General features: G+C 60.5%; 52 protein-coding genes and 1 tRNA gene (2 of these 53 cut by a window edge). 29 read left to right on the top strand and 24 right to left on the bottom strand.

Annotated elements, in window-relative coordinates; translation table 11 throughout:
- Nucleotides 1-1,112: the 3' portion of a cisplatin damage response ATP-dependent DNA ligase gene (locus F550_RS0113855; protein ID WP_018149174.1), read on the top strand. Its footprint begins 532 nt before the window's first position; only the last 1,112 of its 1,644 coding nucleotides appear in the window; the start codon falls outside the window, past its left edge; its stop codon occupies nt 1,110-1,112.
- A gap of 5 nt (nt 1,113-1,117) precedes the next feature.
- Nucleotides 1,118-1,870 carry a hypothetical protein gene (locus F550_RS18705; RefSeq protein WP_018149173.1) on the top strand — a complete coding sequence of 251 codons (753 nt, stop codon included), beginning with the start codon at nt 1,118-1,120 and terminating at the stop codon, nt 1,868-1,870.
- A 4-nt stretch (nt 1,871-1,874) separates the two neighbouring features.
- On the opposite strand, the gene F550_RS0113845 is transcribed toward F550_RS18705, so the two are convergent.
- A complete protein-coding gene (locus F550_RS0113845; protein ID WP_018149172.1) occupies nt 1,875-5,708 on the bottom strand; it encodes a peptidoglycan-binding protein in 3,834 nt (1,277 codons plus the stop codon).
- Between the two features lie 226 nt (nt 5,709-5,934).
- On the opposite strand from F550_RS0113845, the gene F550_RS0113840 reads away from it, so the two are divergent.
- The 7 genes from F550_RS0113840 to F550_RS0113810 all read left to right on the top strand — a co-directional run bounded on the left by F550_RS0113840 (nt 5,935) and on the right by F550_RS0113810 (nt 13,493).
- Nucleotides 5,935-6,414 (top strand): MerR family transcriptional regulator, encoded by a 480-nt coding sequence (locus F550_RS0113840; RefSeq protein ID WP_018149171.1) that lies wholly within the window; start codon nt 5,935-5,937, stop codon nt 6,412-6,414.
- A gap of 90 nt (nt 6,415-6,504) precedes the next feature.
- Nucleotides 6,505-8,286 carry an acyl-CoA dehydrogenase C-terminal domain-containing protein gene (locus tag F550_RS0113835; protein ID WP_026180789.1) on the top strand — a complete coding sequence of 594 codons (1,782 nt, stop codon included), beginning with the start codon at nt 6,505-6,507 and terminating at the stop codon, nt 8,284-8,286.
- A 161-nt stretch (nt 8,287-8,447) separates the two neighbouring features.
- Nucleotides 8,448-9,611: an acyl-CoA dehydrogenase family protein gene (locus tag F550_RS0113830; protein ID WP_018149169.1), complete on the top strand. Its 1,164-nt coding sequence runs from the start codon at nt 8,448-8,450 to the stop codon at nt 9,609-9,611.
- Between the two features lie 4 nt (nt 9,612-9,615).
- Nucleotides 9,616-9,798, top strand: coding sequence for a hypothetical protein (locus tag F550_RS0113825; RefSeq protein WP_018149168.1), 183 nt, complete (start codon nt 9,616-9,618; stop codon nt 9,796-9,798).
- Between the two features lie 25 nt (nt 9,799-9,823).
- Nucleotides 9,824-11,029 (top strand): acetyl-CoA C-acetyltransferase, encoded by a 1,206-nt coding sequence (locus F550_RS0113820; protein WP_018149167.1) that lies wholly within the window; start codon nt 9,824-9,826, stop codon nt 11,027-11,029.
- Entirely contained in the window at nt 11,030-11,242 is a 213-nt protein-coding gene (locus F550_RS0113815) for a hypothetical protein (protein ID WP_018149166.1), read from the top strand.
- 19 nt (nt 11,243-11,261) lie between these two features.
- Nucleotides 11,262-13,493 carry a 3-hydroxyacyl-CoA dehydrogenase NAD-binding domain-containing protein gene (locus F550_RS0113810; RefSeq protein WP_018149165.1) on the top strand — a complete coding sequence of 744 codons (2,232 nt, stop codon included), beginning with the start codon at nt 11,262-11,264 and terminating at the stop codon, nt 13,491-13,493.
- A 303-nt stretch (nt 13,494-13,796) separates the two neighbouring features.
- Here F550_RS0113810 and F550_RS19515 read toward each other — a convergent pair whose 3' ends face one another.
- Nucleotides 13,797-14,441 carry an OmpA family protein gene (locus tag F550_RS19515; RefSeq protein WP_324603049.1) on the bottom strand — a complete coding sequence of 215 codons (645 nt, stop codon included), beginning with the start codon at nt 14,439-14,441 and terminating at the stop codon, nt 13,797-13,799.
- A gap of 116 nt (nt 14,442-14,557) precedes the next feature.
- Here F550_RS19515 and F550_RS0113795 point away from each other — a divergent pair, with 116 nt between their 5' ends.
- Complete coding sequence (locus tag F550_RS0113795) at nt 14,558-15,238, top strand: SOS response-associated peptidase (RefSeq protein WP_018149162.1); 681 nt, start codon at nt 14,558-14,560, stop codon at nt 15,236-15,238.
- Between the two features lie 160 nt (nt 15,239-15,398).
- Here F550_RS0113795 and F550_RS0113790 read toward each other — a convergent pair whose 3' ends face one another.
- The 4 genes from F550_RS0113790 to F550_RS0113775 all read right to left on the bottom strand — a co-directional run bounded on the left by F550_RS0113790 (nt 15,399) and on the right by F550_RS0113775 (nt 19,276).
- The gene (locus tag F550_RS0113790; RefSeq protein WP_018149161.1) at nt 15,399-16,448 is read right to left on the bottom strand and encodes an alpha/beta hydrolase; all 1,050 of its coding nucleotides are present in this window, start codon (nt 16,446-16,448) and stop codon (nt 15,399-15,401) included.
- 18 nt (nt 16,449-16,466) lie between these two features.
- Nucleotides 16,467-17,099: a TetR/AcrR family transcriptional regulator gene (locus tag F550_RS0113785; RefSeq protein ID WP_018149160.1), complete on the bottom strand. Its 633-nt coding sequence runs from the start codon at nt 17,097-17,099 to the stop codon at nt 16,467-16,469.
- A gap of 122 nt (nt 17,100-17,221) precedes the next feature.
- Complete coding sequence (locus F550_RS17940; RefSeq protein WP_169332272.1) at nt 17,222-17,914, bottom strand: M23 family metallopeptidase; 693 nt, start codon at nt 17,912-17,914, stop codon at nt 17,222-17,224.
- Between the two features lie 30 nt (nt 17,915-17,944).
- Nucleotides 17,945-19,276, bottom strand: coding sequence for a flavin-containing monooxygenase (locus F550_RS0113775; RefSeq protein WP_018149158.1), 1,332 nt, complete (start codon nt 19,274-19,276; stop codon nt 17,945-17,947).
- Between the two features lie 105 nt (nt 19,277-19,381).
- Between F550_RS0113775 and F550_RS17935 the strand changes: the two genes are divergently transcribed.
- Both F550_RS17935 and F550_RS0113765 read left to right on the top strand, forming a co-directional pair.
- Complete coding sequence (locus F550_RS17935) at nt 19,382-19,897, top strand: PaaI family thioesterase (protein WP_018149157.1); 516 nt, start codon at nt 19,382-19,384, stop codon at nt 19,895-19,897.
- On the top strand, nt 19,894-20,313 hold the full coding sequence (locus F550_RS0113765) for a PaaI family thioesterase (RefSeq protein WP_018149156.1): 420 nt from the start codon (nt 19,894-19,896) through the stop codon (nt 20,311-20,313). The genes F550_RS17935 and F550_RS0113765 overlap by 4 nt, the downstream gene beginning before the upstream one ends.
- Here F550_RS0113765 and F550_RS0113760 read toward each other — a convergent pair.
- The 6 genes from F550_RS0113760 to F550_RS17930 all read right to left on the bottom strand — a co-directional run bounded on the left by F550_RS0113760 (nt 20,278) and on the right by F550_RS17930 (nt 28,139).
- Nucleotides 20,278-21,585, bottom strand: coding sequence for an MFS transporter (locus F550_RS0113760; protein WP_018149155.1), 1,308 nt, complete (start codon nt 21,583-21,585; stop codon nt 20,278-20,280). The genes F550_RS0113765 and F550_RS0113760 overlap by 36 nt on opposite strands.
- On the bottom strand, nt 21,582-23,135 hold the full coding sequence (locus F550_RS0113755; RefSeq protein ID WP_018149154.1) for a carbon-nitrogen hydrolase family protein: 1,554 nt from the start codon (nt 23,133-23,135) through the stop codon (nt 21,582-21,584). The genes F550_RS0113760 and F550_RS0113755 overlap by 4 nt, the downstream gene beginning before the upstream one ends.
- 71 nt (nt 23,136-23,206) lie before the next feature.
- Nucleotides 23,207-25,057: a DNA helicase RecQ gene (gene recQ / locus F550_RS0113750; protein ID WP_018149153.1), complete on the bottom strand. Its 1,851-nt coding sequence runs from the start codon at nt 25,055-25,057 to the stop codon at nt 23,207-23,209.
- A 58-nt stretch (nt 25,058-25,115) separates the two neighbouring features.
- Complete coding sequence (locus tag F550_RS0113745) at nt 25,116-25,772, bottom strand: VWA domain-containing protein (protein ID WP_018149152.1); 657 nt, start codon at nt 25,770-25,772, stop codon at nt 25,116-25,118.
- Nucleotides 25,769-27,154 (bottom strand): hypothetical protein, encoded by a 1,386-nt coding sequence (locus tag F550_RS0113740; protein ID WP_018149151.1) that lies wholly within the window; start codon nt 27,152-27,154, stop codon nt 25,769-25,771. Before F550_RS0113740 ends, F550_RS0113745 begins: the two co-directional genes overlap by 4 nt.
- 55 nt (nt 27,155-27,209) lie before the next feature.
- A complete protein-coding gene (locus F550_RS17930) occupies nt 27,210-28,139 on the bottom strand; it encodes a histone deacetylase family protein (protein WP_018149150.1) in 930 nt (309 codons plus the stop codon).
- Between the two features lie 64 nt (nt 28,140-28,203).
- Between F550_RS17930 and F550_RS0113730 the strand changes: the two genes are divergently transcribed.
- Complete coding sequence (locus tag F550_RS0113730; RefSeq protein WP_018149149.1) at nt 28,204-29,532, top strand: MATE family efflux transporter; 1,329 nt, start codon at nt 28,204-28,206, stop codon at nt 29,530-29,532.
- On the opposite strand, the gene F550_RS0113725 is transcribed toward F550_RS0113730, so the two are convergent.
- Nucleotides 29,492-30,580 (bottom strand): quinone-dependent dihydroorotate dehydrogenase, encoded by a 1,089-nt coding sequence (locus F550_RS0113725; protein ID WP_018149148.1) that lies wholly within the window; start codon nt 30,578-30,580, stop codon nt 29,492-29,494. The two genes, F550_RS0113730 and F550_RS0113725, sit on opposite strands and share 41 nt — an antisense overlap.
- A 1-nt stretch (nt 30,581) precedes the next feature.
- Nucleotides 30,582-30,932 carry a DUF952 domain-containing protein gene (locus F550_RS0113720; protein ID WP_233349033.1) on the bottom strand — a complete coding sequence of 117 codons (351 nt, stop codon included), beginning with the start codon at nt 30,930-30,932 and terminating at the stop codon, nt 30,582-30,584.
- A gap of 102 nt (nt 30,933-31,034) precedes the next feature.
- Between F550_RS0113720 and F550_RS0113715 the strand changes: the two genes are divergently transcribed.
- Together F550_RS0113715 and F550_RS0113710 are read left to right on the top strand one after the other, a co-directional pair.
- Nucleotides 31,035-31,652: a S24 family peptidase gene (locus tag F550_RS0113715; protein ID WP_018149146.1), complete on the top strand. Its 618-nt coding sequence runs from the start codon at nt 31,035-31,037 to the stop codon at nt 31,650-31,652.
- Between the two features lie 75 nt (nt 31,653-31,727).
- On the top strand, nt 31,728-32,642 hold the full coding sequence (locus F550_RS0113710; protein ID WP_018149145.1) for a LysR family transcriptional regulator: 915 nt from the start codon (nt 31,728-31,730) through the stop codon (nt 32,640-32,642).
- Nucleotides 32,643-32,862: 220 nt separating this feature from the next.
- On the opposite strand, the gene F550_RS0113705 is transcribed toward F550_RS0113710, so the two are convergent.
- The gene (locus F550_RS0113705; RefSeq protein WP_018149144.1) at nt 32,863-33,309 is read right to left on the bottom strand and encodes a Dps family protein; all 447 of its coding nucleotides are present in this window, start codon (nt 33,307-33,309) and stop codon (nt 32,863-32,865) included.
- 140 nt (nt 33,310-33,449) lie between these two features.
- The gene (locus tag F550_RS0113700) at nt 33,450-34,661 is read right to left on the bottom strand and encodes a pyridoxal phosphate-dependent aminotransferase (protein WP_040501129.1); all 1,212 of its coding nucleotides are present in this window, start codon (nt 34,659-34,661) and stop codon (nt 33,450-33,452) included.
- 199 nt (nt 34,662-34,860) lie between these two features.
- Between F550_RS0113700 and uvrC the strand changes: the two genes are divergently transcribed.
- Both uvrC and F550_RS0113690 read left to right on the top strand, forming a co-directional pair.
- A complete protein-coding gene (gene uvrC / locus F550_RS0113695; RefSeq protein WP_018149142.1) occupies nt 34,861-36,750 on the top strand; it encodes an excinuclease ABC subunit UvrC in 1,890 nt (629 codons plus the stop codon).
- A gap of 6 nt (nt 36,751-36,756) precedes the next feature.
- Complete coding sequence (locus tag F550_RS0113690) at nt 36,757-37,389, top strand: CDP-alcohol phosphatidyltransferase family protein (RefSeq protein WP_018149141.1); 633 nt, start codon at nt 36,757-36,759, stop codon at nt 37,387-37,389.
- Here F550_RS0113690 and F550_RS0113685 read toward each other — a convergent pair.
- On the bottom strand, nt 37,380-37,838 hold the full coding sequence (locus F550_RS0113685) for an NUDIX domain-containing protein (protein ID WP_018149140.1): 459 nt from the start codon (nt 37,836-37,838) through the stop codon (nt 37,380-37,382). The genes F550_RS0113690 and F550_RS0113685 overlap by 10 nt on opposite strands.
- Before the next feature lie 190 nt (nt 37,839-38,028).
- Here F550_RS0113685 and F550_RS17925 point away from each other — a divergent pair, with 190 nt between their 5' ends.
- From F550_RS17925 to F550_RS0113665, 3 genes are read left to right on the top strand one after another with little or no spacing between them, the layout of a single operon-like run.
- Nucleotides 38,029-39,021, top strand: coding sequence for a calcium/sodium antiporter (locus F550_RS17925; protein WP_018149139.1), 993 nt, complete (start codon nt 38,029-38,031; stop codon nt 39,019-39,021).
- Nucleotides 39,008-39,775 (top strand): SDR family oxidoreductase, encoded by a 768-nt coding sequence (locus F550_RS0113670; RefSeq protein ID WP_018149138.1) that lies wholly within the window; start codon nt 39,008-39,010, stop codon nt 39,773-39,775. Before F550_RS17925 ends, F550_RS0113670 begins: the two co-directional genes overlap by 14 nt.
- Nucleotides 39,775-40,797, top strand: a complete 1,023-nt coding sequence (locus tag F550_RS0113665; RefSeq protein ID WP_018149137.1) for a threonine aldolase family protein — start codon at nt 39,775-39,777, stop codon at nt 40,795-40,797. Before F550_RS0113670 ends, F550_RS0113665 begins: the two co-directional genes overlap by 1 nt.
- Before the next feature lie 145 nt (nt 40,798-40,942).
- Here the strand turns inward: F550_RS0113665 and F550_RS0113655 are convergent.
- A tRNA-Val gene (locus F550_RS0113655) sits at nt 40,943-41,017 on the bottom strand.
- Nucleotides 41,018-41,084: 67 nt separating this feature from the next.
- Nucleotides 41,085-41,444: a cell cycle two-component system response regulator CpdR gene (gene cpdR, locus F550_RS0113650; protein WP_018149135.1), complete on the bottom strand. Its 360-nt coding sequence runs from the start codon at nt 41,442-41,444 to the stop codon at nt 41,085-41,087.
- 122 nt (nt 41,445-41,566) lie between these two features.
- On the opposite strand from cpdR, the gene F550_RS0113645 reads away from it, so the two are divergent.
- From F550_RS0113645 to F550_RS18700, 7 genes are all read left to right on the top strand, one after another.
- A complete protein-coding gene (locus tag F550_RS0113645) occupies nt 41,567-42,457 on the top strand; it encodes an N-formylglutamate amidohydrolase (protein ID WP_018149134.1) in 891 nt (296 codons plus the stop codon).
- 249 nt (nt 42,458-42,706) lie between these two features.
- A complete protein-coding gene (locus tag F550_RS0113640; protein ID WP_018149133.1) occupies nt 42,707-43,099 on the top strand; it encodes a helix-turn-helix domain-containing protein in 393 nt (130 codons plus the stop codon).
- Between the two features lie 32 nt (nt 43,100-43,131).
- Complete coding sequence (locus F550_RS0113635; RefSeq protein ID WP_018149132.1) at nt 43,132-43,941, top strand: inositol monophosphatase family protein; 810 nt, start codon at nt 43,132-43,134, stop codon at nt 43,939-43,941.
- Nucleotides 43,942-43,993: 52 nt separating this feature from the next.
- Nucleotides 43,994-46,819, top strand: coding sequence for a [protein-PII] uridylyltransferase (locus F550_RS0113630; RefSeq protein WP_018149131.1), 2,826 nt, complete (start codon nt 43,994-43,996; stop codon nt 46,817-46,819).
- Between the two features lie 31 nt (nt 46,820-46,850).
- On the top strand, nt 46,851-48,404 hold the full coding sequence (gene murJ / locus F550_RS0113625) for a murein biosynthesis integral membrane protein MurJ (protein WP_018149130.1): 1,554 nt from the start codon (nt 46,851-46,853) through the stop codon (nt 48,402-48,404).
- Between the two features lie 23 nt (nt 48,405-48,427).
- Entirely contained in the window at nt 48,428-49,468 is a 1,041-nt protein-coding gene (gene trpS, locus F550_RS0113620) for a tryptophan--tRNA ligase (RefSeq protein ID WP_018149129.1), read from the top strand.
- A 38-nt stretch (nt 49,469-49,506) separates the two neighbouring features.
- On the top strand, nt 49,507-49,965 hold the full coding sequence (locus tag F550_RS18700; protein ID WP_018149128.1) for a copper chaperone PCu(A)C: 459 nt from the start codon (nt 49,507-49,509) through the stop codon (nt 49,963-49,965).
- Between the two features lie 239 nt (nt 49,966-50,204).
- On the opposite strand, the gene rpsP is transcribed toward F550_RS18700, so the two are convergent.
- The 4 genes from rpsP to F550_RS0113595 all read right to left on the bottom strand — a co-directional run bounded on the left by rpsP (nt 50,205) and on the right by F550_RS0113595 (nt 53,401).
- On the bottom strand, nt 50,205-50,702 hold the full coding sequence (gene rpsP / locus F550_RS19610) for a 30S ribosomal protein S16 (protein WP_018149127.1): 498 nt from the start codon (nt 50,700-50,702) through the stop codon (nt 50,205-50,207).
- 133 nt (nt 50,703-50,835) lie between these two features.
- Nucleotides 50,836-51,129, bottom strand: coding sequence for a chorismate mutase (locus tag F550_RS0113605; RefSeq protein ID WP_018149126.1), 294 nt, complete (start codon nt 51,127-51,129; stop codon nt 50,836-50,838).
- On the bottom strand, nt 51,126-52,595 hold the full coding sequence (gene ffh, locus F550_RS0113600) for a signal recognition particle protein (protein WP_018149125.1): 1,470 nt from the start codon (nt 52,593-52,595) through the stop codon (nt 51,126-51,128). The genes F550_RS0113605 and ffh overlap by 4 nt, the downstream gene beginning before the upstream one ends.
- 206 nt (nt 52,596-52,801) lie before the next feature.
- The gene (locus F550_RS0113595) at nt 52,802-53,401 is read right to left on the bottom strand and encodes a GNAT family N-acetyltransferase (RefSeq protein ID WP_026180782.1); all 600 of its coding nucleotides are present in this window, start codon (nt 53,399-53,401) and stop codon (nt 52,802-52,804) included.
- A 217-nt stretch (nt 53,402-53,618) separates the two neighbouring features.
- Here F550_RS0113595 and F550_RS0113590 point away from each other — a divergent pair, with 217 nt between their 5' ends.
- The gene (locus F550_RS0113590; protein ID WP_026180781.1) at nt 53,619-54,542 is read left to right on the top strand and encodes a hydrogen peroxide-inducible genes activator; all 924 of its coding nucleotides are present in this window, start codon (nt 53,619-53,621) and stop codon (nt 54,540-54,542) included.
- Here the strand turns inward: F550_RS0113590 and F550_RS0113585 are convergent.
- Nucleotides 54,539-55,909: a dicarboxylate/amino acid:cation symporter gene (locus tag F550_RS0113585; RefSeq protein WP_018149121.1), complete on the bottom strand. Its 1,371-nt coding sequence runs from the start codon at nt 55,907-55,909 to the stop codon at nt 54,539-54,541. The two genes, F550_RS0113590 and F550_RS0113585, sit on opposite strands and share 4 nt — an antisense overlap.
- A 129-nt stretch (nt 55,910-56,038) precedes the next feature.
- Here F550_RS0113585 and F550_RS0113580 point away from each other — a divergent pair, with 129 nt between their 5' ends.
- Nucleotides 56,039-57,126: the 5' portion of an ArnT family glycosyltransferase gene (locus F550_RS0113580; protein ID WP_018149120.1), read on the top strand. Its footprint extends 721 nt past the window's final position; the window shows 1,088 of its 1,809 coding nt (coding positions 1-1,088); the start codon lies at nt 56,039-56,041; its stop codon lies beyond the right edge, outside the window.

Raw genomic sequence — 57,126 nt, 5'->3', positions numbered from 1 at the left:
AGAGCCTCTTTGCATGGCTGGACGGCGAGGCAGAAAAGCCAAGCCCGGACATCAAGGCGCCGTTCAGGCCTGTGATGCTGGCCCATCCGCTGGTCACGAAAGACAAGCGCGATGATCCGGATGCCGTCGACCCCGCCATGATCGACGGATCCGTCTTTGCTGCCGAGTGGAAGTATGACGGCATCCGTGTGCAGGCGGTGTCTGAGCGGGGCGTCCGGCGGATCTATACCCGCACGGGCGACGATATCTCTCACACGTTTCCCGATGTTCTGGCGGCGATGGATTTCGATGCGGCCATTGATGGCGAGCTTCTGATCCGCGCGCCCAATGGTGAAGTCGCCCCATTCAACGAGCTGCAGCAGCGCCTCAACCGAAAAACGGTGACGAAGAAACAGATGGAGGCGCGCCCGGCGATGATCCGCGCTTATGACATCCTCGTCGAGGGCGATGAAGACGTGCGGGGCCTGCCATTTTCCGAACGGCGTCAAAGGCTTGAGGCTTTCGTCGCGCGCACGCAGAGCGAGCGGATCGATCTGTCGCCGCTGGTGCCGGTGACCAATCTAGAAGCCTTGGAAGCGGCCCGCAATGACCCGCCTGCCCCGGAAATCGAAGGCCTGATGCTTAAGCGCTGGGACAGTGTCTATGAAGCCGGGCGCCCCACGGGACCGTGGTATAAATGGAAGCGTGATCCGTTTCTGGTAGATGCCGTCATGATGTATGCCCAGCGCGGGCATGGCCGCCGGTCGAGTTTCTATTCCGATTTCACCTTCGGGGTCTGGCGCGAGGGCGAGGCGGGAGATGAGCTCACCCCCGTCGGCAAGGCCTATTTCGGGTTTACCGATGAGGAGTTGAAGCAGCTCGATAAATTCGTTCGGGAAAACACGATCGACCGGTTCGGACCGGTACGGTCGGTCACCGCGAACATGGAAAAAGGCCTTGTGCTGGAAGTGGCATTCGAAGGCCTGCAGCGCAGCCCACGGCACAAATCCGGGCTTGCGATGCGGTTTCCGCGGGTGAACCGCATCCGCTGGGACAAGCCGAGCGCTGAGGCTGACAGGCTGACGACGCTCGAAAAGATGCTACCAGCCGACCCGATCTCGGGTAAAGGCTAGACGCCATGACCCGCAAGATTTCCATTGGCCTGCTTATCGTCGCGCTTGCGCAATTCCTCGTCCCGCTGCTCCCGGTGCTCGGGCTGGGGGAAACGATCGGCGCGCGGGCAGAGACAGGCGCGCGTCCGCCGGAACTGCCGCCCGGCGTTTTCTTCTCGATCTGGAGCGCGGTGTTTGTCACCTATCTGGTCTTCGCGCTGCTTGCGGTGCTGAAGCCGACCTATCTGGAGCAGCATCTCGGGCCGCCCCTGATGCTGGCGGGGCTCGGCAATGTCATCTGGATGCTGAGCGCGCAGTTCCTCGGCTGGCCGGTTCTGGATTTCGTCCTGCTCCTGCCAATCCTCGCCTTTGCGTGGATGAGCGCGCGGAGGCTTCATCTGATGGGCGGGTTCGACGGCACGTGGCGGCGGTTGAATACGGCGTTGCTGACAGGGCTGTTCTCTGGCTGGATCGCAGTGGCGGTGTCGATTTCAGTGCCTGCAACCTATCGCGCGCTCGCGGGCCTTGGCCCGACTGACACGGTCTGGGTGTCGCTCTGGCTGGCGCTTCTGGCTGCCGGCGGGCTTGCCTGGTTCTTCGCGAGCCGGATCAGCGCCAGCGTCGTCTTCTTTCTCGCGCTTGCCTGGGGGCTGACGGGCGTTGCGGCAAATAACTGGTACCTGACCGGCATGCACTGGCTGACAGCGGTCACCTGTCTGGTTGGCGCGTTCATCCTGTGGCGACGCGTCCGGTATGGCGCGCGCCCAGCCTTGCGATAGCCGCCTAGCTGCGGGCGTCGCGGATCCGTGCATTCAGGCTGTCGATCAGCTCCGGCGTCACGTTCCCGGTTTCTTCCATGCCGTTCTCGCGCTGATAATTCCTGATCGCCGCGAGCGTCCCTGCGCCCATCATGCCATCTGCCGGGCCCGGCTCATGACCAAGGGCCGCAAGGGCTTTCTGGACGCCGGAAACCTGCTCGGCAGAGACCGCGCCCTGCCAGGATTGCGCCGGGAAGATACCGTTTGGAAGCCGCTCTGGGCGGGCAGGCGACCAGTCCGCAGCCATGGAACGTGCCCGCGAGGCCGCTTCCGGTCCAATTGCGCTGGAAAGCTCTTCGACCTTGGCTGGCGCGCCGGAATCACCCTGGCTCGCGGCAACCGCATACCAGTAGAGCGCCTCGGTCGGGTTCTCTGAAACACCAAGACCCGCTTCGTAGAGGACGGCGAGATTGTACTGGCTATCGGTGACGCCATAGTCGGCGGCCTTGCGGAACCATTCTGCGGCGCCTGTATAGGTCTGCGGGCCGCCCTCGCCTTCGGCGTAATAGACGGCCAAATCGTGCATCGCCTTCACATTGCCGCCGCTCGCAGCCTGTTCGGTCCATTGGCGGGCCATTTCAAGGTCACGCGGAACGCCGAGGCCGGATTCGTGAAGCTTGGCGAAGCGGTACTGGGCCGCTGCGAGCCCTTGCTCAGCGGCGCGGCGGATCATTGTCGGGCCGGACGTGTAGTCGCCAGCCTCTAGCGCCTGTTCACCGACAAGGTATTGCGCAACCGCATCACCACCGACAGCCGCTGACTCCATGGAAGGGGCTTCAGGAATGGGCTCAACCGAGGCGAGCGAGGGTTGTGTGTCGGCTTGTGCCGGCGGGGGGCTGGTATCTGACGGATCGCTGATACCTGAAAGGCTGGCCTCGACATCTGGGGCTGCGTCCTCGGCGAAGAGGGCCTCTTCGAGATCCGCATCTGACTCCGGTGCCTGAACGGAATTGACTGTTTCGGCGCGTCCATCACTGGCCGGCGCAGTACCCGACGTATCGGCCGCGCCATTATCTGCGGAGGCTGCTTCGCCATCTTCGGCAATGGCCTCACTCGCGGCCGGTTCTGCTGCCGCGAGGCTCAGCGTGTCGCGTGTCTGGACGGTTGGGCGCGGCGCCTCGGTCTGCATATTGTTCATGACGACCCACGCGCCAGCGCCAGCCGTTGCGAGCGCCGCAATGGAGACGGCCGCCAAGAGCGGGAATTTTCCCGACTTTTTCGGTTGGGACGCGGCCTTGGGGCTCTTTTTCCTCGATGCCTTTGAACCCTTTCCCGCCTTTGTGGGAGCGACCTCTGAGGCATCAAGCGCGGCACGGCGAGCGCGGCTTATATAGTCATCGCCGCCACCTGAGCGTCTGCTGCCACGGCCACCGAACTCGTCTGACCCTGAAACATCCCAGGAATCGTCGGCACGCGGGCGTTCTTCGATGAAGACATCGCTGTCGCGCGTTTCGTGCCCGCTCTCATCAAAGTCGTCGAAGCTGGCGAATGGATCGCGGCCCCCATCCTCGTCGGGCAGCTCTGTTTCATACTCATAGGCGCCGCCAGCATTGAACGGGGGTGACCCGTCATCAAGCTCTTCCAGGAAGGGAAGGCCTGCCTCGAACTCGTCGCGATTTGCCGCGCGCGCCGGTTTTGCCGGTTGCGCGGGTTTGGCCGGCACATCATCGGAGAGAAAGTCGCGCAGTGCTTCGTCACTATGCTCTGCATCGGGGGCGCTGGCCTTACGCGATTTGCGCGACTTGCCGGAGCTTCCGTCTTCAACAGCTTCCAGCCGTGTGGCTAGAGAAGCGATCGCTTTCTGCACCGGAGAGAGCGAGGTGTTGGAGCGCTCCTGCATCTCTTCGATGCGGTCGGAAACGCCGTTCAGCGCATCGGAAAGGCGTTTCTGCTGTGTCTTGCGTTCCGCTTCCAGTGACTCTTCAAGCTCACGGAAGGAGCGGTCCTGACGGGCATGGAGACGTTGTGCGACGCCTGAGACCTGCTCGCCGACCTGTTCGATTGCCGTGGCGCTGCGTTTCTCGCTCTCATCGACGCGCGATTCAAAATGCTCGGCCATGCGCTTCATTTCAGCGCTGATCTGCTCGATCATCTCATCGGTCTGACCGCCCGAGCTTTCCATCTGGCGCTTAACATCCGCCGAAAGCGTCTGCATATCAGCGCGCACCGCCTCGATCTGGGCGGCGTAATCGCGGCTCTCGACCTGCTTGAGGCGATTGCCGAGGAATTCCGATACGCGGGCGATGCGCTCAGAGACCTTCTCAAGCGTTTCAGAGGAGGTTTTCTCATTGCTGACCAGGCGCTGGCGGATCGCACCAACGGCCTGCTGGATCGCCTCGACGGTCGCAAGCGGCACAGCGCGCTCACTGACGGCCTCGATCTTTTCGGCAAGTTCGTTCTGGCGCGCATCCATCCGCTCTCGAAGGTCTTCGAGCGTCTTCACCGACACTGTGTCGCGCGAATCAAAGCGCTGACGCAGCGTGTCGAGGGCAGCCTGAGAGGCGGTCCAGTTGGTGTCGACGTGGCGCGACAGTTCTTCCAGCGCGACGCGGGATGTTTTGCCGGAAAGCTCCAGGTCCTGACGCATCGTGCCGAGGGCGGCCTGGGTGTTGACATCCTTGCGGTCGACCGCCTCTGAAAGGTTTGCCACGGAGGTTCTGACGGCGTCGACCTGCTCATGTTTTGCCGCCTTACCTGCGGCGTCCTCGATCTCACGGGCGAGTTGCTGGCGCGTGGTATCGATAGAGGAGCGAAGCTCTTCGGAAAGGCCCTTGAAACGCGACTCAAAATGTTCGCGAAGCATGGCTGCCGTATCTGGCAGAGCCTTGTCGGCGAGCTCACTCACCCGCGCGCTGAGGGCGGTATAGGTCTGATCGACATTATCGAGGGCGTCATTGGTCGCTGTCTCGGCGCGGTCGAGCCGGGCCTGAAGCGCCTCAACAAGCGACTCTACTGAGCTGATGGAGCCGGATGTGGAGGTTTCGACGGCGTCGACGCGCTTTGCGACGGTGTCGGCATGAGCGAGGCGTTCAGCGACACGGGTTTCAAGTTCGCTGAAGCGGCCAGAGAGATGCTTGGTCGCGCCTTCGGTGCGCAGCTCGGCCTGCTCGACCTTGCGGGCGAGGCGCTCTGCCGCTTCATCCAGCGTCTTGTCGATCCGGCCTTCGACGCCGCTCAAACGGCTGCCAATATCCTCAAGACCGGTTTCGACCCGCTTGCGCACATCGGCCGTGCCGTCTTTCTGACGCGAGGTTTCTTCGTAAACATGTGAGGCGAGCTTGCCGAGCGCGCGCTCAAGCGATTTCAGCGCCTTCACATCACCGCGGCCACCGCCGCTGCCTTCAAGCGAATCGACCTTTGTCTTCAGCGCATCGTGCGTGGTGCGAATATCATCGAGGACGCCGTCATAATTTGTGGAGATGCCGTCCGCCTTGCGGTGGGCATCCTCCAAGCGCTCGGTGAGGCCAAGGATAGAGCGGTCGATCCCGCTGAGCGCGACCGCCGAGCGGGCCTCGACGGCTTCCAGACGGCGCAGGAGATCCTGAATGGCCGCAGCCGACCCGGGATACTCCCCGTCGCCGCCACTACCGCCGCCGCCGCGCGCATATCGCGGGCTTTCCTCGTCGCGGGCAGCAGGCGGCGTGCCTGACACAGATCCGCCTGCAGACCCGGTTTCCATCTTGAGCATACGGTTAATGTACTCACTGATGGTGAGGCCTTCTTCGCGAGCCGCTTCCCGGGCTGCTTCACGCGCGCGTTCGTCGCTGCCTTTGACGCTCCAAGGCCCGTAGTTTGACATGCGCGAACTCCTCACATTCCGGAGGCGCTTCTGCAGAAAGCACATCCCGGATCACCGTATTGGACCATGGATGGAGAGGTTCGTCTTAAAGGGTGGTTAAAATGGTAAACAGAAGCCGCCAATTTGTTCAGACATGTGCATCTGGTGCTTTGAGGGGGCTTTACTTTGACGGAAAGGTAAGGGTAACGTTGACGTATACGTAAACAACAAAAACCAGGAGGAATTCATGCCAGATACAGCCACGTCCCTTTCGATTTCCGAGAGCAGAACCTACTCGATTTCCGAGCTTGCCCGCGAGTTCGGTATCACGCCGCGTGCCCTTCGCTTCTATGAAGACAAAGACATGCTGCACCCGGCCCGTGACGGCATGACCCGCGTCTATTCACACCGCGACCGCGCCCGCGTCACGATCATCGTTCGCATGAAACGCCTCGGCCTGCCGCTTGCCGATATTCGCGAAATCCTCGACCTCTACGGCCTTGGCGACAATGAGCGCGCCCAGAAGCGCAAGACGCTCGAGAAATTCCGCAATCAGGTGAAGGAATTCGAAAACCAGCGCGAAGACATCGAGATTGCCCTTGGTGAACTTCAGAAGGGCATTGAATGGCTGGAGAACGATCTGTCCAAGATCGGCCCGGCCAATGAGCATGCCGAAAGCGTCGCCGCCTATGATGCGGTCGCTCGCAAGCAGCTGGACGACGCCTAGGCCTTCGACCAGACCAGGAAATCAATTGGAACCGGCCCGTAGAAAGTGCGGGCCGGTTGCTGTGCAACAGAGACGACAGAGAGCAAACAAATGCCACGTTACGACGCACCGGTCCGGGACATGCAATTCATCTTCCACGATGTCCTGTCCCTTCAGAATTACGCCAACCTTGAAGGCTTTGCAGATGCGACGCCTGACATCATCGACCAGATCCTGGAGACGGGCGGTAAATTCGCAAGCGAGGTCCTCTTCCCGCTGAACAAGGTTGGCGACCAGCAAGGCTGCACGCGCGCCGATGACGCCTCGGTCAAGACGCCGGACGGCTTTCCGGATGCCTATAAGCAATTTGTCGAAAATGGCTGGCCGCTCCTGTCGAAGACACCCGAAATGGGCGGACAGGGCCTGCCCCACTCACTGTCCATTGCGGTCAGCGAGATGATGTCGTCGGCCAATATGGCCTTTGCCATGTATCCCGGCCTGACGTCCGGCGCCTATGAGGCGCTGATGGCGGGCGGTTCTGATGAGCAGAAACAGCTCTACGGCCCGAAAATGGCGACCGGCGAATGGGCCGGCACGATGAATCTGACCGAGCCGCAGTGCGGCACCGATCTTGGTCTCATCAAGACCAAGGCCGTCCCGCAGTCTGATGGCAGCTACAAGATCACCGGCCAGAAGATCTGGATTTCAGGCGGCGAGCAGGACCTGACGGAAAATATCGTTCACCTTGTCCTGGCGCGTATTGAAGGCGCCCCGGAAGGCATCAAGGGCATCTCGCTCTTTGTCGTGCCGAAATACAAGGTTAACGAGGATGGCTCGCTCGGCGACCGCAATGCGGTCTCGTGCGGCGGCCTTGAAGAGAAGATGGGCATCCACGGAAATGCGACCTGCGTCATGAATTATGACGAGGCGACGGGCTGGCTGGTCGGCGACGAGCATAAGGGCATGCGCACCATGTTCATCATGATGAACGAAGCGCGTCTCGGTGTCGGCATGCAGGGCCTCGCCCAGGCTGAGGTCGCCTATCAGAACGCAGCCGATTTTGCGCGCGACAGGCTACAGAGCCGCGCCCTTTCCGGCCCGAAAGAACCTGAGAAGCCCGCCGACCCGATCATCGTGCATCCGGATGTCCGCCGCATGTTGCTGGACACCAAGGCCTTCATCGAAGGGGGGCGTCTCTTCACCTACTGGACCGCGCTTCACGGCGACCTCTTGCACAAATCCCCGGATGAGAAAGTCCGCGAGAAGGCTGGCGACTATATGGCGTTGATGACGCCGGTGGTGAAAGCCTTCCTGACCGATCGCGGCCTCAAGGCCTGTAATGATGCGCTGCAGCTGCATGGCGGGACCGGCTTCACGACCGAACAGGGCGTCGAGCAATATGTCCGCGATGTGCGTATCGCCCTCATTTATGAAGGCACCAATGGCATCCAGGCGCTGGATCTTGTCGGCCGCAAGCTCGCCGCCAATGGCGGCCGCGCGATCTTCACCTTCTTTGCCGAAATGGACGACTTCATCGGTGCCCATGAAGGCGATGAAGACATGAAGCCTTTCACTGAGGGGCTGACCAAGGCGAAAGCTGAGCTGCAAGAGGCGACGACCTGGCTGATGCAGAACGGCATGAGCGACTTCAATAATGCCGGGGCCGCATCGACCGACTTTCTGAACCTGTTCGGACTGACGGCGCTTGGCTTCATGTGGGCCAAGATGGCGAAAACTGCCCTGGAGAAGCGCGGTGATGACCCGTTCTATGACGACAAGCTGATCACAGGGCGCTACTATATCAGCCGCATCCTGCCGGAAACGACGTCGCATCTCGCGAAGCTCAAGACCGGCGCAGAACCCCTGATGGCGCTCGGCGCCGAACGGTTCTGATCAAGCATTCGGCAGCGGGCCGGAAGGCCTGCTGCCGGGCTGCTAAATGTCGCGCGGCCTGACGCTGCGTGAGGACTCGCTCCGTCAGAGAGCGGGCTTTATAAATTGACGTGAACGTAAACGACAACTCGTCGCAAACGACACGATTAAGGGAGATTTCGATGCAGGACGTACTGGACGTCGCACCCGCAAAATGGCGTCAGGATGAGGAGATTTCGATCTTCTCCGATGCTGTCGGCCAATTCTTTGAGCGCGAATGCAAGCCGCATGTCGAAGACTGGCGCAAGCAAGGCTACGTCCCGCGTGAGATGTGGAAGAAGGCCGGCGATGCAGGTCTGCTCTGCGCATCTGTCTCCGATGAGTATGGCGGCGCAGGCGGGGATTTCCGCCATGAGGCTGTCATCATCGAACAGCAGCAGTGGAAGGGCATCGACGGCTTCGGCATCACGCTGCACAATGCCATCATCGCCCCCTATATCGAGACATTCGGCTCTGAAGAGCAGAAGAAAAATTGGCTGCCGCGTCTGGCGTCAGGCGACCTGATCGCTGCCATCGCAATGACCGAGCCCGGCACCGGGTCGGACCTTCAGGCCGTAAAGACGAGCGCGAAGAAGGATGGCAACCACTATGTCATCAACGGCTCGAAGACCTTCATCTCGAACGGTCAGACGGCCAATTTTGTCGTCGTCGTCGCCAAGACCGACCCCACCAAAGGCTCCAAGGGCATCTCACTGATCTGCGTCGAGACGGACGAGGTCGAGGGCTTCGAACGCGGCCGCAACCTCAGCAAGATCGGTCAGAAGGCTGCTGATACGTCCGAACTCTTCTTCAATGATGTGCGCGTGCCGACCTCCAATTTGCTCGGCGCTGAAGAGGGTCAGGGCTTTGTCCAGCTGATGACCAAGCTGCCGCAGGAGCGTCATGTCATCGGCCTTCAGGGCGTCGGCATGATTGAGCGCGCGATCGCCGAAACCGTCGCTTACGTAAAACAGCGCAAGGCGTTCGGCGGAACGATCTGGGACTTCCAGAATACGCAGTTCAAGCTGGCCGAATGCAAGACAGAAGCGACCGTCGCGAAGGTCTTCGCTGACCATTGCACTGAGCTTCTGCTGAAAAACAAGCTCGATGCGGCAACGGCCTCGATGTCGAAATACTGGATCTCCGATCTTCAGTGCAAGATCATCGACGAATGCCTGCAGCTGCATGGCGGCTATGGCTATATGGACGAGTATCCCATCGGCCAGATGTATGCCGATGCGCGCGTCCAGCGCATCTATGGCGGCGCCAATGAAGTCATGAAAATGCTAATTGCGAGGTCGATGTAGCCACATGGTCCGCTGGCTCGGCATCGCGTCCATCATTCTCGGGATCATATCGATCCTGCTGGGCGCCTATGTCGAATTTGCCCGCCCGGATGCGGGCGTCAGCGGCTTTGTGCCGATCGCGCTGGGACTCGGCTCTCTCGTCATCGGCCTCATCGTCCTTCGCCAATCTGACCATCTGAATTTTTGAATGTCCTGAAAGGAGCATTATCCAAATGAACGAAGCATATATCTACGATGCTGTGCGCACACCGCGCGGCAAAGGCAAGCAGAGCGGGTCGCTGCATGAAATCACCTCGCTTTCGCTTGCGACACAGGCGCTACAGGCGATCCGCGACCGAAACGAACTCGACACCAACTATGTCGACGATGTGGTTCTCGGTTGTGTCTCGCCAGTTGGTGAGCAAGGCGGCGACATTGCGCGGATCGCCGTGCTGAATGCTGAGTATGCAGAGACCACGGCCGGCGTACAGGTCGACCGTTTCTGCGCCTCTGGCCTTGAGGCCTGCAACATGGCCGCGTCCAAAGTCATGACCGGCGAGGCAGATATGGCAATCGGCGGCGGCGTCGAAGCCATGTCGCGCGTTCCAATGGGCGCCGCTGGTGGTGCCTGGTCGTCTGACCCGTCCATCGCGATCAAATCCTATTTCGCGCCGCAGGGCGTTGGCGCAGACACCATTGCGACCAAATGGGGCTTCTCACGCGATGATGTCGACGCCTATGCGGTCGAGTCGCAAAAGCGCGCCGCCAACGCCTGGAAGGAAGGGCGTTTTTCGAAATCCATCGTTCCTGTGAAGGACCAGATGGGCGCCATCATCCTTGATCATGACGAGCATATGCGTCCCGATGCCGACATGCAGTCGCTGGCCGGTCTTAATCCGTCCTTCGCGGGCATGGGCAGCATGGGCTTCGATGAGATCATCAAGCAGCGCTATCCTGAGCTGGAAAGCATCGACCACGTTCACCATGCCGGTAACTCTTCCGGTATCGTGGATGGCGCATCGGCCGTTCTGTTCGGTTCGAAGGAAATGGGCGAGCGGCTTGGCCTGAAGCCGCGCGCGCGCATCAGATCCATGGCCTCGATCGGCTCAGAGCCGGCGATCATGCTGACCGGCCCGACGGCCGTCTCCCGCAAGGCGCTGATGAAAGCTGGCATGGATGTCGGCGATATCGACATCTATGAGCTCAATGAGGCGTTCGCGTCCGTGCCGATGCTGATGATGCATCTGCTCGGCATTCCGCACGAGAAGATGAACGTAAACGGCGGCGCCATTGCCATGGGCCACCCGCTTGGGGCGACCGGCGGCATGCTGCTGGGCACCATGGTCGACGAGCTCGAGCGCTCCGACAAGGAAACCGCACTGGTAACACTTTGCGTGGGCGCCGGCATGGGCACAGCAACGATCATCGAACGGGTCTAGGTGAGCAACGAGGCGTTCCAGAAGGGCCTGCCGGTCGGCATAGCGATCGGTATTGCCATAGGCGCGGCGCTCGGCGTCGCCCTTGGCAATATGGCCTTCATGGGCGCCGGCCTTGCCATCGGCATCGGTCTCGCACCGGCCTTCGGCAAGGCGCAGCTCAATCAGACCAAAGATAACCACAAGACGGATGAAGACAGCTCCGCAGAGGGCTGATCTTCAAGAGGACAGATAGATGGAACTCGAAACCTTCAAATTCGACATTGACGGCGATGGCATTGCGCACGCCGCTTTCGACGTGCCGGGCCGCAGCATGAATACGCTGACGGGGCAGGCCGTTCAGGACATCATCGCGATCGCCAAGGAAGTCGCGAGCAACGACAAGATCAAGGGTCTTGTCCTGTCGTCTGGCAAGCCTTCGGGCTTCTGCGCCGGCGCAGACCTTGGTGAGATGGGCAACCGCGCCGGAGCTGGCGATGCCAGTGAAAAAAGTGAAGACGAGAAGCTGAAAGAACGCTTTGAGCAAGGTTTCTCGCTCAACAAGACTCTGCGCGAGCTGGAGACCTGCGGAAAGCCGGTCGCCTGCGCCCTTAACGGCCTCGCCCTTGGCGGCGGTCTCGAAGTCGCGCTGGCCTGCCATTACCGTGTCGCAGCCAACGACAATCCGAAGCAGCAATTCGGCCTTCCGGAAGCCAAGATCGGCCTCCTGCCGGGCGCTGGCGGCACGCAGCGCCTGCCACGCCTTGTTGGTGTGCAAGCGGCCCTGCCGCTCATCCTTCAGGGTGAGAGCTTTGACGCTGAAAAAGGCAAGGCGATGGGCGTCATCCAGGAGCTGGCCCCGGGGGCAGACGTCGTCGAAAAGGCAAAGGCATGGGTGAAAGCGAATCCATCGGCCAAGGCCCCATGGGACGAAAAAGGCTTCAAGGTGCCAGGCGGCGTGCCGCACAAGAGCCCTGGTGCCGGTCAGGTCATGACGATGGCGAACGCCATGCTTCACGCCAAGACCTATGGCAACTTCCCGGCCCAGAAGAACATCCTCTCCTGCGTCTATGAAGGCATTCAGGTGCCGATCGATGCAGGCCTTCGGATCGAGACGCGCTACTTCATCAACACCCAGTCACGCCCTGAAGCCAAGGCGATGATCCGTTCGCTGTTCCTGTCGACGCAGGCGCTTTCCAAGGGCGGCAACCGCCCGGAAGGCCACCCGAAAACAGAGTTCAAGAAGATCGCTGTCATCGGCGCAGGCCTGATGGGTGCAGGCGTTGCCTATGTCCAGGCCAAGGCTGGCATCCCGACCGTTCTGGTCGATGTGTCCAAGGAGAACGCCGAGAAGGGCAAGGACTATTCGCGCCGTCTCGTCGAAAAGGACATCTCGCGCGGCAAGTCGACCAAGGAAAAGGGCGACAAGCTCCTCGACCTCATCACGACCACCGACAATTATGACGAGCTGAAGGGCGCAGACCTCGTCATCGAAGCTGTGTTCGAGAATGAAGAGCTGAAAGCCAAGATCACCGAGCAGGCTGAAGCGGTTCTCGGTGAAGACGCTGTCTTTGGCTCCAACACCTCGACCCTGCCGATCACGGGCCTGGCGAAAGCCTCCAAACGTCCGGAAAACTTCATTGGCATCCACTTCTTCTCCCCTGTGGAGCGGATGGGCCTTGTCGAGATCATTTCCGGTGAGAAGACGTCCGAAGCGACACTGGCCAAGGCGATCGACTATGTCCTCGCCATTCGTAAGACGCCGATCTCGGTCAATGACAGCCGCGGTTTCTATACGTCGCGCTGCTTTGGCACCTATACGCGCGAAGGCATGGAAATGCTGGCCGAGGGCATCAAGCCAGCCATCATCGAGAATGTCGGGCGCCAGTCCGGCATGCCGATGGGCCCGCTTGAGGTCTCCGACTCTGTCGGTCTCGACACGGCGCTGAAAGTGACCCGCGCGACAGCCGAAGCAATGGGCGTCGACATCCAGAGCGATGACCGGACCCAGTTCCTCGGCTGGCTGGTCGAGGATCAGGGCCGGGTCGGACGCAAGGCCGGCAAGGGCTTCTACGACTATAATGAGAAAGGTCGCCCGGAGCGTCTCTGGCCGGACCTCAACACCCGCCTTGAAGTGAAGGTCGATGAGTGCCCGCCAGAGATGAAGAAGCATCTGATTGACCGCTTCCTCATCCGTCAGGCTATCGAAGTTGCCCGCTGTTTCGAGGAAGGCGTCATCACCGACGCGCGCGATGCCGACATCGGCTCCATCCTGGCCTGGGGCTTTGCGCCTTATACGGGCGGGTGCTGCTCCTATGTGGACCTCATCTGGGGCATCAAGCCCTTCGTTGAAGAGGCCGAAAAGATGGAAGCCAAATATGGCGAACGCTTCGCCGTGCCACAGCTTCTGAAGGATATGGCCGCCAAGGGCGAAGGCTTCTACGACCGCTTCCCGCCAGGCGGCGTGAAAGCCAAAGTGGCCGCGTAGCCAGACCTCAATACCTGATTGGAAAGGCCGGAGCGCGCGCTCCGGCCTTTCTTGTTTCAGCTCAAGAATTTTTGCGCCATTCAGCCCTAAAGTTCACTATTCAATCGAAGGCGAGTTGAGTCCGTACGCAGCAGAGCATGGCGCCCGGACCCTATGAAACCAAGCCGCTGCCTGCGCAGATCAAGTGATTTTCAAAGGGGGCTTCGAAAGCCCGGAAACCGCATGCGGCTCACTCCCGCCCAAAGAAAAAGGCCGCAGCGATTATGCTGCGGCCTTCATGCTTTTCAGCTGATCAGTTCAGAACTAGCTGGTTGTGACAGGCGTCAGCAGAACTTCGACGCGGCGGTTTGCAGCGCGGCCTGCTTCGGTGTCATTGCTTGCAATCGGCTGGGTTTCGCCGCGGCCATAGGCCGAGATGCGAACCGAGTTTACGCCCTGACCAACGAGATAGTTGGCAACGGTGTTTGCGCGCTGTTCGGAAAGACGCATGTTGTAGTCGTCCGGACCGTCCGAGCTTGCATGGCCGACAACATCAATCGATGTCGACGGGTATTCCTGAAGAACACCGGCAATCTCGTTCAGCGGTCCATAGGCGCTGCCCTGGAGCTCGGCGCTGTTCACTGCGAAATTGACGCTCGAATTGGACGGCATGGTCAACGCGATCTGGTCGCCCTGACGTTCTACCTGGATCTGCGAATTGGCAGTCCGCTCACGGAGCGCGCGCTCCTGGCGGTCCATATACGTCCCGACCGCGCCGCCAGCCAGCGCGCCAACGGCAGCGCCAATTGCAGCGTTACGGCCATCATCGCCGCCTGCAAGCGTACCAAGCGCTGCACCTGCGAGCGCGCCGCCGCCGGCACCATAAGCCTGGTTTTGGGAAAGGCCCGTGCCTTCACAGGCGGTTAGAACGAATGCAGCTGCGGCTACACCAGCCATTACTTTTTTCATTAAATCTCTCCTCATGAGCATATGCCCCCAACACGTTGTAGGAGGTAGTTGAATGGAAACGACCACTATATGAGATCGTTCCAATACTCATTGATGACAGTAATCTTTTAAGATGAATGCAGGACAACATGTGCGGACGATTTTTCAGACATGGCGTAACCTGGTCGGACTATCAGGCCTGGCTCAATCTTATCCCGCCGGATGAGATCGAGCCGCCGGAAGCGACGTATAATGCCGCGCCCGGCACCTATCAGCCGATCCTGCGCCCAGCCCATCGGGGTCATATTGAGCTCGCCCCTGCGTTTTGGGGCCTGGTGCCGTCCTGGTGGAAGAAGCCGCTGAAGGAAAAGTCCTTTTCCAGTTTCAATGCCAAGTCAGAGACAGTGGCAGAAAAGCCTGTGTTTCGCGGGGCCTACCGCCATCACCGCTGCCTGGTGCCCATTAGCGGCTATTATGAATGGACCGGCCGCAAGGGCGCGAAGACGCCCTTTGCCATTGGCCTGCGCAACCGGCGGCATTTCTGCCTGGCAGGCCTTTACGATGTTGCGCTGATCGAAGGCTCCGAGCTTCACAGCTTTACCGTTCTTACCACGCAAGCCAATGAGGCAACGGCCGGTATTCACGCCCGTATGCCGGTCATCCTGCAACAGCAAGACTTTGCGCGCTGGCTGGATACCAGTGAGAACGTCGATGATCTTCTTAAACCGTTTGCATCGGAAGACATGGATGTGTGGCCCGCGCATCCGGATGTAGGAAACGTCCGGAACAATCATTCCGATTTGATCCGCAGCCAATAGCCCGCTAGAAAGATCTCTGTGACACTTTCTTAAAGGTTTTTGGACAAAAAAGTAACATGCGTACGATCTATTTTATCTTTGTCAGCCTTCTGGCCCTGGCCGCTATCGCCGCCTAGCACCGGAAGCTGATTGATGACCCTCTGGCCGGGTCTTTCCAGCCCTAGTCATCTTCAATCTTGAACCCGCGATAAGCGGTTGCGACCAGCGCTGCGATCTCCTCGCATGCCTCGCGCGCAGCCGGAACGGCACCGGTGAACGCCGTAAATCCGTGGGCCAGGCTATCATAGCATTTATAGGTCACTTTCACGCCCGCCTTGCGGAGAAGTTTCGCATAGGCTGCCCCATCATCCACCAGCGGATCGAACCCGGCTGTCGCAATGATTGCGGGCGGCAGGTCTTCCAGCTGCGCCTCACGCGCAGGTGACAGCCGCACATCGGCGCGGTCCTGACCTTCCGGAATATAATGCCCCATGAACCAGCGCATCGTGTCGGCGTTCAGCGGATAGGCCTCGCCATAAGTCTCATATGACGGAAACTCGCTTTCGATTTCGGTCGCTGGATAGATGAGCAATTGCAGAAGCGGCATCGGCTTTCGTTCGCGCATCATCTCCTGCGCAACGATGGCGGAGAAGTTGCCCCCCATGCTGTCGCCGCCGATCGTGGCGATGCCGGCAGGCGCGCCGTAATTGCGCGCGTTACGCAGCGCCCATTCATACGCATCGATACAGTCTTCAAGGCCGGCTGGAAATTTGTGCTCTGGGGCCAGTCTGTAATCGACCGAAAGAACCGGGCAGGCCGCCGCTTTCGATATCATCGAACAGAAGGCATGGCAGGTCTCAAGGTCGCCGATCACGCCGCCGCCGAAATGGTAATAGACCATCATCGGCGCTTTCGGGTCCTGATTGTCGGGGCGGTAAATGCGCACCGGGATCTGATGGCCGTCCGTGCCCTTGATCTCGCTGTCTTCCCAGGTGACCCCGGGCTCTGTCTTGTCAGCGAACATGGCGAGGCCTTGAGCCGACGCGGCGCGGGCCTCAGGCGCAGACAGGCTGGACACGGGCGGCTGCCGCTTTGCACCGGCCATCATGAACTGGAAGCGCGGGTCGAGCGTCCGCCCGCCAAGGATGACCGGCTCTCCGCCTGACAGTTTCACCAGCATGCCGCCAGGCAGCTTCATGAGTAGTTTCACGATCGTCGATTGCAGGCTCATCAGAAGGTCTCCCTCGTCCTATACGCTACGCTTTGGCGCAATCGCGCCGGCCCCGCTCATGAAGAGCTGGGTCGCAAATTCCACGGCGCCCTTTGTATCGACCGGGCGCCTCTGGAGCATATGATCGCCGACTTCTCTCGCAATGCCAATCGCCGCAGCAGTGAGATATCCGGAATCCGCGAGCGATAGCCCGGATGACTTTGCGGCATGCTCGAAGTCGGCGCGGATCTCATCAAAGACGGCATGCATTTCAGGTGTATCGACCCGCATGCCGATCATGACCTTATGCGGCGCACGGCTCTTGATGGCGTCCTCGTTTTCTTCGTTCAGGAATTCGAAATAGGCTTCGTAGGCGGCCGTCAGATATTCTTCGAATGAAGACGCGTTCGCCCGCACCGACGCCAGGCGCGGCCTGAATCGCTTGACCCCTTCGTTGGCGAGAGCTTCGAACACTTCTTCCTTGGAGCGGAAGTAATTGTAGAAGGTGCCGGCTGCGAGATCGGTCTCCCTAATGATATCGCGCACAGTGGCCGCATCTGCGCCGAGGCGGGCGAAGACCTGACGCGCTGCTTCGAGAATGGACTGTCGGTTAGCAGCTTTCGTTCTTGCACGTTTGCCGGGCGCGTCCGATTGCTGAGTGGTTGCCGCCATTTAACGCCCCTAATATACAAGAGGATAAGCAGTGAACAGATCGGTGACGCGTCGTCAACTTTGATGGAGCTGTCGCCCTGCGATTTCGGGCGTCAATTTGCTCACGTCAGCTGCCTTCCAGCTCAAAACCCTGCGCTAAGCGCCATATAGGGCGGGAAGGAGAGCGGATTATGCGCCGTCAGGCCACTTGGAAACGAACCGGTCAGGACTTCAAAGTGCAAATGGACGCCGGTACTGCGGCCGGTGGTCCCCATAATGCCCAGAGGCTGGCCAAAACCGATCTCGCGGCCTTCTTCAATGCCAGACTGGATGTTGTCGAGATGTGCGTAACGCGTGAACACACCCTGTCCGTGGTCGATCAGGATCGTATTGCCAAAGCTGGGGCTGCGGCGGGCCTCGCGGATAATGCCGGGGGCCGCAGAATAGACCATCCCGGCAGGCCTCGAGCGGACATCGAGCCCCTTATGGGTGCGTCCCATCCTGTGACCGAAGCCGGATGTCATGCAGGCATTGTTCGTCGGCACGGCCGCCATGACGACTTTCCCGTCGATCAGGACGATCGGATTGAAATTCAGAACGCGAAAGTCCCGATCATACTCAAAAGCGTTTGTGATCGTGCTGTTCGGACAGAGATACAGGTCTGCATCAGGTTGGAATGGCCCCTGCTCTGCGCTGACGCTGGCTGTTGTCGTGATCGCCGATGGCGCAGAGACCCGTCCCCCATCGTTCAGAGGGTAGGAAACGGGTGCGGGTGTCGTGCTGCATGCTGTCGCCAGCAGCACGACCGCAAAAACTGCAAGCACGGTGCGCAACATGAAGGCCATCCATAAGGTCTAGAACCTATGTCAGGCGGTGGCTTTCACGCGCTTCCGCCCACGCTCTATCTCTTTCATGAGATCTTTTACGTAAGCGTTAAAATCCACCTGCATCGTGTGACGTGGCGCATCGTAGAAGTGGCCGAGGTGGAATTGCTCATCCTCCTCGATGGTTTCCTTCATCTCGTCTTCGGGGGGAAACTCATACTCGCCAGCGATCTTCGCCGCGCAGAGCTTCGATTGCTGCTCAGCAAAGTTTACCAGCGTTGGCAGGGGCTGAGCGAGCCCGAGGAAGAAGAGATTGTCGAGGCCGGGCTTTACCATCCGCTTGTAGAGCGGGAAGCGGTTGTCGACGGGTTTGAGGCGGTCATCGTCGAAGAAAGGGAAGGTAACATTGTATCCGGTCGCCCAGACGATCGCATCGATCTGCTCGCGCGTGCCGTCCTTGAATATGACGCCGTCTCCGACGAGCTTTTCAATCCCGCCTTTGGGTGTGATGTCGCCGCAGCCGACGCGGGTCAGAAACTCACCTGACACAGATGGATGGCCATCGAGCGGTTCATGATCGGGTTTGGGAAGGCCATAGTCTTCCATATTGCCGACCCGCTTCTTGATCGCCTTGCGGGCAAGCTTGCGGCCGAGTTTTGTCGGCATCCAGGATGGCAGGACGGCTTTGTCTGCGGGCTGGCCGTTCATGTATTTCGGCAGCACCCAGACACCGCGGCGCATCGATATGAAAAGCTTATCGGAGATCGGGCGCTGGGAGAGCTCTGACGAAATATCCATCGCCGAATTGCCACCGCCGACAACCATCACCCGCTTGCCGCGGAAGTCATAGGGTTCAAATGGATCGCGGTAGTGATGCGAGTGGACCTGATGGCCGGTGAACTCGCCAGGATATTCAGGTATGCGGGCGTCCCAGTGATGGCCGTTTGCCACAAACAGCCACTGATAGGTGTTGGTTTCGCCGGTCGACAGCGTCACGTCCCAGTCGCCATCCGAGCGGCGCTCGACCTTTGTCACGGCCGTGTTGAAAGTGATCGTCTCACGCAGGCCGAAATGATCGACATAGTCATGGAAATACTGGAGCAGCTGGGCGTGATGCGGGAAATCCGGCCACTCATCCGGCACGGGATAATCTTCAAAGGCGAGGCGCCATTTCGAGGTATCGATGTGCAGGCTCTGATAGCATGATGAGAGCCCGTTCGGATTGCGGTAGTACCAGTTGCCGCCAATATTATCCGACATCTCGAAACAGTCATAGGCGACCCCGTAATCCTTGAGCCGCTTGGCCATGGTGAAGCCAGAACAGCCCGCACCGATGATACAGGCCTTGCCGCTTGATTGTCCGTCGAATGCCATGAATTCCTCCCGCAGCGTCACGCATTGTGCTCGCTTGTCTGGATGGTATCGACGTATCAGGCGACGTCAATTTTTCACGTCGCGGCAACAGGCCTTGAGGGTTTCATGAGCGACAAGACCGAGCATCAGGATGTGATGCTCAAACTGATGGCGCAGAACGCCCAGCGGATCATGTCCACCGTCCCGTGGGCCCAGGCGCTCGGATTTGAGCTGACCGGAATGGAGAAAGGCCGTGCATTTGCGAAAGTCGCCTGGCGCGAAGACCTTGTCGGCGACCCAGATACCGGCGTCATTTATGGCGGGGTCCTGACGGCGCTGCTGGATAATCTGAGCGGCATCTGCATCAACACCGCGCTCAAGAAACCGATGTCCATGGCGACGCTGGATCTGCGCATCGACTATATGCGCCCCGCCGACAAGGGCCGGGACATTCTCGCCGAGGCCGAATGCTATCATGTGACCCGCAATGTCGCCTTCACCCACGCCTGGGCGTATCATGAAAGCCGGGACAAGGTGATCGCGACGGCCGCCGGAACGTTCGCGCTGAATGACATAAGCCGTTGGGCAAGCGGCAATGAGGCGATGGAAATCGCGAACAAGATGATGAACGGCGGCAAATGACCGATCGCGCCGCCCAGCTTCAGGCATTTCTCGACCGCACGCCGTTCGCCCGCTTTATCGGCATGGAATTCAAAACCGATGGCGGCACGCTTGTCACCAAACTCCCCTTTCAGGAGAAGTTTATCGGCAACCGCGCGATCAACGCCCTGCATGGCGGCGCAACGGGTGCCTTTCTGGAACTGACCGCCATGGCTCAGGTTTATCTGGAGTCGGAGCTTCAGCGCCCGCCAAAGCCGATCAATATCACAATCGACTATCTCAGAAGCGCGAAGAGCGAGGATCTTTATGCCCGCGCTATCGTGCACAAGCTCGGCCGGCGGATGGCTAGCGTCCGCGCCGAAGCCTGGCAGGGCGAGGACCCGGCCAAGATCGTCACCGCGCTACAAGCGCATTTCCTGGTCGCTGAGAACAGTTGAGGTTTCGAGCCGCCGGTTGAAGGCGACAGAAACCGCATAGAAGACCAGCGCGAGCGCGCTTAGCCCCGCGCAGGCTGCGAAGGCCGCCTCATAGCCGCCCGTCCCACGTAGCCAGCCAAGCTGACTGGCCCCAATACTCGTGCCGAAATTCAAAAGCGCCATGAAGATGGAAAACTGCGTCGCCGCCACGCTGCCGCGCGACTGGCCCATGGCGATGGCATAGGTGCAGACCGACATCAGAACGAAAAGCACGCTGTAGATCAGGAGATAGGCGAAATAGACGCCGTCTGCGCTCCACATGAAGACCGCCGCAAGGTTTAGCAGCGCCATGCCGATCAGCGCGCCGCCGAGCGCGCGAAGGGGTCCGATCCTGTCGGCGAGCCAACCCGACACGAAGACGCCGAACAGGCCTCCGATGAGGTCAGCTGTTGCGTCCCGGTCGGTGAAGAGGCTGCGGTCCCAGCCCAGCTCCTGCACGGCGACACTCGGCGAAAACGCGGTTTTCAGTCCGTAAGCGAGAAATGCGACCAGGATACCTGCGCCGAGAGCAAGGCTCGCCGGACGCTTCATGGCGATGAGCACATTCCGGACAAGCGGCCACCAGCGCCGAACCTGCACGGCTTCGGTCTGTGCTGATGCGGTCCCGGCCGTCCATGGCATGAGTTTCTCCCCTGCCCTCTCTCGCAAGAGGAGCGGCAGCACCATAACGATGCCAACAAACAGAGCTGTGACGATACCCGCCATAGCATGGCCGCCTTCATCGCTGATGAGGCGGCCCGTCAGAAAGGCAAATCCTGCGGTGCCGAGCGTCTTGCCACCCCACATCAGGCCGTTGGCCGTGGCCCGTTCTTCCTCGCCCAGGATATCGATGGCCATGCCATCGATGGCAACATCCTGAAAGGCGCCGGCAAAGTTCACGGCAAAGCCTGCGACCGCAAACCAGTAGAGGCTGTCGGCTGGCGAACCGAGACCGGCAAACAAGATCAGGCTGGCGATCAGCAGGAGCTGCGCGAGAATCAGCCATGGCCGCTTCCGGCCCATCGGCGCGAAGGTATAGCGGTCCATCAGGATGCCGTTAAAAAGCTTGAAGCTCCACGGCAGCAGGATAATCGCGATATAGCCACCAATCGCTTCGGCGCTGACGCCTTGCGAGGCGAACCAGGCCGGGATCGCAATATAGAGAAGACCTTCCGGCGCACCCTGCGCTGCATAGAGCAACATCAGGCTGCCCAGCCTGAGCGGTTTGTTCTCGCTCAGTGCCGGAATGGTCAACCGCCGTGCTTCCAGGCGACCCGGTAGAGATCGAACCGCCTGTCCCTGAGATTGCGGACCGTGCCTTGAGAGCGCGCGTAAGAGAGATCGGACATATCAAGATCTGCCATGACAACGGCTTCGACATTTTCGGCGATCTCTGCGGCGATCCCTTCGCGGGCGAAGGGATAGTCGCACGGCGTCAGAATAGCGGACTGGGCATAGTTGATGTCCATATTCTCGACATTTGGCAGGTTACCCGTGCACCCCGATGTGACGACGTAGAGCTGGTTCTCGATACAACGCGCATGACAACAATAGCGCACCCGCAGATAGCCCTGGCGGCTGTCGGTACAGAACGGCGTAAACAGGATGCGCGCGCCCTCATCGGTCAAGCGGCGAGCAAGCTCTGGAAACTCGGAATCGTAGCAGATCAGCACGCCGATGGGGCCGCAATCTGTCGGGATCACATCGACGCTGTCGCCGCCCTTGATGTTCCACCAATGGCGCTCATCCGGCGTCGGGTGGATCTTCTCCTGCGCATGAACAGAGCCATCGCGGAGGAAGACATAAGCGACGTTCTGGATGTCGCCATCCTCGGTGCGGGTCGGGTGAGAGCCGCCTATGATGTTGATATTGTAGGAGATTGCGAGCTCGCGCATTTCCTCGACGAAACGCGGCGTGTACTTGGTCAGCGCCTCAATGGATTCGGCCGGACGCAGCTTGCGCTTCTCGAAAGCCAGCAATTGCAGCGTGAACAATTCCGGGAAGACGACGAAATCGGCGCGCCGGTCCGAGCAGACATCGACGAAATACTCGACATTGCTCATGAACTCTTCAAAGCTTTTTACCGCGCGCATCTGGACCTGCACGGTACCGACGCGAACGCGTTCCTTGGTCGTATAGGACACTTTGCTGGTCGGCCGGGCGTCGACCTCATAAGGATTACGCCAGACCATATGGGTGGCATGGCCGCCGCTATCGGTGTCCTCATCGAGATAGTTGCGCAGCACCCCAATCGGCTCAAAGCCGGCACGCAGATGGTAGCGGATAACCGGATCAGTGATCTTCTGCGCGCGGACCGCTTCGACGTAATCCTCAGGGTCTGGATACTGTTTGCGCTTGCGCTTCCAGCCCGGCATGCGCCCGCCAAAGACGATGCCTTTCAGCTCCCACTCTTCACAGAGCTGCTGGCGCGCATTGTAGAGACGCTGACCGATCCGGGTGCGGCGGATCTCCGGGTCGACACAGACCTCCATGCCGTAGAGCCAGTCGCCTTCCGGGTCGTGGCGGGCCGCATAACCATTGCCCGTGATCTCGATCCAGTCATGCGGCTGGAGCGCGAGATCCTCTCCGACGATGAAACTGGCGGCGTAACCCACAACATCGCCGTCATACTCGACGAGGAACTGGCCTTCAGGAAACGAAGAAATCTGTCCGCGCAGCATGCCCGGCGTATAACCATCGGCCGGCCGCCCGTAGACTTTCAGCACGAGCGCCGCAATCGCCGGCACATCGTCCAGCGTTGCGTTGCGCACAACAACGGACGCCTTGGTTCTTTCGCTGGGCATTCGACCCCCTGATCAATCGTGAAGCCACAAACCTAAGCAAGCCTGAGGGGGCGGCAAGGGCGCGAATGCGGCTAGGAGGCCTCAGACACGATGCGCGCGATGTCTTCGGCGTACCGACCGGCCTTCTTTTCACCGACACCGCTGATATTGCGCAGCGCATCGGACGAGCCTGGCCGTTCAGCCGCAATCGCCGCCAGTGTGCGGTCATGAAAGATGACATAGGGCGGCACACCCTTTTCCTTGGCTGTCTCCAGCCGCCAGCTTCTTAGCGCCTCGAATAGGGACTGGTCGCGTTCAGAGAGGTCATGGACGGCACTTGCGCTAGGCCCAGCCCGCTTGCGGGCCGTCTTGCGCTGGCTGGGATCGGTGCGCAGCCAGACATCGCGCTCACCTTTGAAAAGCGCCCGGGCAGCGTCCTGATCCGGCACAGCAAGAACAGGGCGCATCGCGTCACCCGTTTCCGCCAGAAGACCGGAGAAAAGAAGCTCATCGAAGACGGCGTTCCAGCCCTGTTTTGAAAGATCAGTTCCAATTCCGTACGTAGAGAGACTGGACAGGTCCTCATCGAAGCCGTCACGGGCCGACCCCGTCAGATGCACGATGAGCCGGCCACGCCCGATGCGTTGTCCGCAACGGATAACCGCTGAGACAGCCATCTGTGCGAATTTCGTGATGTCGAAACCGTCGCCCGGCTCGCGCTGGCAATTGTCGCAATCGCCACATGGCTCGACATTTGCCTCGCCGAAATACCGGCGAACGGCCGCACGGCGGCACTCCGTTCCATTTAGGAACGCAAAAAGCTGGCGTGTCTTCGTTAGCTGCACGCGGCGCACTTCTTCGGCTGCATCGCTGTCCATGGTCCAGCTGATCGAGCGGCGCATATCGGCGGGGCCGAACAGGGCATAGGCTTCGGCTGGTTTTCCGTCGCGCCCTGCCCGGCCAACTTCCTGCCAGTAAGCCTCCAGGGTCTTTGGCGGATCCGCATGGATCACGAAACGCACATCCGGCTTGTCGACGCCCATACCGAAGGCGACCGTCGCGCACATGACGATCCCGTCTTCCAGCAGGAAGCGGTGCTGCCGCTCAGAACGGACCTCCGCATCCAGCCCGGCATGATAGGCAAGCGCCGAGAGACCCGAGCGTTGAAGACTTTCGGCCAGCGTCTCTGTCGCATCGCGTGTCGCCGCATAGACGATACCGCTTTCGCCCTTATGCGCTTTAACCAGGCTTGCCACCCGGTCGGCGCGCTTGCCGGCCTTTGGCTCTGCGCCCAGGATGAGGTTCGGTCGATCAAAGCTCGCGACGTGAACCTCTGGCGATGTGAGATCCAGTTCATGCAAAATATCGTCGCGGGTGCGCTCATCGGCGGTCGCGGTGACCGCGATGCGTGGCACGCCAGAAAAGATCTGCTTGAGACGGCTGAGCGCACGGTAGTCCGGCCGGAAGTCATGGCCCCACTGACTGACGCAGTGGGCTTCGTCGATCGCAATGATCGAGACGTCCAGTTTGGCGAGGACATTTGCGAGCCCGCTGCCGAGCGCTTCCGGTGAGACATAGAGCATGTCCATCTCACCCGCGCGCGCGGCCTGAAGCGCGGCCTGCTTGTCGTCCTGCGACATGGAGGAATCGAGCCGTTCCGCCCGCACCCCAAGTGCCTTCAACGCATCGACTTGATCTGCCATCAGCGCGATCAGCGGCGAGACGACAAGGCCCACACCGGGGCGGAGGATGGCCGGGATCTGGTAACAGAGCGACTTGCCGCCACCGGTTGGCAAAACCGCGAGCACGTCGCGGCCATCCATCACATTGGCGATGACCTGGTCCTGCAACCCGCGAAAGGCGTCATAGCCATAGACGCGTTTCAGAAGGGAAAGCGGTGTTTCGCCGGCAGTCTCGGAGATCAGGTCAGACATGGACGACATGTCGATGGAGTCGGGCCTGTGCCGCAACAGGCAAGGCCCAGAGACGCGGCGAATTTCCTCAGAAGATGTATTCGAGCAGCCGGTCGCGTGAATTGGCGTGCACCCACGTTCCGCCAGCGTCTTCGACAAGCGCCTGCCATTCTTCGAGGCGGCGGAAATAGGCGTCCGGGTCAGAGGCCTCGCGTTCAGACCGGGTGACATTGGTCGCGATGACCGTGATCCCTTCAAGGTCGAGCTGCAATGCGCTGGTATCGCAATTGGGCGAAACATCTTCGACCAGATCCGACACGATGACGATTATTTTGGTCGCCTGGTCCGATTGCTCAAGCTCTGTTGCGGCATAGCGCAGCCCGCCGCGAATGTCGGTCCAATCGGTCGCCTGAACGCTTTCGCCATAGGCTTCGAGGCTCTCGAAGACGCTCTGTTTTGCATAGGCCGCTTCACTCGGCGTACCGGGCAAGGTGCGGCGAACAACGAGGCTGTTGTCAGAGAAGCTGCACGAGCCGATCTCGCCGAAGGCAAACATGTCGCTGGAGTTCAGCTTGGACGTCAGCAGCTTGGCCGTCACCACAGCGTCCGGCACTTCACGCACATAGGTGCCCGACGCGTCGACCAGCATGAAGACCGCCTTGGAGTTCGACGTGATGGCGCCGCAGGCCGCCAGCGATATCAGGCCAGCGGTGGACACCAGTGTCTTCAGTAGCTTCAAGATCATGCCGCCCCTTCTGCCTTCTTGCGTGCAGGCCGCCTGACGCGCCTGAACATCCTCTCTACCGCCAGTGGCAGGAAGATGAGGAGGTCGTAAACCCTCAAGACGAATAGGCCGAGCGCCTTCAGCACCGTCGCCAGCGTCGCGAAGATGAAAGCGAGGAAGATCATCACCTGATGAAGCACCAGACGCAGGATCAGGATGAAGTTCTGGACCACTGTCTCAAGCGGTATCGCCGCAATGGCCAGCAGCCATGGAATGAGCACCGCGAGCACCATCTGTGCGATCATGGTGAGCGAGACGCCGGCGCTTTCGCCAGATGCTTCACTGGCGCCTTCGCCCAGCGCCATGCGCGTGGTTTCCTGATCGATATCGATCAGCACCTCTCGCTGGATCGCCAGGATGGCTTCGAAGAAGGAGAAGGCGGCAAGAAACGCGAACGCCGCATAGAGCAGCACGCGTTTGTGGATCCGCGGCAGGGTCGAGATGAGCGTGATCTTGGTGATGCCGGCGGCATCCATGAGCACGATGCCAGCCACAGCCTCGAGGAAGATCACGACCAGTGCAGCCGCCGTCGGCAGGCCAATGCCCATGACCTGAAGGTCGTCGCCGACAATCTCCGCCATGGGGCGCTGGATGAGGAAGAAGTTCAGAAACACACCCGTCAGCGCAATCGCCATCACGAGCAGTGACAGGAGCCATGGAATAAGGATCGACTGACGCTGAGCGGCCGCGCGACGGTCTTCGTAATTCGGGTGGATGCACGCCTCAAAGGTCGCGAGATCTTTATTGATCTGCTTCGACGAGCGCTCAAGCTCATTCGAAATGGAGCGAAGGCGCGCAGTATTCTCTGCCATCGGTTTCAGCTCAGAGCGCAGCGCGTTAATTTGCGGGCGCAGCGGTGTGAGCTCTTCCTTTACCGCACGGCGGACATCCGCAACGGCACTGGTCAGCTTCGCCTTGGAGCGGCTGGCATTGGACTCATAGATCTTGTCCCGCACCGTTTCCACCGTGCGCTCATCAAGATCAACGGCACGAAAGGCTTCGACGGTGGCGTCGAGCTCTGCGCGGCTTGTTTCCAGCTTGTCGACAATCCCGCTCGTGCGCCGGTCTATCTCCGGCGCGCGCTTTTCAAGCTTCATTTCCTGGCTGACAAGCCGCTGCTCAAGCGTTTCGGCGGTGTGGGCGGCGACGAGCTCAATGTAACGCTTGTAGACACTATTTCCGCCCTCTTCGAGACGGCGCGCGACATCGCGCAGGACATAGGCGAGACCGAAAAATACGCTTCTGAAGAGGCCATGCAGATAGGGCCGCCCGATATAGAGCAGCAGAATACCGCCTGCGATCAGCAGCCATAATTGCCAGTCAGTCCATGCCAGCCCAAACATGTAGCAGGCGCTCCATCTTTTGTCGGTCCAAGTCGGGTTAAAATACCGTTAAGGATCAATGAGGCGAAGACAAGGCGTAGGTCGCGCGGGGCGCAGCGGCAGCTGCCAGTGCATCGACCATGAAACTGTGCCGGCGGGCCACCGCAGACGCGTCCTTCTCATACCCGCCGCCAAGCACGCCGACGACCGGAATGCCTCGTGAGGCGCAAGCCTCTGCCACACGTCTGTCGCGTTCGCGAAGACCGTCATCGGTCAGGCTGAGAAGGCCCAGCCGGTCGCTTTCATGCGGATCGACGCCGGCATTGTAGAAGACAAGATCGGGGGCGGCCTGCGCGAACAAATCGGCGATGAAACCATCCAGCGCAGCTAGATAGTCATTATCGCCCGCCCCCTTGGCCAGACCGAGATCGAGGTCGGAGGGCGGCTTCTCGCGCGGCCAGTTCTGCTCGCAGTGAAGCGACGCGGTGAAGACATTTGGGTCGCCCTTGAAGATCAGGGCCGTCCCGTCGCCATGATGCACATCGCAGTCGATCACCGCCACCTTGCGGCAAAGCCCCTCTTCCAGCGCGACACGTGCGGCAACCGCCACATCATTGAAAACGCAGAACCCCGCCCCGCCTTCATAGCTCGCATGGTGACTGCCACCCGCAAGATTGACCGCTGCGCCATGCTGGACTGCCAGCCGGGCGGCCAGACACGTCCCGCCGACAGATGCCCGCGTCCGCGCCGCAATCGCAGGCGTCATCTCAAACCCGATCCGGCGCGCGGTCTTCGCATCGACCGATGAGGTGAGGACCGCCGTGACATAGGCCGGGTCGTGCGCCAGATGCAGCCAGCGCTCAGGCGCATGGGCCGGCACGGCAAAGCGCTCACCGCGATCACGCAGCAGCTCAGCCAGAAGCGAGTATTTGCGCATTGGGAAGCGGTGACCGTCCGGCACGCTCTCGGCGTCATAGTCTGGGTGATGAACAATCGGCAGCGCCATAGAGGCCTGAGATGTCGGCAGAGCGGCAATTGTCAAGCTGGGACCCGCGCCATAAGCCGCTCTCATGTCCGACGCGCAGCTCACCCGTTCGAAAGTTCTGTCCCTGGCCGTGCCTGTCATGCTGGCGCAGGCAGCGACGGCCTCAACGGGCATCGTCGATACGGCCGTGATGGGGCTCTATGGCACCAAATTCGACCTTGGCGCTGTCGGTGTTGCCGCCGTGGTGATGAACTTCCTCTACTGGGCGTTTGGCTTCCTGCGCATGTCGACGACAGGTCTGACGGCGCAGGCCAATGGCAGCGGTGACCGGCTGGAAGTCCAGACGGTGCTTCAACGCGCGCTCCTGCTGGGCGGCGCGCTCGGGCTCGCGATCCTGATCCTTTCGCCGCTTATCCAGCTTGTTGTTTTTCGCCCGTTTGAAGCTGGCAGCGAAGTCAAATCTCTGGCGCGCGACTATTTCACTGCACGGGTCTGGGGCGCGCCAGCCGTACTGATGGGCTATGGCATTACGGGCTGGTTGCTGGGCACAGGCCGCACAGGCCAGCTTCTCGCCTTTCAGATCGTGATGAACGGCACCAATGCCGCGCTGGATATCTGGTTTGTCGCAGGCCTTGGCTGGGGCCCTGCGGGAATTGGCGCAGGCACGGCGATCGCCGAATGGGTGGCCCTCGCATTCGGCCTCGTCATCGTGCGCAAGGGCTTCACCCGGTCTGGCACGCTGCTGGACCGCGAGATGCTGGCCGCGCTGATCAATGCCAATCGCGACATCCTGATCCGAACGCTGGCGCTGCTTTTCAGCTTTGCCTGGTTCGTCAATTCCGGCGCGAGCCTCGGCACGGCCACCCTGGCCGGAAATGAGGTGCTGCTGCAGTTCGTGTCAGTCTCAGCCTTCGTGCTGGATGGGTTTGCCTTCGTCGCCGAAAAGGAGATCGGTGAGGCCTATGGCGCGCGCAGCCGGGCCCGTCTGATGCGGGCGATGCGGCTGACGAGCGAGATCGCGCTCGGTTTTGCCGCGCTGATCAGCATCGCCTATTTCGTCGGCGGTGGATGGCTGATCCAGAATTTCGTTGCCGACGACGAAGCCCGCGCTGTGGCGCTCACCTATCTGCCATACTGCGCCGCCGTCCCGATCATCGGGCTCGCCTGCTGGCAGCTTGATGGCTTTTTCCTTGGCGCGACGCAGGGCAAGGCCCTTCGCAATGCAGGCGTTGTGGCGGCAGTGCTATATGTTGGCGCTGACGTGCTTCTGAAAGACCAGTTCGGCAATTCAGGCGTCTGGATCGCCTTCCTCACCATGTATGTCTGGCGGGCAGGCGCGCTCGGTGTCTACCTGCCATCGATGATCAGAAAGATCAGCGAAAGTCAGCCCCGACAGCCTGCTCAACAGACGTAAAGCCGTCAGCATAGAGCCGTTCGGCAAGGTCACGGTTGATCTCTGCGACGAGGCCCGGCCCGTGATAGACGAGCGCTGAATAGAGCTGGACCGCGTGGGCGCCTGCGCGGATCTTTGCGTAGGCGTCGGCGCCGCTCGCAATGCCGCCTGCGCCAATGAGATCGAACTCACCCTTCAGCTCACGGGAAAAGACGCGCAGCACCTCTGTCGACAGGTCGAAAAGCGGCGCACCCGAAAGCCCACCGGTTTCTGATTTATGTTCACTTTGCAGCGTGTCAGGCCGCTCCAGCGTCGTGTTCGAGATGATGAGGCCTGAGAGCCAGCTCCCCGACCCCCGCACAACCGCGATAATATCGTGGATCGCCCTGTCATCGAGATCTGGTGCGACCTTCAGGAATGCCGGTTTGCGGCCCTTTCCTTCGGTTGCTGTCGCCTCATGCGCCCGGTCCATCGCCTCGCCGCAGCGGGTGAGAAGCTCTTCCAGCGCGCCCTTGTCCTGAAGACCGCGCAGTCCCGGCGTGTTGGGCGATGATATGTTGATCGTGATATATTGCGCGTGCGGGTAAACCGCTTCGATACCGGTCTCATAGTCGCCAACCCGGTCCTCGCTGTCCTTGTTAGCGCCGACATTTGCACCAACCGGAGAGGCCGACCGTGCGCTGTTACGCAGCCGCGCGGTGAACGCCTCAAGACCTTCATTATTGAAGCCCATACGATTGATGACAGCACGGTCCTCGCTCAGCCTGAAGAGGCGCGGTTTGGCGTTGCCCGCCTGTGGGCGCGGCGTCACCGTTCCGCATTCAACAAAGCCGAAACCGAACCGCGACATGGCGGTAAACACTTCAGCATTCTTGTCGAAGCCCGCCGCCAGCCCGACCGGATTGGCAAGGCGGAGCCCCGCATTCGGCAAGGTGACGGATGTATTCCAGCGTTTCGGATCGATCCGCGGCAGACCGATCCCGGTCTTCAGCACCCTGATTGTCGCATTGTGCGCCGCTTCGGGCGGCATGGTCCGAAAAACGCGTGTGCCGATCTTCGCGAGGGCCATGTCAGCGCAGCTCCTCTGGCAGGACGGGGCTTCCCTGATCGCTCGTTTCCAGCGTCCACTGGCGCTGCGCCGCTGAAAGCCGCAGCGTGCCATAGAGGTGCGGGAAGAGATCACCGCCGCGCGATTCCTCCCATTTCACATCGCCGCCAAGCTTTTCCGCCGAGAATTCATAAAGGCGTACGCCGTGCTGGCCCGCATAGTGGAGCCGCAGGGTCTCTGCGACCTGGTCTTTCGACGAAAGGTGGACATAGCCATCGCGCGCATCGAGGTCGGTATCACTATGACCGAGCTTTCGGGCGCGCTCATCATCCTGGGCGCTGAGGATTTTATAGACAGGTGTATCGAGCATCATGCGGGCGTTCATACAGGCTTTGGTCCGGCCGGAAAAGCATCAGACTTGCTAGGTTTATTTTCCCATGATAGGAAATTGCAGAGATTATGGAGACCAAGGATCATGCGCCACGGCGACGTCTGGAAAGGCATTGATCTTCTGGCTGAGAAGAACGGTCTCAGCGCCTCGGGCCTTGCCCGTCAGGCCGGTCTCGACCCGACCAGTTTCAACCCGTCCAAACGACAGGCCCGCGATGGCCGCCCGCGCTGGCCATCGACCGAAAGCATCTCCCGCGCGCTCGATGCCGTCGGGGCCGGGATGGATGATTTCGCTGCGCTTATCGAAGGGCGCCGAGGGGCGACAGCGCCCCTGATCGGCCTTGCGCAGGCTGGCGCTGACGGCTTTTTCGATGATGGCGGATTCCCGATCGGCGGCGGCTGGGATGAGGTTCGCTTCCCCGGCCTTGGCGGCGAGCCTGTCTATGCGCTCGAGATTACCGGCGACAGTATGGAGCCAGCCTATCGCGAGGGAGACCGTATCGTCGTGTCCCCGGGCGCACAGGTTCGAAAAGGTGACCGGGTCGTCGCGAAGACGCAGGATGGCGAGGTGATGGCCAAGGTGCTCGGCCGCCAGACAGAGACCCAGGTTGAGCTCATATCCCTCAATCCAGACCATCCGGTACGGACGCTGAAACCGTCACAAATCAGCTGGATCGCACGCATTTTGTGGGTTAGTCAGTAACCCCTCTGCCGTTCGCATATGCAGCACACAATACGCTTGCCCTCACGACAGTGCACGTGTCATCCAAAAGACCTGATGGACTGGGATAAGCTCAAATCTTTCCACGCTGCAGCAGAAGCTGGCAGCCTGACAGCCGCGGGCGAACGCCTCGGCATTTCGCAGTCGGCTGTCTCGCGCCAGATCTCTGCGCTTGAGGAACAGCTCGGTGTCTCGCTCTTTCAGCGGCATGCGCGCGGGCTGGTCCTCACGGACTCAGGCCATACGCTTCATCGCTCCACCATGGACATGGCGTCTGCGGCCCAGACAGCCAATGCGGCGCTTCGCGACCAGCAGGATGTGGCGCAGGGGGACCTGGTTGTGACAGCGCCCGTCGCCTTCGGATCGACCTGGCTCGTGCCGCGCCTCGGCAACTTTCTCGGCTCAAATCCCGGCATGCGGATCGACCTGCGCCTTGATGATGGCGAGACCTATGATCTTCTGAAGCTGGAGGCCGAATGCGCCATCCGGCTGTGGGCGGCCGACAAGTCGGACCTCATTCAGCGCAAGCTCGGCACGGTCGCCACCAATCTCTACGCGTCGCCGGAATACCTCAAATCACACGGCACGCCGCGCACACCGCAGGACCTCGATAATCACCGCATCATCGGCTACGGCACCGAGAATACGCCGCTCGACGCGATGAGCTGGGCCCAGCGGGTCGGGCGAGATGACACGCTGCCGCGCAAGGCAACGCTGCAGGTGCGGAATGTCCCGGCCATGCTGCGCGCGGTCGAAGCCGGAATCGGGATTGCCGACCTGCCAGACTATATGGCGAGCGCCGTGCCCAAGCTCGTCCGGGTACTGCCAGAGCATACGGGTCCGACCTTCGATCTTTTCTTTATCTATCCAAGCGACCTCAAACGCTCGAAGCGAATCGCTGTGTTCCGCGACTTCCTGACCGCCGAGGTCGAGGCGATCAAGCGCGACAATCCGCAACTTCGCGTAAGCTAAGCCTAAGACACATGCACAAATGCATGTCTTCAATACTGAAACGTGTGTTTTCTTTCGCATGTGCAGCAACTAGCTGTCGCGCATGCCTTGGTTCCGGCTTCAGCCCAATCTCCTCCGATTGTGCGTTTCCTCCCTCCAAGTAGGAACCGATACTTAGAGCCCGGCGCGATCACTCGCTGCCGGGCTTTTTTTTGACTTGAAAAATGAACGCTGTCGCCTGCTAGACGCTGGCGCGCAGCATCCAGGCGGCCTTCTCGGAAATTGCCGCTCTCTGGGTCAGCAAGTCCGCCGTTACGATATCTCCGCTGGATTCGGCGGCTTCTACGCCAGCTCGCGCAACTTCCGCGACCGTTTCATGGCCGCGAACAAGATTGTTGATCATGTCCTCAGAGTCCGGAACGCCATTATCTGGCTTGATCGTGGCAGTGGACAGCATCTCATCAGTGGAACCGGGCGCAAACTGGCCGAGTGATCTTAGCCGCTCCGCAAGCTCATCAAGCGCCGTCCAGAGCTCAGTGTATTGCTGCATGAAAAGCTCGTGCAGAGATTTGAAGCGCGGTCCCGTCACGTTCCAGTGATAGCCATGCGTTTTAAAGTACAGCGCATAGGTTTCACCCAGCGCATTACGAAGCGCTTCGACCGATGCTTTTCTATCTGTATTACTCATTCCGATACCTCCCGACGTGTCTCAACGTCTTTAGTGATTGCTGATGGTACTAAAATGGGAACGGGCAGGCGAGCAAACAAATCGGATTTAGACGCCCCAGCCATAGAACTTTCCAATGGCTGAGGCGTGATAGGGGGCGCCTATTTCAGCGCCTCGCAGAAGCGCTTGATCCGCTTCATCGCTTCCTCCAGCGCCTCAGTCGAGGTCGCGTAGGAAATCCGGAAGGCCGGCGACAGACCGAACGCCTCACCGAACACAACGGCCACCTGCTCTTCTTCCAGAAGCGCTGTCGCGAAATCCTTGTCGGAGCTGATCAGCGCGCCCTTCGGCGAAGACTTGCCGATCACGCCGGCACAGCTTGGATAGACATAGAACGCGCCTTCCGGCGTTGCGCAGGAGATGCCCTGACAGTCATTCAGTGCATCGACCACCATGTCCCGGCGCGCCTTGAACACTTCATTGCGTTCCGCAAGGAAGCTGTGGTCGCCGTTCAGCGCCGCAACACTCGCCCACTGGCTGATCGAGCATGGGTTCGACGTCGATTGCGACATGATCTTGCGCATCGTCGCGATCAGCTTTTCAGGGCCACCCGCATAACCGATCCGCCAGCCCGTCATCGCATAGGCCTTCGACACACCATTTACTGTCAGCGTGCGGTCATAGAGCTTCGGTTCGATCTGCGCGATCGTCCAGTATTCGAACCCGTCATAGACGAGGTGCTCATACATATCATCCGTCATCACCCAGACCTGGGGATGCTTCAGGAGCACATCGGCGAGCGCGCGCAGCTCATCCTTTGTGTAGGCCGCACCTGTCGGGTTCGACGGCGAATTCAGCACCAGCCACTTCGTCTTCGGCGTAATTGCTTGCTCGAGTGCCTCTGGTGACAGTTTGTAATTGGAGTTCGGGCCACACTGCACAAACACCGGATCGCCGCCAGCAAGGCGCGCCATCTCAGGATAGCTCACCCAGTAAGGCGCTGGCACGATCACTTCGTCGCCGGGATTCAGCGTCGCCATGAAGGCATTGTAGAGCACAGCCTTGCCGCCCGGCGACACGTTGATCTGGGCGGGGGTATACTCAAGGTCATTGTCGCGCTTGAACTTGGCGCAGATCGCTTCCTTTAGCTCCGGGATGCCATCTGCGGGCGTGTACTTGGTCTTGCCGTCGTTGATCGCCTTGATCGCGGCTTCCTTCACATGATCTGGCGTATCGAAATCAGGTTCGCCCGCGCCAAGCCCGATCACGTCGATGCCCTGGCGCTTCATTTCATTTGCCTTGGTCGTGACAGCAATCGTTGCGGATGGCTGGACACGCTCGACGGCGCGGCTAAGGGCGATTTCGGTTGCCATGTTATCGGACTCCATTGGACGGCGTGGCTTTGCATAAGTCGCTCGCGGGCCGGACACAACCGGCCCTGCGGCCTCTGACACAAGAATTGGGCTCGTCCGGCAGGAATGCAAACGCGGCGACGCTTTGGCAGCTCCATCCCCATGCCTGACAGTAACCCAACTAGGCGGCGGGCGCGGCTGCCATTAGGTTAGGCACAGCATGTCAGACACTTCTTCCAACAGACCGGCCCGGCGCGGCGTCGATGTCATCAAGGACAACATAAAACGCCTGCCCTCAAAGCCCGGCGTCTACCGTATGTTCGGCACCAAGGATGAAGTGCTCTACGTCGGCAAGGCCCGCAATCTGAAGGCGCGTGTGTCGAACTATTCCCGGCTTGGCGGTCACACGCAGCGCATTGCGGCAATGATCGCGCTGACCGCCCGGATGGAGTTTGTTGTCACCGAAACAGAGACCGAAGCGCTGTTGCTGGAAGCCAGCCTCATCAAGTCGCTGAAGCCGCGCTTCAACATCCTGCTGCGCGACGACAAATCCTTTCCCTACATCCTGATCCGCCGCGATCACGACTATCCACAGATCCTGAAATATCGCGGCTCCAAACAGGATCGCGGCGACTATTTCGGCCCATTCGCGAGCGCCAATGCGGTGACCCGTACGCTGGACACGCTACAGAAGGCGTTTCTACTGCGCACCTGCGAGGATAGCGTTTTTTCGCAGCGCACCCGCCCTTGCATGCTGCACCAGATCAAGCGCTGTTCTGCGCCCTGCGTCGATCTCGTCAGCGAGGAAGACTACACCAAACTCGCCAACCAGGCCGCCGACTTCCTGAAAGGGAAGGCGACCGACCTTCAGGCCGATCTTGCCTCCGACATGGAGACAGCCGCCGAGAATATGGAATTTGAACGCGCAGCCTCCCTGCGCGACCGTATCCGCGCCCTTGCCGTCGTGCGAGCCCAGCAGGACATCAACCCGGACGGCATCGAAGAGGCAGACATCTTCGCCATCGCCATGGAGGGCGGCCAGTCAGCCGTGCAGGTCTTCTTCATTCGCGCCGGCCAGAACTGGGGCGCGACAATCCATTTCCCGCGCCACGAAAAGGAAGAAAGCGCGCCAGAGATTCTCTCGGCCTTTCTTGTTCAGTTCTATGACAAGCGCCCACCGCCAAGGCTCATCCTGACCAATGAGGCCCCGGACCAGGGAGAACTGATCGGCGAGGCGCTTGAACTTAAATCCAGCCGCAAGGTCGAGATCCGCACCCCCCAACGCGGCGACAAGCGCGAACTGGTCGCCCAGGCAAGCCGCAACGCCGCCGAGGCGCTATCGCGCAAACTCGCAGAGACCGCCAGCCAGCAGCGCCTCCTCAAGGATCTTGCAAAGGCCTTTGACCTATCAGGCACGCCCAAACGCGTCGAAGTCTATGACAACAGTCACATACAGGGCTCCAATGCTGTAGGCGGGATGGTCGTCGCCGGGCCTGAAGGCTTCATCAAGGGCCAGTACCGCAAGTTCAATATCAAGGACACCTCGATCGAGCCGGGCGACGATTACGGCATGATGCGCGAAGTTATGCGCCGCCGCTTCAAGAGGCTTCTGAAGGAAGCCGAGGAACAGGGCGTCGCAATCTCGGCGCTGGAAACCTATCCCGACCTGGTCCTGATCGATGGTGGCCTTGGCCAGCTTGCCGCGACCGTCGAAACGCTGGAAACGCTCGGCCTCTCGCCGTCCGATGTCACCCTCGTGTCCATCGCCAAGGGACCGGACAGAAATGCGGGCCGTGAAAAATTCTTCCGGCCGGGACGCGCCCCTTTCACCCTGCCCCCGGATACGCCGGTTCTCTATTACCTGCAGCGGCTGCGCGATGAGGCCCACCGCTGGGCCATTGGCGCGCACCGCTCAAAGCGGTCCGCCGACATCAAATCCTCGCCGCTTGACGAGATTGACGGCATCGGCCCATCACGCAAGAAGGCGCTTCTTCATCACTTCGGGTCGGCAAAAGGCGTTTCGCGTGCAAAACTCGCAGACTTGGAGAACGTCGACGGTATCAACCGGTCGCTCGCGGAACGCATCTATGGCCATTTCAATGGCGGTTAGGACAGTATGACTTTCAAATGGCTGCCCAATGCGCTGACGATCGGCCGCTGTATTCTGGCGATCCTCGTGGGCTACACCATCCTCGATTTCGATATGCAGGTGCGCGCCGGCACCGCCTCCACCTTCTATCTGTTCCTGCCCTTCCTGCTCTTCTCATTCGTCGCGCTGACCGACTGGCTGGATGGCTGGCTGGCGCGCAAGCTTGATGCGGAATCAGCGTTTGGTGCGCGGCTGGATCCGATTGCCGACAAGCTGCTGTCGGCCTCCAGCCTGCTTGCGCTGTCGTTTACGGAGAACTGGGCCTGGTTCATCGTGACCCCCACAATCGCTATCGTCGGGCGTGATGTACTGATTACCGCCATGCGTGAAGCAATGGGTAATCCCGGCACGATGAAGGTCTCCAATAGTGCCAAGATGAAGACGGCGCTTGTCCTCGGCGGTATTGCCCTCGTTCTGTTCGGTATGGCAATCAGCGCCCTCGCGCCCACTGCCGAGACCTATTCGCCGAACTGGGTGATAACGCGTGGAACGCTGTTTGCGGGGCTTATCATGGTGTGGGTCGCCGCCTGTATGGCGGTGGTCACAGCGTTCGAGTACATCAAGGGCATGACGTCATCAGGCGGCAGCTCTCACCAGTAGCCGTCATTCGAGCCATTCGCGAAAATCTCGGCAGTCCTGCGCTTTGTCGCAGGCGTTGCGTCCTCTGGCAGGTCCAGAGGATCGGCCCAGACGCGTTCTGATATCTCGCCAATGCTGGTCGCCTTGCCCGCCGTCCAGTCGTCTGGTTTCAGGTGATAGAAGACCACATGGTCGTTCGGGAAGATCGCCTGATTTGAATAGATGCCGACAAGGCGAGGTGTCCCGCTAAGCTCCACGCCGCCCTCTTCCTTCAATTCGCGCAGCAGCGATGTCACGACACGTTCGGCTTTTTCCACGCCCCCGCCTGGAAAGAAGAGACCCTTTGTGTAGGTGTGCCGGACCAGCAGAATGCGCCCATCAGACCGCTCAACCACGGCGCGCACGCCGAGCGTCATCGGCCTGCTGAACCGGAACCATGACTGAAAGGCGCGCTGGCGCAGGCTGCCCATTGATCTACCTCGAAAATGAAAAGGCTACTCGCCAAAGCGCGTAACACAGTCTAGTTACGGCGGCGAAAGAAGAATACGGAGAGCCCAAGGCCATGTTTGCACTGATTGCTATCGGCGTCACTGTCGCTATTTTCGCCATACTGAACCTCATCGACTATCGCCGTCTCGATTAGGAACGCGCGACTGAGTCTTGCCTGATATTACACTCATCGCGGCCCTTGTCGGCGGCCTGGTCATTCTCGCTGTCGCGGGCGATTTTCTTGTAAACGGCGCTGTTGCGCTTGCCCGCCGGATCGGTGTTTCGCCGCTCGTCGCGGGCATACTGATCGTCGGTTTCGGCACATCCGCGCCCGAAATGGTTGTCGCGGTCGACGCCTCCAGCCAGGGCCAGCCGGGCATCGCCATCGGCAATATCGTCGGCTCGAACATCGCCAATGTCTGGCTGGTGCTCGCCGTCCCGGCTTTTCTCATACCCCTGACCACACGGCAGTTCGGACTACGACGCTCCTGCTGGTTGATGCTGTCGGTGACCGCGCTCTGGATCGGGTGGACGGCATTCCTGCCGCTGACACCGCTGTTCGGTTTTGTCCTGCTCGGCAGCCTGCTGCTCTATTCATTCCTGATGATCTGGTGGACATCGGATGCCGTTCGCAAGGGCATTGATGTCGGGCTCGAAGAGGACGGCCAGTCGCTCGGGACGATGGCGATGTATGTCAACCTGGCTATCGGCATCGTTGGCCTTCCGCTTGGCGCGCACCTCATCGTAGAGGGCGGCGTCGGCATTGCCCGCATCTATGCCGTCCCGGAAGAGGTCATCGGCCTGACCCTGCTCGCCGTCGGCACGTCCCTGCCCGAGCTCGGCGCTGGTGTTGCTGCCGCCCTTCGCCGCCGCGGCGAGATCGTCATCGGCAATGTCGTCGGCTCCAACATCTTCAATCTTGCCGGATCCGGCGCGATCATCGCCTTCTTCGGCCCGACAGACCTCGCCCCGACCTTTCTTCAGTTCGACCACTGGGCGCTGGCCGCCGCAGCCATATGTCTCGCCCTGTTCGTCATCCCGCGCAGCCGCGTGACACGGCTCGCAGCCCTCTCGATGCTGCTTGTCTATGCCGTGTACATCTACGGCCTCGTGCAGGGCTGGGACATCACAGGCGAAGTGGAGAGCTGGATTGGCAGATCGTAAACTGAACCCGAAACGCGCCATGATTACCGGCGCGGGCAAACGCATCGGCCGTGCGCTGGCCGAGGCACTTGGCGAAGATGGCTGGAGCGTTGCTGTCCACTATCGCTCATCGGCTGTTGGCGCGCAGGAAACCGTCGACGCGATCAGCAAGGCTGGCGGCATGGGCGTCATTGTCCAAGGCGACCTGACCGAAGAAAAAGATCTGAAAGCGCTTATCCCTTCTGCCCAGGAGAAGCTTGGCGGGCCGTTGCGGCTTCTGGTCAATTCCGCCTCCGTTTTCGATGACGACACGGCACTCGATCATGACCGCCAGAGCTGGGACCTGCATTTCGATGCGAACCTTCGCGCGCCGGTCGCCCTGTCACAGGCCTTCGCCAAAGCGCTGCCGGAAGATGAAAAAGGCCTTATCGTCAATGTCATCGACCAGCGCGTCTGGAAGCTGAACCCGCAATTCTTCAGCTATACGCTGTCGAAAGCAGCGCTTCTGACCGCAACAAAAACGCTCGCGCAGTCCCTCGCACCAAACATCCGCGTCAATGGTATCGGCCCCGGCCCGACGCTCGCCAGCATCCATCAGAGCGAGGAAGAGTTTGCCGCCGAACGCGAGGCCACACTGACCAGGGAAGGCTCACGGCCGGAAGAGATTGTCCGCGCGCTTCGCTATCTGATCGAGGCTGACAGCGTCACCGGCCAGATGATCGCCACAGATGGCGGCCAGCATCTCATGTGGCGGACACCGGATACGCAGGTCTGATGAACTTTTCCTCCGACACCTCCGCCCCGGCGCATCCGTCGGTTCTCGAAGCGCTTGCAGGCGTGAATAATGGCATGCAGCCAAGCTATGGCGCCGACGATGTAACGGCCCGCCTCAAGGGTGAGCTGTCGCGTGTGCTGGAGACGGAAGATTTCGACTTCTGGCTCTGTGCGTCGGGCACGGCCGCAAATGCGCTCGCGCTTTCGTGTTTCTGCCCGCCTATGGGCGCCATCCTCTGCCATGAAGAGGCGCACATTGCCCGCGATGAGCGGTCTGCGCCTGAATTCTTTACCGGCGGCGGCAAGCTCCAGCTTCTGCCCGGCAACGGCGCGCAGATCGAAGAGGCTGCGCTTCGCGATGCCATCGCCGCCATCAAGCCCGACTTTGTTCACGAAACCCCGGCGCAGGTGCTCTCGCTAACCAATCTCACCGAATCCGGCACGGCCTACCCTCAGAGCCAGATCGCGCATTACGCGGCGCTCGCAAAGGAAGTGGGCCTTAGCGTCCATCTTGATGGGGCCCGCTTTGCGAATGCCCTTGTGTCGACCGGGGCCTCGCCTGCCGAAATGAGCTGGAAGGCCGGGGTGGATGTCCTGACGCTGGGCCTTACCAAGACCGGCGCGATGGGGTGTGAGATCATCATCCTGTTCGGAGAGGCACGAGCGAAGTTCAATGAGTTGAAGGCGCGCGCCAAACGATCGGGCCACATGCCGCCCAAGATGCGGTACCTGGCGGCGCAGGCCATCGCGATGCTGGCCGATGACCTCTGGCTGAAGCTTGCCGGCACCGCCAATCAGCGTGCCAGGGAAATATCGAACCTGCTGTGCCGCGACGGACGCACCGAACTCGTCCATCCCGTCCATGGCAATGAAATTTTCGTTCGTCTGAGCGATGACAACCTGTCGGCACTGAATGCTGCGGGCGCGACATTCTATCCGTGGATAGGCGGCTCTCACCGGCTGGTGACGAGCTGGTGCACGCCTGAAGAAACAGTCATGCGACTTTCGGGATGTCTCGCCTAGGCGCAGCCTTGGTCGCGGGGGGCCATATCGTTCGGGAGCCACTCGCTCACCCGCCTGAAATACGTTTTGCAATCAAGCGGTTTGCTGACCTTGCCCTTCAGGACCTCCTGATGGACGATGCTATCAATATGGCCTGATCTGGAAATGGTGGGCGGTACAAGGATCGAACTTGTGACCCCTACAATGTCAATGTAGTGCTCTACCGCTGAGCTAACCGCCCGTCCGTTTCGAAGCGGCCCTAATCGGACTTTGGGCGGGCCAAGTCAAGCCCGCAATACTGTCAAATGTCAGGCCGCGATGACCCGGTCCACTTCCTCTACAAGCTCACGCAGATGGAACGGCTTGGAAAGAATTTTCGCGCCAGCCGGTGTCGGCGTTCCTGACGCCAGCGCCACGGCCGCAAAACCGGTAATGAAAACGATCTTCATGGCAGGGTCCAGCTCAGCGCCGCGGCGGGCAAGCTCAATCCCGTCTATGCCCGGCATGACGATATCGGTCAGCAGGAGGTCGAAAACTTCACGTTCCAGCGCCTGCAATGCGGTCTCGCCATCCTCGAAGTCCTGGACATCGTGACCTGCACGTTTCAGTGACGCGGTCAGGAAGGTCCGCATCATTTCATCGTCTTCTGCGAGGAGTATCTTGCTCATGATTGGATGGGTTCCGCGTCTCTGGCTTTTCAGTTGATGACACAAAGCACGGATCGGGTAAATCGAGGGTGAACGCCGTTGCATTGCTTGACCCCAACAATTTTTGACTGACCTATCAAAAGATGAGCATCGCCGAGACAGATACTGACGGACCGGGACAGACGGGCGGATATTTCCTGCCCGCCTTTTCACTCCAGCGGCCCATCGCCGATGCCAGACCCGTTATCTTCGCATCTCCTCATAGCGGCAGGGAGTATCCAGACCGCTTCGTCGACTGCCTGCGTGTCCCCCTTCTCGATCTGCGCCAGACAGAGGACGCTTATGTCGACCGGCTTTTTGACAAAGCACCGGACCATGGCGCGCAGCTGCTCAAGGCAACCTATGCCCGGTCCTACGTCGATCTGAACCGAGATCCGCGCGAAATTGACCCGGCAATGTTCAATGGTGATCCACCCGGACCGGTCGCCACGCCGACGGTGCGGGTCGAAGCAGGCCTTGGATGCTTCCCGCGGATCGGCGCGCGCGGAGAGTCCATTTATGCAAAAAAGCTGAGCACGGACGAAGGACGTGCGCGCCTCGATCATATCCACACACCCTATCATGCTGCGCTTTCCGCCGAGATTGCTGCACTGCATCAGAGATTTGGGTGCGCCATTCTGATCGATTGTCACTCCATGCCATCCTCCCAGCCCGGGCGTCCTCAGCTTCCTGATTTCGTGCTCGGGGACCGCTTTGGATCAAGCTGCACAGGACAGCTGACAAGCCTTGTCGAGCGCACACTTCGCGCCTCTGGTTTCAGCGTAACGAGAAATGCGCCCTATGCCGGGGGGTACACAACCCGCAAGTACGGAAGGCCCAAACGCCGCGTACATGCTTTGCAAATTGAGATAAACCGGCGCCTCTACCTCGACGAATTCAAGGTTAACCCGATTGACGAAATGGCCTCACTGTCGCATCAGCTAGAGGGGGTCATCGGAAAGATAACGGAATTCAGCGAGCGTCTGCGCCCATAAAAAAAAGGCCGTGCCAAGGCTGGCACGGCCAAAAAGGTAAAGGGAGGAAACGCCAGAAGGCGTTAGCACCGCAGTGCTGCAAACCAACTTATTGTGCGGCGCACAAAATGCAAGGTCAAAAAACTGAATCAATGCGTTTTTGCATGTAATCAGACTGAGACAGCGAGACGGCACAAAGTTTGCTCTCCTTTCCAGCGACGCTCAAACCGGGACGATCCCGGACGAAATGAAGATCAAGGGGAGCCGGGCATGACAGACAACACCGACCTTCACGTAGGTAAGCGACTGCGCCGCCGGCGCAGGCTTCTTGGCCTGACCCAGCAGGAGCTCGCCTCTCAAGTCGGCGTACGTTTTCAGCAGATCCAGAAATATGAGTGCGGTGCCAACCGCATGACATCCTCTCGCCTCTTCGACCTCTCCCGCGCACTTAACGTGTCGGTTCAGTTCTTCTTCGACGGCATTGAGCAGGATGATCTCCTGGCCGCGAATGACGCCGACACGATGGACGGCGATATTCTGAGCCAGAAAGAGACACTCGAACTGGTGCGCGCCTATTACCGGCTGGGTGAGCGTCCACGCCGCCGCCTGCTCGAGCTCGCAAAAGCGCTTGAAGTCGACCAGACGGGCACTGGCGCCGCTTGACGTTCCTGCCTTGCGCGACATAAGCGCGAGGCATGACACTCCCCGCACCGCAAACTGACCTCGTAGATCTCGCCGGCCAGCTCGCTGATGCCGCCTGGCAGGCGATTGGCCCGCATTTTCGCGCAGGTATCGGCGCTGAAAACAAGGCGACCGGTGCCGCCTATGATCCTGTCACCCTCGCCGACAAGGCGGGGGAAGAGGCCATCCGCGCCATACTGGCGAAGGAACGGCCCGATGACGGTATCGATGGCGAGGAATTTGGCAGGCATGAAGGCGCATCCGGCTGGACATGGCTGCTTGATCCGATCGATGGCACACGTGCCTTTCTTGCAGGCCTCCCGGTCTGGACCACCCTTATCGCGCTCGTCGACCCGGACGGTAATCCGGTCATCGGCCTTATAGACCAGCCGGTTCTCGGCGAACGCTATGTCGGCGCGCCGGGCGAAGCCTTTCTTCAGACCGCGAGCGGCCGCGCGCCCCTGCGCGTCTCAGGCTGCAGCGACCTTCGCCAGGCGATCGTATCAACAACCGATCCCTTCATCATGACCCCGGCCGAACAGGGCGCGTGGACGCATCTGCGCCATACCGCGCGGATCGCTCGCTATGGTCTCGACGCCTATGCCTATGGCCGGCTCGCGGCTGGCAGCATCGACCTCGTCTGTGAAACCGGTCTTCAGGCCCATGACGTCGCCGCCCTTATCCCCGTGGTGCGCGGTGCCGGCGGCATTGCGCGTGACTGGCGCGGGCGCGAGGCAAAGCTCGGCGCACAGATTGTGTGCGCAGCGTCCGAGGCGGTTTTCGAGCAGGCATTCATATCCCTGCGCCGCTCTGCAGCCGACTAGCGCGTGCAGGAAAGCTGGTCACAAGCGGCGCATCTGCGCTAGATAGGACCCCATGAGCGAACAAAGCGACTCCCTTGTCCACCGCAAGCTGCCGACCCGGCGCTGGCCCAGCAAGTGGAACATATCCAACATCATTGATGGCCGCGCGCTGCGAGTAAAACTCACCTCGGCCTTTCTCGACAACATGTCGGATGAGGCAAAAGCGCGCAAACGTGTGCTCGATCACCTCCATGCGAGCCTCTTCCGTGGACGGATGATCGCGCAGGAGCGCCTGCAACAGGGCGCTGGTGGTCTGGATACGGCACGCCTCCTCTCTGCGGTGATGGATGAGACGCTGCACGCGCTCTATGACTATATCACCGTGCACGTCCACCGCGCCCGCAACCCCACGGAGGGGGAGCGCCTCGCCGTGTTTGCGACCGGCGGTTACGGCCGCAACGTGCTGGCGCCCTCCAGCGATGTCGATCTCCTCTTCATCCGGCCATACAAGGCCTCCGCCCATGCCGAGAGCGTGATCGAATACATGCTCTACGCCCTCTGGGATGTCGGCATTAAGGTTGGCCACGCCTTCCGCACGCCTGATGAGTGTATCCGGCTCTCCAAGCAGGACGTCACCATCAAGACGTCGCTTCTCGACGCACGCTTCCTTTTCGGCGACGAGAAGCTTGCCGCCGAAACCAAAGCGAAATTCCGCAAGGAAGCCGTCGAAGGCCATGACGCGCAATTCATTGCCGACAAGCTCGCCGAACGCGACGGACGCCACGCCAAGCAGGGCAATACCCGCTATGTCGTTGAGCCGAATGTGAAAGAGGGCAAAGGGGGCATGCGCGATTTGCAGACCCTCTACTGGATCACCAAGCACATGTATGACGGCGTCTCATTGGAAGACGTGATGAAGTCAGGCCCCTTCACAAAACACGAATACAGCGTCTTCATCCGTGCCGCGCGCTTCTTCTGGACGGTGCGCTGTCATCTCCACTATCTCACGGGCCGCGCCGAAGAACGCATCAGCTTTGACCTGCAGCCTGAGATCGCCTCCCGCATGGGATACCGCGACCGGTCTGGCCAGCTCGGCGTCGAGCGGTTCATGAAGCACTATTTCCTGGTCGCAAAGGATGTCGGCAGCCTGACGCGTATCCTCGCCGCCAAGCTCGAGGCCGACCAGATCAAGAAGCCTGAAGGCTGGCGCCGCTTCATCCCGTCGGGCAGCCCCAAACCGCTCGACCATGAAGGCTTCGTTCTCGATGGGGAGCGCGTCAACGTAACCAGCGAAGACGTGCTGAAGAAGCAACCAGAAAACCTTATCCGCCTGTTCGCCCTGGCCGATGAGGTTGGCCACGACATTCATCCCGATGCGATGACGATTGCCTCGCGCAATTCCCGCCTCATCAACTCGAAGAACCGCTCCAAGAAAGAGATGAGCAAGATCTTCATCGAGCTTCTCGTGAACGGAAAAGACCCGGGCCTCGCGCTGCACCGAATGAATGAAGCCGATGTGCTCGGCCGGTTCATGCCGGAATTTGGTGGCATCGTCGCCCAGACCCAGTTCAACATGTATCACCACTTCACGGTGGATGAGCACACGATCCGCGCCGTCGATTATATGGCGCAGATGGACCGTGAGCCCGGCGACGGGTTCGACCTGCCACATCGCCTGTTTCAGAAGATCGACAACAAGCATGTTCTCTATCTTGCCATGCTGCTGCACGACACCGGCAAGGGTCTTGGCGACCAGCAGATCGAGGGCATGAAAACCTCCGCGCAGGCGGGCAAGCGCCTAGGCCTCAGCGATGCAGAGACAGACCTCATCGCCTGGCTCGTCGGCCACCATCTCGAGATGAGTGAAACCGCCCAGAAACGGGACATTGCAGACCCGCAGACAATTGTACGCTTTGCCTCCATGGTCGGCTCGATCGAACGCTTGCGCCTGCTCTATATCCTCACCATCGCAGACATTCGCGCGGTCGGCCCCGGCATCTGGAATGCCTGGAAAGGCCAGCTCCTGGAAGATCTTTACCAGAACACGGAGGCCGCGCTTCGCGGCGGGCGTACCGACACCGTCAGCGTCTCACGCGAACTGGAAGGCCGCGCCGCGCTCAACCAGAAGGAACTGTCGGAACGCGTCGGCACCATTCCGAGTGTGATGACGGACATGGATCCAGCCTACTGGACCGGATTTGATCTCGAAGCCCTCGAACAGCACGCCCGCACGATCAGTGCAGGCGATCCACCCATTGTCTCTGCACATGTGCGCGAGGATGGCGGCGGGGTTTCGCTTCTCGTCGCCGGACAGGACCGGCTCGGCCTTTTCTCAAGACTTGCCGGGACGATCGCCGCCCAGAGCGCAAACGTCGTCTCCGCGCAGGTTTTCACCGCGCCATCCGGCTTTATCGTCGACGTTTTCATCCTGCAGGACGGCAAGGGCGGTATTTTTGCTGCAGGCGATGAAGGTCGGCTTAGACGGCTGGAAGACGAAGTTCGCCGCGCCTTTGGCAATAATGAGCCCGTCGCGAACATTCCGCGCAAGACCTATCGCCGGGAAGCAGCCTTCAAGGTCATTCCGCAGGTCAAGATCGATGACACCCTTTCGGATGGGTATACCGTGATCGACGTCGCCGGGCGCGACCGCCCGGGCCTGTTGCATGATGTCGCGAGCCTGCTGGCCGATGAGAATATCTCGATCCATTCGGCGCATGTCGGCAGCTATGGCGAACGCGTTTTCGACGCTTTCTACGTACAGCTGCCGGACTCCTATACCGAGGAAAAACTTGCCGCGCTCAAGGAACAGCTGCTCGAGGTCCTCCAGCGCGAGGAGCCGGACGCCCCCCGCACCCCCGCGCGCAGCCTGAAACAGGCAAATGCCGCAGACAGCTTCTGATTGTTAACCTGGCGGGCTTAGCGCACACACTATGAGCGTTCTTCGCAACACGTTGACCCAGTCTGGCTGGACGCTTGGCAGCCGCGTTCTCGGCTTTGCCCGCGATCTCGTTATCCTTGCAAAACTTGGCGCGGGGCCGGTGGCCGACGCCTTCTTTACCGCCCTGATGTTCCCGAACCTTTTCAGGCGCGTCTTTGCCGAAGGGGCCTTCGCGCAGGCTTTCGTCCCGGCCTATGCCCGCACGATGGAGGCCGAGGGCGAGGAAGCGGCCCGCAAGCTTGCCGAAGAGACCCTCCGCGGGCTGCTGGCCGTCACCGTCGGCCTTGTCGTCGTGGCACAGTTGGCAATGCCGTGGATCATGCTCCTCCTGCATGGCGGTTACCGGAATGATCCTGTCCACTTCCCGCTGGCGATCCTGCTGACGCAGATCACGATGCCATATCTGGCCTTCATGGCGCTGGCGGCGCTCTTGTCCGGCGTCCTGAATTCAGCCGGCCGTTTTGCCCTGACAGCAGGCGCACCGACCCTGCTCAATCTCTGCCTTCTCGGTGCAGCCTTCATCGGGTCGGACAATTATGAAGTCGCAAAATCGCTCTGCGTTGCTGTGTCCATTGCCGGCGCGCTTCAGGTCGCACTGCTCTGGTATGGCGTCTCGCGCCAGAAGGTTCGCCTGCGCATCGGCATGCCAAAACTCACACCCGGTGTGAAGCGCGTCGCCGCGCTGGCTATACCCGGTACGATCGCGGCCTCCGGCATGCAGATCAATATCGTGGTCAGCCAGGCGCTTGCTAGCTTTGAGGAAGGCGCAAAATCCTGGCTCTATTCGGCAGACCGTCTCTATCAGCTTCCTCTTGGTCTTGTTGGCGTCGCCGTCGGTCTTGCCATTCTGCCACGTCTTGCCCGCGCGGCCCGTGCCAGCGACGAGACAGACAGCCGCGGCATCATGGACAATGGCATCGGCCTCGCCATGGCCCTGACGATCCCGGCAGCGGCGGCGCTGATGGTCGCACCTTTCCTCTTTGTCGACAGCTTCTTCACCCGCGGCGATTTTACCAGTGACGACGCCGACCTGACCGCCCGCGCCCTCGTGCACTTTGGCTGGGGTGTGCCCGCCTTCGTGCTCATCAAAGTGCTCGCGCCCGGCTTCTTTGCGCGCGAGGACACCAGAACGCCGATGAATTTCTCGCTGATCTCTGTCGCGGTGAACACGGTGCTTGGCGCAGGTCTATTCTTTTACCTGAAGTCGCAGGGCCTCTTCGGGTTTCCCGGACTTGCAATCGCAACCAGCACGGCCGCCTGGGTCAATGCGGGGCTTCTCTTCTTCGTCCTGCAGCGTCGCGGCTGGTACCGGCCAGGGCCAGAGCTTCTGAAAAGACTTGTCTCTGTACTGGTTGCATCCGCCGCGCTCGGCGCGCTTCTCTGGTATCTCGCCAGCATCAGCGACGTGATCTCCGACTTTGCCCTCGATTCCAAATTTTTAGGCGCCATCCTGATCGCCATGGCTGGCGCGCTCGCCTATCTGGTCTTTGCGCTCCTCTTTGGCGCTATTCGCCTCAGTGACATCAAGGGGGCTAGGCGCAGCTGATACCTTGGGCTATTGGCGGCGCCATGAGCGAGCAAGAAACATCCAGCTATGCCGGTCCCAAGCGGGTCTTTTCCGGCATCCAGCCCACCGGTAATCTCCACCTTGGGAATTACCTCGGTGCCCTCAAGAAATTCACCACGCTTCAGAATGACGGCTGGGACTGCGTTTTCTGCGTCGTCGACCTGCATGCGATCACCATGCCCTTCGACCAGTCGCAGCTTGCAAACCAGACCCGCCAGATTGCTGCGGCGATGATGGCGAGCGGTGTCGACCCGGCAAAGTCGGTTCTGTTCGCGCAATCATCGGTGCGTGCGCACACAGAACTTACCTGGATCTTCGACAGCGTCGCCCGCATGGGCTGGCTGGAGAAAATGATCCAGTTCAAGGAGAAATCAGGCAAGGACGCAGAGCGCTCTTCGGTCGGTCTGTTCAACTATCCTGTCCTGCAGGCCGCCGACATCCTGGCCTACAAGGCGACCCACGTGCCGGTTGGAGAAGACCAGCGCCAGCACCTGGAGCTCTCCCGTGACATTGCTGATCGCTTCAACCGCGAATACGGCGCGCCAGACTTCTTCCCGCTGCCCGAAGCCCTGACTGAAGGTCCTGGCGCGCGCATCATGAGCCTGAAGGACGGCACCAAGAAGATGTCGAAATCGGACCCTGCCGAGAATTCGCGCATCAACCTCATCGACGACGCCGACACGATCTCGCGCAAGATCAAGAAGTCGAAGACAGACACGCTTGGCGACGTGCCAACCGATGTGGACGGCCTTGAAGGCCGGCCCGAAGTTGCAAACCTCGTTGGCATCTATGGCGCGCTCGCAGATATGACCGACGAACAGGTGCTGGCTGAGTATGGCGGCAAGGGCTTCGGCACGTTCAAACCTGCCCTCGCCGATCTTGCCGTTGATCATCTGGCCCCGATTACTTCGCGGATGCGGGAGCTGATGGACAATCCAGACGAAATCGACGCGGCCCTTCGCAGCGGCGCCGAACGGGCCAACGCAATTGCTGAGCCTGTGATGGAAGAGGTTCGGCGCATTGTCGGCTTCTGGCGTCCATAGTCCGCCAGCCACCCACTCATCTCCAAAGGATTTCAAGAATGAAACGCCTCTCTGCCCTTCTTCTCGCGCCCGCCCTGATGCTTGGCGCGTGCGGCTCTTCGTCGACCGAAACCGATGGCCCGGTTCTCTCCTATGAGAACGCCTTCATCATGGCGCCAATCGCAGGCCGCGATGTCACGATGGGCGGCATCGAGATTTCCGTTGAGGGCGGCGATGTCACCCTGACGGGCGCGATATCAGACATTGCCGGCACGGTTGAGATGCACACCATGTCGATGACCGATGGCACCATGCAGATGCGCCCCGTCGAGAGCTTCGACATCGCCGATGGCGACACACTCGTCCTCGAGCGCGGCGCCAATCACCTGATGTTCTTTGAGCTGGTTGAAGATCTCTCGGCTGGCGAGCAGGCAAACATCTCCTTCACCTTCGAGACCCCAGACGGCGAAACCCTGACGCTTGAAGCCGACGCCGAAGTCCGAGCCCAAGGCGAATAAGCCAGTCTCTCTCTTCCCCCTTCTCCCCCCGGGAGAAGGGCCGGGGATGAGGGGGAGCTGAGCCATCAGCCTGCCTTAAGTTTTCAGTGATGTCCGGTGGGCATCGCTGGCTCTTCACCACACGAAAAAACCGTAGCGCCCCCTCACCACTAGCCCCTCTCCCGAGGGAGAGGGGGATTCAGGCACAAAAAAAGGCCGGGCATTTCTGCCCGGCCTGAATATCTCGAATTGAACCAGACCTAGCTGGTCTTTTCTTCTTCTGCAGCTTCTTCAGCCGGAGCTTCTTCGGCTTCAGCTTCTGCTTCGGCAGGTGCTTCTTCTTCAGCTGGAGCGTTCTTGGCTTCCTCGGCGGCCTTCTTGGCCTCTTCCTCGGCTTCCTTGCGCGCAACTTCCTTCTCGGCGCGCTCTTCAATGCGCTCCTTGGCCTTCGTGCCTGGCTCACCCTTGTTCGGGTTGTTGCTTGGCTGCCAGTCATAGACCTTCGTGCCTTCGACTTCGAGATTGCTCAGGAAGCGGGCGACGCGGTCGGTTGGCTTGGCGCCTTTCTTGACCCATTCGGCAGCTTTTTCGGCATCGATCTGCACGCGCTCTTCGCTGTCTTTCGCCAGACGCGGATTGTAGGTGCCGATCTTTTCGATGTAACGGCCGTCGCGCGGGGCGCGGCTGTCAGCAACAACGACCCGGTAGAATGGGCGCTTTTTCGAACCACCTCGTGAGAGGCGAATTTTGAGAGCCATGGTGTATCTCCTTAAGTATCTTATGGCGTCTTCTGGATAGTGCTCGCGGCTGATCGCTGGCTGGAGCCAGCGGCCGCTGCGCCTTCGCCTTGCTTGTATTCGGCAAGGTTGTGGCGTGTTCGTCTGGAGAGGGTCATTCCTGACCTCCCCGGATTTTCTCGTGGTGGCGAATGACTTCGGCCACGATGAAATTGAGGAATTTTTCGGCAAAGGCCGGGTCGAGACCGCTTTCGGCGGCAAGGCTCTGGAGCCGCTCGATCTGACGCGCCTCGCGCGCCTTGTCGGCAGGCGGCATGTCGTTCTCTGCCTTCAGATGGCCCACCTGCTGGGTCAGCTTGAAGCGCTCTGCCAGCGTGTGCAGCAGGATCGCATCCATATTGTCGATACTGGCGCGTAGGCGTTCAAGATCGTCGAGCGGGGCGGTCACTTCTTCTTGCCTCCGCCGAGGCCCGGTGGCAGCCCGCCGCCGCCAAGGCCTGGAAGCCCGCCCGGCATGCCGCCGCCCATGCCGGACTTACCCATCTTCGCGAGATCTGACGGCGAGACACCGGCGCCGCCGAGCGCGCCCATCATGCCTTTCATGCCGCCCTTCGACATTTTCTTCATCATGTCGGCCATCTGGCGGTGCATCTTCAGCACCTTGTTGACGTCCGATACGTCAACGCCGGCACCGGCGGCAATCCGCTTGCGGCGCGAAGCATTGAGAAGGGCTGGCTTGGTGCGTTCCTTCTTCGTCATGGAGGAGATGATCGCCTCCTGACGCTTGATGACATTGTCATCCATATTCGCGGCCGCGAGGGCCTGTTTGGCTTTCTTGGCGCCGGGCAACATGCCCATAATGCCGCCAAGGCCGCCCATTTTCTGCATCTGTTTCAATTGCTCAGCGAGGTCGTTAAGGTCGAACTCCCCCTTGCGCATCTTCTTGGCCATGCGCTCGGCCTTGTCGGCATCGAGCTGGTCGCCGGCGCGCTCCACCAGGGAGACGATATCCCCCTGACCGAGGATACGTCCCGCCACGCGCTTGGCATCGAAGGCATCAAGGCCATCGAGCTTTTCGCCCGTGCCGAGGAATTTGATCGGAAGGCCAGTGACCGCGCGCATGGAGAGCGCAGCGCCGCCGCGGCCATCACCGTCCATACGGGTCAGCACGAGGCCGGTCAGCGGCAGGCGCTCATGGAAGCGGCGGGCGGTTTCCACCGCATCCTGACCGGTCAGCGCGTCAGCGACGAGGAGGGTTTCCTTCGGGCTGGCGATCTTGGCGATCTCTGCCGCCTCGGCCATCATCTGCTCATCGATGGAGGTGCGGCCAGCGGTATCGAGGAAGACGACATCATGGCCGCCAAGTTTCGCCGCCTGAAGCGCGCGGCGCGTGATCTCTGCGGGCGACTGTCCGGCAACAATCGGCAGCGAGGTGACGGAGCCGCCAATCTGCGTTGCGAGAATGGCCAGCTGCTCCATCGCGGCCGGACGGCGAACGTCCAGCGAAGCGAGGAGGACCTTCTTCTTGTCGCGCTCAGCCAGGCGCTTGGCGATCTTCGCCGTCGTGGTCGTCTTACCAGAGCCCTGAAGACCGGCCATCATGATGACAGATGGCGGGTTGTCGACGCGAAGGCTGGTGTCGGCTTCGCTGCCGCCGAGCATTTCGATCAGGCCGTCATGGACGATCTTGACGACTTGCTGACCGGGTTTGACCGAACGGATGACATCTTCGCCAACGGCGCGTTCGCGGATGCTGGAGATGAAATCCTTGACGACCGGCAGGGCGACGTCGGCCTCGAGCAGCGCCACGCGGATCTCGCGCAGCGCAGACGTGACGTCCTTTTCAGACAGGGCACCGCGCCCGGTCAGTCCGTCGAATATGCCGCCAAGGCGGTCTGTTAGCGCGTCAAACATCGCGTTACTCCCTGCTTGCCTGATGGATATACAGGTAAGCGCTCATCACATGTCGCGCAAAGCATGAGGCCCCCGCTGAGCGAAACATCGCCGGGCGGGGTCTTCGCCGGGCTCTGATCCTTGGAGAGGATGCGGTCCCGGAAAAGTGCGCTTCATGTTGTGCGCTGGAATTTCAACTGGCGCTAAACCACGCCCGGCTGTGGAAATCAAGTATTGGTGTCGGCTGCGCGCGCCTCGATCTGTTCGCCAAGGGCCGCCATGGCGTCGCGGATCTCGTCGCCGACAAGCGAGAGAACGACCAGATCGGCCCAGCTTCCATCTGCGAAACGGGTATGCTGGCGAAGGACGCCGTCACGCACGGCGCCGAGCTTCTCGATCGAGGCGATGGCCCGTTCATTCTTCTGCGAGAGCCACCAGGCGACCCGCCGCGCCCGCCATTGATACGCCCGTTTCAGCATCAGGTAATGGATATGCTGAGCGATTTCGCTGCCCCGCAAGGACGGCTCGATCCAGGTATAGCCAATGCGCGTGCGCCGGTTCATCCGGTTCGGATTGAGGAAGGCCGCAAGCCCCACCATGCGCTCATCGCTGAGGCGGATCGCAGCCATGGCCTGACCGGTGCCGAGCTTTGCCATCCTGATCGTATGGTCAAAATAGGCGTCAAGGTTGGTGCCCGTTGCGATCAGCGGCATTGAGGTCCACATATGGTCTGCAGCGCCGCTCGTGCGGATAAATTCGCGGTGTTGTTCATCCAGCGGTTCGAGCCGCAGGATAGCGGTCTGAAGTCCAGGTGCGCCTAATTCCATGGTGAGCCTGCCGGATCAAAGTGAGCGTGGACAATGTAATCAGAACACTTAGAACGGCCAAGCGACCCCGGCGAAAACTATTTTTCGCTAATAATCGCCAAAGATACAGCGTGGCAGGTCGATAAATCGGCGCGCCTGTCATTGAATATTGAGATAAGCTGCACGCTTATATTGAACCTCACACAACCGGCTTCTTTTCCTTTATTTCGGTGCGAAGATGCAATTGCCCACCCTCCGACAGCTCCAGTTTCTCTGCGCCCTGGCAGATGAGCGCTCTTTTTCGCGCGCGGCAGATGTCTGCAATGTGACGCAGCCGACGCTATCGTCCGCCATCAAGGAAATCGAGACACTGCTGGGCGTGCAGCTGGTCGAGCGAGAGGCCCGGGGCGCCAGCCTGACACAAGCGGGCGAAGACGCCGTCGAGCGCGCCCGGAGCATCATTTCCAGCGCGGCCGATCTTGTCACCGCCGCCCAGCAGGCAGGCGCGCCGCTCTCTGGCGCGCTTCATCTCGGCGCGATCCCGACGCTGGCACCTTATCTCTTGCCGCGCACGCTCTCTGCCCTGCGCGAAGACCACCCCGAATTGAAACTATACCTGCGCGAGGACCAGACAGACCGATTGCTCGACGGGCTCCGCAAACGTCAGCTCGATGTTGCGCTCATCGCCCTGCCCTGGCCGACCCCCGGCATTGAGACCGAGACGCTGGGCGAGGACGAGTTTCTGTTTATCGGGCCGAAGGATCACAGACTCTCGACGCGTGAGCCGCTGCGCCCGGAAGACCTTGCCGGAGAAGACCTTCTCCTGCTGGAAGATGGCCATTGCCTGCGTGACCATGCCGTCTCCCTCTGCGCCCTCAACCCGTCACGGCAGGGGTCTGATATCGGGGCAACCTCGCTCGCCACGCTTGTGCAGATGGTGGCAGGTGGTCTCGGCGTCTCATTGCTGCCGCGCATCGCCTCTGAGGCCGGGGTCGCGGCTGGTGCAGACGTCACGATCAGACCGTTCGAGACACCGGTCATCGGCCGACAGATCGGCATCGCATGGCGCGCCGGCGGCGCCCGCGAGACGGATGCAAGGCTGATCGGAGATGTGGTCCGGCGCGTCCTTGCAGGGTGCCAGGGCGAGACGTCAGCTCGCTAGTTCAGCATCGTCTGATCGATTTCAGCCGTCGTATTGTCTTCGGCGCGGAAGACCTCCTCATCGAGCTCGCCTTCCCACTTCGCGACGAGGGTCGCCACCGCGAGGTCGCCTGTAATGTTGGTCACTGTCCGCATCATGTCGAGCAGGCGGTCGAAGGCAAAGAGCGGCGCGAGAATGACAAACATCTGGTCCGGCGTCGCCCCGACAACGCCAAGCGTCGTCGTTGCAAGGAAAAGGCTGACCGATGGAATGCCAGCCGTGCCGATCGAGACCAGCGTCGCCATCACCGCCACGGTAAAGTACATGCCGATGGACACATCGATCCCGAGCGCCTGCGCAGCAAAGAGCGCGATCAGGCCTTGGTAGAGCGCGGTCCCGTCCATATTGATCGTCGACCCTAGCGGCAGCACCGATGAGGCAACAGGTTTACCGACACCGAGGTTCTTCTCGGCGACACTCAACGTGACCGGCAGGGTCGCACTTGAGGATGAGGTGGAGAAAGCAACCAGCTGGGCATCTGTGATCCCGCGGAAGAAGGGGATCAGCGGCAGCTTGCCAACGACCTTGATCAGGAAACCATGCGTCAGAAGCATGTGCAGGGCGCAGGCGATATAGAGCGCGAGCGTCATCAGCGCGAGCGACGACACCACGCTGAAGCCCTGGTCAGCCATGACCCACGCCATGAGCGCAGCCACACCGAAAGGTGCCGTTTCCATAACGATCAGGGTCAGCTTCAGAATGGCTTCTGCGCCAGCATCGAAGACTTTCGCGACGGGCCGTCCAGCTTCACCCGCCATCAGGATGCCGATGCCGAACATGATCGCAAAAAAGATGATCGGCAGCACATCTCCCGCCGCCATCGAGGCGACGATGTTCGTCGGGACAATGGAGAGGATGGTGCGCATGATCGACTCGTAGACGCCAACCGTCTCGAGCGCGCCGCCGCCCTCAAGCCGCTCCTGCGTCTGGGCAATCTGCTCTGGTGAAATGGAGGAAAGATCATACCCAGCGCCCGGCTGGAAGATCGTGCCCATGAGTAGACCAAGCGTCACTGCGACCAAGGTTGTAAACATGTAGATGCCAATGGCACGCCCACCAAGGCTGCCAAGCTTCTTCGGGTCGCCGAGCGCCAGCACGCCTGACACAAGCGTCAGGAAGATAAGCGGAACGACCAGCATGCGGATCAGGTTCAGGAAGAGATCGCCCAGCGGCTTGAAGATCGCAGCGATTTCTCTCGATTGCGCGATACCGTCCTCTGTGCCCATGGAGGAGATCATGCCGTAACGGACCGCCGCGCCGATCGTGAGGCCAATGGCAAGGCCGATCATTACGCGTTTCCAGAGATCAATCCGAAACCAGGCTTTCATGGGCAGGCCCCTCTTCCTCAACAGCAGGCGGCAACCCTAGACCGCGCCGATACGGAAGCAAAGCCCGGTTTCGAGGAGACAGCACTTGCCCGTTTCAAGCCTGCCCGATTGGCGCTACAAGCACGCGACATGACTTGGATTGATCGCCTTTCGACCGGCTGGAAAGCCTGGTTTATCCTGTTCGCGCTGACCATGACGGCAGCTGCGCCGGGTGTCTTCAACCTGCCCGCCCTCGACCGCGACGAGAGCCGTTTCGCCCAGGCCTCAAAACAGTATCTTGAGACCGGCGATTATATCGCGATCCGCTATCAGGATGAGTTTCGCAACAAGAAACCTGCGGGCATCCACTGGCTCCAGGCAGGCTCCACCGCCGCCTTCGGCGAAGGCGAGAATCTAGATGTCTGGACCTATCGCGTGCCGAGCTGGATCGGTGCTGGCCTCGCGGTGCTGGCTTGTTTCTGGGCGGGGATCCCCGCCATTGGCCGGCGCGCTGCCTTCATGGGCTCTGCGCTCTTTGGCTCCAGCCTGCTGCTGACCTCAGAGGCGCACATCTCAAAGACTGATGGCGTTCTGGTCTTCCTGATCACGCTGGCGATGGGCTGTCTCCTCCGGCTCTATCTCAGGAAGGACAATGACAAGCGACTGGCGCTCGCCTTCTGGATTATCCATGGCGCCGGCTTCCTCATCAAAGGCCCTGTCATCTCGCTTGTGGCGGGTATGGCGATCCTCGTTCTCTGGCTCTGGGACAGGCGCGACTATCAGTGGATGAAGTCGCTGGCCTGGTGGCCGGGGCCGCTGATCAGCGTGCTCATGGTTTTGCCATGGCTGATCATGATCCAGATCGCGACGCAGGGCACCTATGTCGAAGGCGCTGTCGGCAAGGATTTGAAGGACAAGCTCGTATCAGCCTCCGAAGGGCATGGCGGCCTGCCGGGCTATCACCTCATGCACCTTCCCGCATGGTTCTTCCCGGGTATCCTGCTCTTTGTTCCCGCAATCGTCCTCTGCTGGCGTTACCTGCGCCACCGCACGCTTGAATCCTTTGGCGATGTGGACCGCGACGCGCTGAAATTCATCGTCGCCTGGGCGTTTACCACCTGGCTCTTCTTTGAGCTCCTGCTGACCAAGCTCAGCCACTACATCCTGCCCGCCTATCCGGCGTTTGGTCTTCTTTGCGGCTGGGCAGCGGTGAAACTGATGGACGACATGCGCGCCCC

Source organism: Henriciella marina DSM 19595 (assembly GCF_000376805.1).
GTDB lineage: Bacteria > Pseudomonadota > Alphaproteobacteria > Caulobacterales > Hyphomonadaceae > Henriciella > Henriciella marina.
Note: the sequence above shows the minus strand (reverse complement) of the source record. Positions and strands in the feature narration are given on the sequence as shown.

Coding starts and splice junctions, on each gene's coding strand:
- F550_RS18705 (WP_018149173.1), top strand. CDS start 1,118: ATGACCCGCAAGATTTCCATTGGCCTGCTTATCGTCGCGCTTGCGCAA.
- F550_RS0113845 (WP_018149172.1), bottom strand. CDS start 5,708: ATGTCAAACTACGGGCCTTGGAGCGTCAAAGGCAGCGACGAACGCGCG.
- F550_RS0113840 (WP_018149171.1), top strand. CDS start 5,935: ATGCCAGATACAGCCACGTCCCTTTCGATTTCCGAGAGCAGAACCTAC.
- F550_RS0113835 (WP_026180789.1), top strand. CDS start 6,505: ATGCCACGTTACGACGCACCGGTCCGGGACATGCAATTCATCTTCCAC.
- F550_RS0113830 (WP_018149169.1), top strand. CDS start 8,448: ATGCAGGACGTACTGGACGTCGCACCCGCAAAATGGCGTCAGGATGAG.
- F550_RS0113825 (WP_018149168.1), top strand. CDS start 9,616: ATGGTCCGCTGGCTCGGCATCGCGTCCATCATTCTCGGGATCATATCG.
- F550_RS0113820 (WP_018149167.1), top strand. CDS start 9,824: ATGAACGAAGCATATATCTACGATGCTGTGCGCACACCGCGCGGCAAA.
- F550_RS0113810 (WP_018149165.1), top strand. CDS start 11,262: ATGGAACTCGAAACCTTCAAATTCGACATTGACGGCGATGGCATTGCG.
- F550_RS19515 (WP_324603049.1), bottom strand. CDS start 14,441: ATGAAAAAAGTAATGGCTGGTGTAGCCGCAGCTGCATTCGTTCTAACC.
- F550_RS0113795 (WP_018149162.1), top strand. CDS start 14,558: ATGCAGGACAACATGTGCGGACGATTTTTCAGACATGGCGTAACCTGG.
- F550_RS0113790 (WP_018149161.1), bottom strand. CDS start 16,448: ATGAGCCTGCAATCGACGATCGTGAAACTACTCATGAAGCTGCCTGGC.
- F550_RS0113785 (WP_018149160.1), bottom strand. CDS start 17,099: ATGGCGGCAACCACTCAGCAATCGGACGCGCCCGGCAAACGTGCAAGA.
- F550_RS17940 (WP_169332272.1), bottom strand. CDS start 17,914: ATGTTGCGCACCGTGCTTGCAGTTTTTGCGGTCGTGCTGCTGGCGACA.
- F550_RS0113775 (WP_018149158.1), bottom strand. CDS start 19,276: ATGGCATTCGACGGACAATCAAGCGGCAAGGCCTGTATCATCGGTGCG.
- F550_RS17935 (WP_018149157.1), top strand. CDS start 19,382: ATGAGCGACAAGACCGAGCATCAGGATGTGATGCTCAAACTGATGGCG.
- F550_RS0113765 (WP_018149156.1), top strand. CDS start 19,894: ATGACCGATCGCGCCGCCCAGCTTCAGGCATTTCTCGACCGCACGCCG.
- F550_RS0113755 (WP_018149154.1), bottom strand. CDS start 23,135: ATGCCCAGCGAAAGAACCAAGGCGTCCGTTGTTGTGCGCAACGCAACG.
- recQ (WP_018149153.1), bottom strand. CDS start 25,057: ATGTCGTCCATGTCTGACCTGATCTCCGAGACTGCCGGCGAAACACCG.
- F550_RS0113745 (WP_018149152.1), bottom strand. CDS start 25,772: ATGATCTTGAAGCTACTGAAGACACTGGTGTCCACCGCTGGCCTGATA.
- F550_RS0113740 (WP_018149151.1), bottom strand. CDS start 27,154: ATGTTTGGGCTGGCATGGACTGACTGGCAATTATGGCTGCTGATCGCA.
- F550_RS17930 (WP_018149150.1), bottom strand. CDS start 28,139: ATGGCGCTGCCGATTGTTCATCACCCAGACTATGACGCCGAGAGCGTG.
- F550_RS0113730 (WP_018149149.1), top strand. CDS start 28,204: ATGTCCGACGCGCAGCTCACCCGTTCGAAAGTTCTGTCCCTGGCCGTG.
- F550_RS0113725 (WP_018149148.1), bottom strand. CDS start 30,580: ATGGCCCTCGCGAAGATCGGCACACGCGTTTTTCGGACCATGCCGCCC.
- F550_RS0113720 (WP_233349033.1), bottom strand. CDS start 30,932: ATGATGCTCGATACACCTGTCTATAAAATCCTCAGCGCCCAGGATGAT.
- F550_RS0113715 (WP_018149146.1), top strand. CDS start 31,035: ATGCGCCACGGCGACGTCTGGAAAGGCATTGATCTTCTGGCTGAGAAG.
- F550_RS0113710 (WP_018149145.1), top strand. CDS start 31,728: ATGGACTGGGATAAGCTCAAATCTTTCCACGCTGCAGCAGAAGCTGGC.
- F550_RS0113705 (WP_018149144.1), bottom strand. CDS start 33,309: ATGAGTAATACAGATAGAAAAGCATCGGTCGAAGCGCTTCGTAATGCG.
- F550_RS0113700 (WP_040501129.1), bottom strand. CDS start 34,661: ATGGCAACCGAAATCGCCCTTAGCCGCGCCGTCGAGCGTGTCCAGCCA.
- uvrC (WP_018149142.1), top strand. CDS start 34,861: ATGTCAGACACTTCTTCCAACAGACCGGCCCGGCGCGGCGTCGATGTC.
- F550_RS0113690 (WP_018149141.1), top strand. CDS start 36,757: ATGACTTTCAAATGGCTGCCCAATGCGCTGACGATCGGCCGCTGTATT.
- F550_RS0113685 (WP_018149140.1), bottom strand. CDS start 37,838: ATGGGCAGCCTGCGCCAGCGCGCCTTTCAGTCATGGTTCCGGTTCAGC.
- F550_RS0113665 (WP_018149137.1), top strand. CDS start 39,775: ATGAACTTTTCCTCCGACACCTCCGCCCCGGCGCATCCGTCGGTTCTC.
- cpdR (WP_018149135.1), bottom strand. CDS start 41,444: ATGAGCAAGATACTCCTCGCAGAAGACGATGAAATGATGCGGACCTTC.
- F550_RS0113645 (WP_018149134.1), top strand. CDS start 41,567: ATGAGCATCGCCGAGACAGATACTGACGGACCGGGACAGACGGGCGGA.
- F550_RS0113640 (WP_018149133.1), top strand. CDS start 42,707: ATGACAGACAACACCGACCTTCACGTAGGTAAGCGACTGCGCCGCCGG.
- F550_RS0113635 (WP_018149132.1), top strand. CDS start 43,132: ATGACACTCCCCGCACCGCAAACTGACCTCGTAGATCTCGCCGGCCAG.
- F550_RS0113630 (WP_018149131.1), top strand. CDS start 43,994: ATGAGCGAACAAAGCGACTCCCTTGTCCACCGCAAGCTGCCGACCCGG.
- murJ (WP_018149130.1), top strand. CDS start 46,851: ATGAGCGTTCTTCGCAACACGTTGACCCAGTCTGGCTGGACGCTTGGC.
- trpS (WP_018149129.1), top strand. CDS start 48,428: ATGAGCGAGCAAGAAACATCCAGCTATGCCGGTCCCAAGCGGGTCTTT.
- F550_RS18700 (WP_018149128.1), top strand. CDS start 49,507: ATGAAACGCCTCTCTGCCCTTCTTCTCGCGCCCGCCCTGATGCTTGGC.
- rpsP (WP_018149127.1), bottom strand. CDS start 50,702: ATGGCTCTCAAAATTCGCCTCTCACGAGGTGGTTCGAAAAAGCGCCCA.
- ffh (WP_018149125.1), bottom strand. CDS start 52,595: ATGTTTGACGCGCTAACAGACCGCCTTGGCGGCATATTCGACGGACTG.
- F550_RS0113595 (WP_026180782.1), bottom strand. CDS start 53,401: ATGGAATTAGGCGCACCTGGACTTCAGACCGCTATCCTGCGGCTCGAA.
- F550_RS0113590 (WP_026180781.1), top strand. CDS start 53,619: ATGCAATTGCCCACCCTCCGACAGCTCCAGTTTCTCTGCGCCCTGGCA.
- F550_RS0113585 (WP_018149121.1), bottom strand. CDS start 55,909: ATGAAAGCCTGGTTTCGGATTGATCTCTGGAAACGCGTAATGATCGGC.